The organism is Gardnerella sp. DNF00571G (assembly GCF_049262695.1).
Lineage (GTDB): Bacteria > Actinomycetota > Actinomycetes > Actinomycetales > Bifidobacteriaceae > Bifidobacterium > Bifidobacterium piotii.
The window spans coordinates 634,387-692,057 of record NZ_CP058396.1 but is presented as its reverse complement, the minus strand read 5'-3'; the positions used below and the strand labels follow the sequence as shown (position 1 = coordinate 692,057).

Genomic DNA, 57,671 nt, shown 5'->3' with positions numbered 1-57,671 from the left:
TAAGCCAGTAGATGCTTCTGTTTTTAACAAAAATGATGTTAAAAACAAGAATGTGTATGCAGAAGATGATTGTAGTTTAGAAGTTGTTAATTCGCATTATTCAGAGAATAGTATTGAAATAGGTGATTGCGAAGAAGACTCATGCCATTCGTCTTATAGATTGCAAAAGTATAACTCTTTTAATAATAAAGCTGTTAAAAAAGTAGACTCTAAAAAAGCATGCGACTTTGATAGTTGCAAAGAGTGTGCTTTAAGAATGTTAGATTATGCTGCAAGATCTTCAAACGACTTAAAAAATAGGCTTATAGATAAGGGCTACAGAGAGAATATTGTTGAATCTGTAATAATTCGTTTAGAAGATTTGCACTTGATTAACGATGAACAATATGCTCAATCTGTTATACGCTCATGCTCAAGTAGAACATTAGGAGAACGTGCAACTCGCATGGAGTTGCAAAAAAAGGGAGTTGCTTCTGCAATAATAACCTCATCTTTGCAAGATGCTAGAGAAAACGGTGTTTTTGAACAAAGCGCATGGAGTTTAGGCAAAAAGGTAGCACAGCGAACAAAAAATCTAGAACCAGATGTTAGAAGGAGAAGATTCTTCTCTGCAGGAGCTAGAAAAGGTCACGATTTAAACACGTTAAACGAAGTATATTATGCTCTGTTTAAGTCTTAAACTATTAGGACTTAGCAGATTTCGTTAGCGCACTTAAGAACGTAATCTGGCATATCTTCAACATTAATAACATCGTTGAATCTAGCTGTTTTATTCTTAAGTTCGCTAAGCATTTTAGGAGCGTTTGTAGAAGTTTTTCTTTCTAGCAAATCCATGCAAGCAAAATCATCTAATCCTTCAACATTTAAGCCTAAAGATTCGCAAACAACTCTAGGGAACTTATACGGGCTTGCAGTGCTTAAAAGAACGCGAGGAACACTAGAATCATGAGGAATATGGCTCATAACAAAGTATCCGCAAGCAGTATGTGGGTCAATAACATAATTATGCTTATTCCAGCATTCTTTTATGGAATCGCGAATTTGATCCTCGTTTGCCCATCCGCATCCAAAAAGTTCTCGAATTTTAGAAAGCACGTCTTCTGGTACTTCAAAAGCGCCCCATTGTTGCAAATCATTCATAAGCATTTGCAAAAGTCGCGTATCTTTATTGCACATGTAGTAAAGCATGCGTTCCAAATTAGAAGAAACAAGAATATCCATAGAAGGCGCAACCGTTTGATGGAAAGGTCGAATCTTGTTATATGTTCCGCTAACCAAAAAGTCAAACAAAACATTGTTGCTATTGCTTGCAACAATCAAGTGCTTTACAGGAAGACCAAGCATTTTTGCATAATATCCAGCAAGAATATTGCCAAAATTGCCACTTGGAACGCAAAATTCCACTTCGTCTCCAAGCTTTATAGATCCGCGTTCAACAAGCTTAGAATAAGCGTAAAAGTAGTAAACAACTTGAGGAATAAGCCTGCCTATATTAATCGAATTAGCAGAAGAAAGCAAAGCATTATTGTTGTTCTTAATCGATTCATTAATTGAGTCGTTAGTAAAGATTTGCTTAACGCTGCTTTGAGTGTCGTCAAAATTACCTCTAACAGCGCAAACTTTTACGTTACTTCCGCTTTGAGTTGTCATTTGCAATTCTTGAACTTTACTTACTTTGCCTTCTGGGTAAAAAGTGACCATAGAAGTGCCTTCAACATTTGCAAAGCCAGCTAGCGCAGCTTTGCCTGTATCTCCCGAAGTAGCTGTAAGAATCATAACGTTTTGGCTAGAGTCAGAAGCATTTTTTGAGCAACGAATAAATTGTGGCAAAATTTGCAAAGCAACATCTTTAAAAGCGCAAGTAGGACCGTGGAAAAGCTCTAAAACAAAATCATTGTTAGTGCCAAGCTGCTTTAATGGAGTAATTTCGCAATCTTCCCATTGATCTCCATAAGCATTTTCAACGCACTCATCAAGCTCGCTAGAAGTAAAATCTGGAAGGAGGATTTGAAGAACATCTTTAGCGATTTGCTTATAAGATTTTCCAACAATATTAGAAATATTGTAGCGAGTTTCACCAAGGCAATCCGTAACAAACAGGCCACCATCTTCTGCTATGCCTCTACGAATAGCTTGCTTCGAAGTGTAGGTTTTAGAGTTAGACCTAGTGCTGTGAAACATAACTGCATTCGTAGTGTTTTCTGCCATGATTCCTCCATTTGTGTCAATTGTTATACATAATACCCGAAGCGTTGGAGCCTAAGCACTGCTATTGCTAATATGTTCAATATGATTAATCTCAATACAAAGTTTGACGAAACGCATAATAGTGAGCAAGTCAATAGTTCTAAAGAGCATGGGGACTCTACAGATTCTATTGTTTTTTCTAGAGCAGATGATGCGCGAATCGCACAAAGAGAATTTGCTAAAGCTAATGCCACTTTTAAGAACAATCTTTTAAATGCTATTGCTGATTCTCTTGAAAATAACGCAGAATTTATTGAAAAAGCAAACAAGCAAGACTTAGAAAAAGCGCAAAAAAATGGTATGGATGCTGGAAAACTAGACAGACTTGTGTTTAACAAAGAAAGAATAGTTAAATCAGCTCAAAGCGTTAGAAAAATAGCACAATTGCAAGATCCTGTTGGTCAAATTGTTCGAGGATACACGCTGGAAAATGGTATTAGACTTTCTCAAGTAAGAGTACCAATTGGCGTAATGGGAATGATTTACGAAGCTAGACCAAATGTAACTGTTGACGTTGCGTCTTTGTGCGTAAAATCTTCAAATGCTGTAATTTTAAGAGGCGGAAGTGCAGCAGAATGCACAAATCGCGCAACTATTAGTGTGTTAAAGCAAGTCTTAAAAGATTTTGGTGTAAGTGAAAATCTTATAGAATCCGTTGATGATTTAGGCAGAAGCGGCGCAACGTCAATGATGCACGCTCATGGTCATATTGATGTTCTTGTTCCTAGAGGAAGCGCAAATCTAATCGCGGCAGTTGTTAAGGAATCAACAGTCCCAGTCATAGAAACTGGTGCTGGAAACGTTCATATTTATGTAGATAAAACAGCAAACTTTAGTCAAGCAATTCCGATTATTATAAACGCAAAAACGCAACGAGTCGGAGTTTGTAACGCTGCAGAAAAATTACTTGTAGATAAAAGCATTGCTAAAGATTTTCTTCCAAAAGTCGCAAGTGAATTAGCGAATCGTAATGTTTTGATTCATGCTGATGAAGAATCATACAATATTTTATCATCCGCAAATATAAGTGGCATTAAACTAGAGCATGCAAATAATGAAGATTGGTCTACGGAATACTTGTCTTTGCAAATCGGAGTAAAAGTTGTAGATGGTGTTAAGGATGCCATTAATCATATTTCAAAATATTCAACGGGTCACACGGAAACGATTATTGCGCAAGACTACTTAACGATTAATGAGTTTGTTTCGTCAATAGACAGCGCGGTTGTTATGGTAAATGCTTCAACAAGGTTTACAGACGGCGGCGAATTTGGTTTTGGAGCGGAGCTTGGAATTTCCACTCAAAAGTTGCATGCAAGAGGGCCAATGGGCTTAGTAGAGATGACAACTACAAAGTGGATCGGCTACGGGCAAGGACAAATAAGGGCTTAAGAGTAAGGTTAAGAATATGCCTGATACATCACAATCACAATCGTCTAAAATTGCTAAAAATCAATCAAACGAGGATCTAAGCTTATCTAACGGTGTAGGTGCTTCTAATGTGCTTGATGCTTTAGATGTTGCAGCAGAAAGATTGTCTATTGTTCGTTACGTGTTTTTAGTTCAAATAGAAGATGGGATTGCTTCTGCAAGTCAAAGGTCTTCTCTTGAGTATGCTGACGCTGTTTTAATGGGTTGGCCAGATAGAGATAATCGAGATGTTGTTACGCCAGAAAATAGCGAAACAATAGATGAAGTTAATAAGAATTTGCAAAAAATGGAAAGCAATATAGCTGAATTTAGTAAGCTTGAGCGCGCTAGTCTTATAGACAATATGAGCGAAGTTCTTGTAGAGATTACGGAGTGTGTTGCAAACATTAGAGGTGTTTTCCAGCCTGATTTTGCTCTTCCAACGTTTGAAGAAATTAAGCGCGTTGTTCAAGATGAGTGGAATGAAGAAATGGGGAACATTAATCCAGATAAAGCAAATGTTGCTTCCAGCGTAATTGATGAAGTTAAAGCAGATGATGCGGCAGATGCAGCTAACGCATAATGTATCTAATGCATAAAATGCGACTAATTTAAAATAAAATGGGATTTTGTTTAAATGAGTGATTCATCTACAGAACGCAGAATGTCGGATTTGTTCCAAGGTTCTTTTGACCAAAGTCAAGCTAGTGTGCCAGTTTCGGCAAATTCTTCTAGGCTTAAGCACTCTGCAAGAGGAAATGTTCATCAACATCCGCGCATAGGAATTATGGGTGGCACTTTTGATCCGATTCATAATGGCCACTTGGTAGCAGCTTCCGAAGTTGCGTGGGTTTATGATTTAGACGAAGTTATTTTTGTTCCTACTGGAAAGCCTGTTTTTAAGCTAGACAAAAAAGTCACAAATGCAGAAGACAGATATTTGATGACTGTAATCGCAACAGCTTCAAATCCAAAATTTACAGTTTCTAGAGTGGATATTGATAGGCCTGGCGTTACTTACACAATCGATACGCTTCGAGACATTCGCGCACAACACCCAGACGCGGAGCTTTTCTTTATTACTGGAGCAGACGCTATTGCAGAGATTATGCAATGGAAAAATGCTAGAGAATTATGGAGTTTGGCTAGATTTGTTGCAGTTACACGTCCAGGGTATGCAAGTCCAGAAAAGTTTACACAAATTGAGGCTCGTTCCGCGTCTTACGATTCTTGCGACGATATGATTAATTGTCACAATCATCGTTTTCCAGTTGACATATTGGAGATTCCAGCGTTGGCAATTTCTTCAACAGATGTTCGCAAGCGTGCAGAGCATGGGGAGCCAGTTTGGTATTTGGTTCCAGACGGCGTTGTTCAATACATTGTTAAACACGGTTTATACATACGCGATTTGTAATGATTTGTAATGTTTTTTGTAAGGATTTGCAACTGTTTGCAAGCATTTGTTATGTATGAAACGGCTTAATTGTTATAGTCTGCGCAAATAGATAGTATTGAACTCAGTCCGATTTTTGTGGACTGTTAGCGAACTAGCGTTTGGAGATATGGTGAGCATCGTCCTTGAAGGAAAGCCAGATAAAAACCTTGTTCTCGTAACTGGTCGCGCGCATCCTAAGCTTGCTAAAGATGTTGCGAATCAGCTTGGTATAGAAGTATTGGAAACAACGGCATACGATTTTGCTAATGGCGAGATGTATGTTCGTTACACTCAGTCTGTGCGAGGAACAGACGTGTTTGTGTTGCAAAGTCATAGTGACCCTGTTAATAAGTCCATTATGGAACAGTTAATTATGATTGATGCATTAAAGCGCGCGTCTGCTCGTTCTATTACCGCTGTGTGCCCGTTGCTTGGATATTCTAGACAAGATAAAAAGCATCGCGGTCGTGAGCCTATTTCTTGCCGCTTGATGTTTGATTTACTTAAAACAGCAGGCGCAGATCGCATTATGAGCGTTGATTTGCATGCTGCGCAATCGCAAGGATTCTTTGATGGTCCTGTAGATCATTTGATTGCTATGCCAGTTTTGGTGGACTATGTAAGGGATCGCTTTAGCGAAGATTTAGGCAATGTTACCGTTGTTTCGCCAGATGCAGGGCGAATTCGTGTTGCAGAACAGTGGGCGCAAAGATTGGGCGGAGGCCCATTGGCTTTTGTTCATAAGACTAGAGATATTACGCGTCCAAATCAAGCTGTTGCAAATCGTGTAGTTGGTGATGTTGCTGGTCGCGATTGCGTTATGGTAGACGATTTAATCGATACTGCTGGAACGATCGCAGGTGCTTGCAATGTTCTTAAAGATGCTGGCGCTAAGTCTGTAACTGTTGTTGCAACGCACGGAGTTCTTTCTGGACCTGCAGTTGAGCGATTAAAGAATTGCGGAGCTAGAGAAGTTGTGTTAACAGATACTGTTCCAATTCCACAAGAAAAGCGTTGGGATGGGTTGACGGTTCTTTCTATTGCTCCACTTTTGGCAAGCGCTATTAAAGCTGTGTTTGAAGATGGGTCTGTTGCAAAGCTGTTTGACACATACCCAGAGCACCACGGAAAAGGGTTTTTGTTTGCATAAATTTGCATAAATCCTATTTCGCCACGCCAAGCTTGACGATTTTGATTGTTGTGGCATAATAGTGACTTGGCGGTTTTTTCCGCCGTTCCCTCATGGTGTAATGGCAGCACACGGGTCTTTGGAACCCTTTGTCTTGGTTCGAATCCAGGTGAGGGAGCTAGAATTAGCGCCGCTTAGTTTTAAGCGGCGTTTTTGTTAACGCGGTGATGAGTTTAGAAGTGATTTGTGTTTGAATACTCGTGTTTGAATACTCGTGTTTGAGCGCTGTGTTTGAATGATTATATTTGAATCAAAGAAAGGCTTAATATGTTGGAATCTTTAAGAAGTGGATTCAAACGTGTTATTTTGCCAATCGCAAAGCTTCTTGTTAAATTTGGATGTAGCGCTAACAGTGTTACGATTTTTGGCACCATTGCACTTGTTGCAACTTCTGTTTTTATTTCTATAAGCGGCCAGCTTTTTATTGGCACTATTTTGCTTACGATTTTTGTTCTTGCAGACGCTTTAGATGGCTCTGTTGCTGCTTTAACAAACAAGAATGGTGGCACTAAATTTGGCGCATTTTTAGATTCAACTCTAGATAGAATTGCAGATTGGTCGCTTTTTGCTTGTGTTTGCATTTGTTTATATCGCGCAAATAATCTAAACATTTGCTTATATTTGCCATTTTACGTGAATAATTTTTTGAGATATTGCGGATTAGTGTGCTCGCTAGTATCTATGATGTTTGCTTTTGTAACGTCATATGCGAGAGCAAGAGGCGAGTCTGTTGGAGTAGACGCTAAAAAAGGATTGATTACTCGCGCCGATAGAGTTGCAATAATTCTAGTTTCAATGGGATTAAGCGGATTAACGGGTTGGTTATTGTGGCTTTGCTTGGCAATGATTATTCTTTGCATTGGTGGAGCTATAACTGTTTTTCAGCGCATTTTTGAAGTTAAAAATTTGCTTAAATAAATTCAATTTGGTGATTTGTCGCTAAAGCGCATTAAAATCATCACGTTTACGTAACCGTACACTTTTTAGGAGTATCATGTCAGGTCATTCCAAGTGGGCGACCACAAAGCACAAGAAGGCCGCTATCGACGCAAAGCGCGGCAAGCTTTTCGCCAAGCTTATTAAGAATATTGAAATCGCAGCTCGTCTTGGTGGTGGAGACCCAGATGGTAACCCAACTTTGTACGATGCAATCGTTAAAGCTAAGAAAGCTTCTATGCCAGCAGACAACATTAAGCGTGCTGTTAAGCGTGGCTCTGGAGAAGAAGCAGGCGGCGCAAACTACGAAGAGATTGTTTACGAAGGCTATGCTCCTGCAGGCGTTGGCTTGATTATTGAGTGCCTTACAGATAATCGTAATCGCGCTGCAGCAGATGTTCGTTCCACTCTTACAAAGGGCAATGGCTCTTTGGCTACAAGTGGTTCTGTGAGCTTTAACTTTGAGCGCAAGGGCTTGATTGAAGTTCCTAGCGAAGGTGTTGACTATAGCAAGCTTTTTGATATTGCTGCAGAAGCAGGTGCTGAAGACGTTGCAGACGATGGAGACGTGTATTCCGTATACACGGATTCTAGCGATTTGGTAACTGTTCGTAAGGCTTTGCAAGATGCTGGTTTTGACTACGATTCTGCAGAAATCGTTATGCATCCAAATAACGAGGTTGAGTTGAGCTTTGAAGATGCTCAAAAGGTGTCTCGCTTGATTGACAATCTCGATGATTTGGACGATGTTCAAAATATTTATAGCAACTGGACTGCTTCGGATGAAGTTATGGCTCAGCTTGAGGAAGCAGAATAGTTTCCAATGATGATTTTGGGCGTTGACCCCGGGCTTACTCGCTGCGGGGTCGGCGTGATTGAAGCCGGCGTTTCTCGTCGGCTTTCTTTTATTCACGTCGATGTTTTAAGAAGCAATCCAAAAACTTCTCAAGATTTAAGATTGCTAGAAATTTACAATGGTCTTGTGGAGAAAATCGAGAGGTTTTCGCCAGATGTTGTTTCGATTGAGCGCGTGTTTGCTCAAGAAAATCGAAATACGGTGCTTGGAACTGCTCAAGTTGCAGGAATCGCTATGCTTGTTGCAGCTCAAAGGGGTATTCCTGTTGCTTTACACACTCCAACGGAAGTTAAACTTGCTGTTGCAGGCAGTGGCAGTGCTGGCAAAGAGCAAGTAGAGCGCATGGTTGCGCGTCTTTTGAATCTTAATGTTTTACCAACTCCTGCAGATGCTGCCGATGCTTTAGCTCAAGCTATTTGCCATGCTCTTAGGCCTGCAGGCGCATTGCAAGGAGGAGAGCGAGAGCAGCATTTAACAGATGCTCAAAGAAAGTGGGCTGAGTCTTTGCGTGCGGCGCGCGGATCAAGTTCTGTCGGGCGAGGTATGTAGGATGTTTATAGAACAGATGTTCTATAGGCTGTAGGGATTTATTTTGAAAGGTGAGCGCTGATGATCGGTATGCTTAATGGCGTAGTGGAATCTATCGATTCGCGTTGTGCGCTTGTCTGTGTTTGTGGCGTTGGCTACGAGGTATATATGCCTTCGTCAGATTTATCATCTTTGCGCGAAGGTCAAGAAGTTAGAGTTTATACGTCTTTGCAAGTTAGTCAAGATGCTATTACGCTCTATGGTTTTACAAGTATGGCTGCAAAGCGTATTTTTCTTCAAATTCAACAAAAAGTTAGTGGAGTGGGTCCTAAAGTAGCTCTTTCTTTGCTTTCAACATTAAGCGTAGATCGTTTGATTAAGGCTATTGCGGATTCAGATGTTTCTGCGCTTTCTTCCGCTCCTGGGTTGGGAAAAAAGGGTGCACAAAAAATTATCCTCGAGCTTAAAGGCTCTATTGACGTGTCTTTATTAGCACAAGATAGCATGGATAAAAATGTAAACAAGAATATAAGCGATTTTATTGATTCTTCTATGCAAAAAGTTGTTGTTGGATTGATGTCTTTAGGCTGGAAGCAGTTTGATGCTCAAAAAGCAGTGGAAAGCGTTTGTAAACAAGAGCATATTTCTTTGCCAATTAGAGATGAAGATATGCCAACAGTTTTGCGCATGGCTTTGTCTTCGCTGGATAGAGGCAGGTGACGATTATGAGTTTTGGCGAGAAAATCAACAGTGAGAAAATCAACAACGTGCAATCTGTTAATACTGGCGTATCAGAAGATTCATTAAGAATAGTATCTTCTAGTGCTATAGAAAACGAGCAAATTAGTGATGAGGAGTTGCGTCCTCATGCTCTGGATGGTTTTATTGGTCAGCCTTTATTAAAAGCGCAATTGCAACTTTTTTTGGATGCTGCAAGATTGCGTAATGTTCCTCCCGATCATATGCTTCTTGCAGGTCCTCCTGGTCTTGGAAAAACAACTTTAGCAATGATTGTTGCTAACGAATTAGGCGTTTCTATTCGAGTTACTTCTGGCCCTGCTATTCAACATGCTGGGGATTTAGCATCGATTTTAAGCTCTTTAGATACAGGTGAAGTGTTGTTTATTGATGAGATTCATAGACTTCCTCGCGCTGCAGAAGAGTTGCTTTATATCGCTATGGAAGATTTTCGAGTAGACGTTATGGTTGGAAAAGGGCCTGGAGCGTCTTCTATACCGCTTACTTTGCCTCATTTTACGGTTGTTGGCGCAACTACTAGAGAAGGCATGCTTCCTTCTCCTCTTAGAGCGCGTTTTGGTTTTACTGCTCACTTGGATTTTTATCCTCACGAAGAGCTAGAGAAGCTTATTGAGCGTTCTTCCGCACTTTTAGGCGTAAATCTTGCAGGCCAAGCGGCAAAAGAGCTTGCTTTGCGTTCTAGGGGAACTCCTAGGATTGCAAACAGACTTTTGAGGCGTGTTAGAGATTGGGCAGTAGTCCATAATCTTAAAGAAGTAAATCGCGAGTCTGTAATCGATGCTTTATCTTTGTATCAAATAGATACTCAAGGCCTTGATCGTTTAGATATTGCTGTTCTAAAAGCTATTGTGGTTCAATTTAATGGTGGTCCTGTAGGGCTTAATAACTTGGCTGCAATGGTTGGAGAAGAGTCGGAAACTGTAGAAACAGTTTGTGAACCATATTTGGTTCGAGAAGGCTTTCTTGTTAGAACACCTAAAGGCAGAGTTGCAACTGAAAAAGCTTGGCAACATTTAGGTCTTAAAGCACCCGATAATGTCAGATAGATAACATAAAATAGTTGATTTGGACGGTGTTTTGCCGTCTTAGGGTTGGATAACTTAAGGAGTTTATTGTGCCCCAATTCTTTCAACAGTATGGCATGCTTATTGTTCTTGTAATTTCCATGGTTGGTATCATGTGGTTCCAATCTCGTAACATGAAAAAGCGCCAAACTGAATTGCGTTCTTTCCATGATTCGTTAAAGCCTGGCGTTGAGGTTATAACCATTGGCGGAATTATTGGTAAAGTTGTTAGCGTTGATGCAGATCACGAAGAGATTGTTTTAGATTCAGAAGGTAGTCTGCTTCGCGTATCTTTCCGTGCTGTTAACAGGGTTTACGTTCGCGTAGATTTTAATAGCTACGATAAAGAAGATAGTGCCGAAGGCGCTAATAATGCAGATAGCGCAGAAGATAACGAATCGCAGGAATCGCAAGAATCCAATGAATCTAACGAGGTTCAAGAATCTAGCGAATCTAATGAAAATAAAGAAAACTAGAATAGAACGCTAGGATTATGACAACAACTGATATTACGGTAAAGCCTCTAAAGAATGTTAGTAGTGAAGATGCTAATTATTTAGCATCTCTTGTTCGCACAATTCCAGGATTCCCTAATCCAAAGATTGTTTTTCGCGATTTTCTACCAGTATTTGCAGATGCTCGTGGTATGAACATTCTTATTGAGTCACTTGTTGATTCTTTGCCAGTTTCTAAAGATTCTTTTGATTTAGTTGCAGGTCTTGAAGCTCGTGGATTCTTATTTGGCCCAGTATTAGCTGCACGCTTAAATAAGGGTTTTGTTGCCGTAAGAAAAGCAGGGAAGTTGCCGCCAGAAGTTATTAGCGAATCGTATTCTCTTGAATATGGAGAAGCTAAAATCGAGATTGAAAAAGACTCGATTAAACCTGGCCAGCGTGTTCTTATTGTTGATGATTTGATTGCAACAGGAGGAACCGCAAAAGCTGCTGCAAGGCTTGTTGAAAGATCCGAAGGTGTTGTTGCTGGGTTCTGCTTTGTAATGGAACTAACGGGCATTAACGGAATGAGCGACTTGCAATCCTATAAGTGCTCTAGCTTAATGAAAATGCCAGCTTAAACACAGCAAATAATAGTTTTAGGAAAAGCGTTAAATACATAGATAATCCAAAATAATCCAAGTCTAAACTTTAAGAACGTAGGGGAGGAACAATTTTGAAAAAACTAAAATCTTCTCTTATTAGCGTTTTGAAGGGTTTAGCTATTCCAGCAATAGCTATTTTTGTTTTTGCTCTTATTGTTGGGTTGTTTATGTCTTTAACGCTTTTAGTAATTTCGATTGAAGAAGGAACTGGTAATCTTTCTGATTCATCAATGTCTTTAACATGGGCCGTACTTCTTTTTGCACAAGGTGTTGGTCTTGGTTTTGACGATTTTGTTCTTACGATTATTCCTCTTGGATTAACAATTCTTTTAGTTTCGTCTCTTGCAATTGCAATGAGAAAGCTAAAAGGCGGTCAATTAGCCAATTCAATAGGATTATTTGTTTGGGTTTTTGCAAATTATGTAATATCCCAAAATACTAATATTGAGTTGTTGGATTCTTTGCCAATAATATTGCTAAAAAGTGTTTGTGTGTATATTTTGGCTATGATGATTGCTGTTTTTCCATATTCTTCTACGTTTGCACAAATAAAACAAAAGTTGACAAAGCATTTTTCTGAGCGAATAATTAAATGTGCAAAAATCTGTTTTTATTGCTCTGTAAGTGTTTTAGTTATTTACGCAATTGTTGCACTTTTAACAATCATCTTTTGGTGTGTAGTTGGTTCAAGCAACGTTGAGATTGCATTTTCTAAGCTAGGAATGCAAATCGGTTCTAGGATTTTAACATCTATTGCCTGTTTAGTGTGGTTGCCGAATATTGCACTATGGGCATTATCTTGGATTTCTGGAGCAGGATTCAACATTGGAGATATTGCAAGCTTTAGTATTTTTTCTGTTAGCAAAAAATCGTTACCACCTATTCCACTTTTTGCAATATTCCCAGACGCTATAAAAGATTCATTCTATAGAACAGCTTCGGTTAGTATATTGTTTGTTTTGTGCGCTATTTTGGCATCGTTTATAATTTTGTACTCAAAGTTGTGCAACCTTAGAATCATATTTGATAACAATAAAGTAGACTGGAAGAAAACAGCTTTTGCATTTGTTCAATCTGCAATAGTTCTAGTAGCGTCTTGCATGGCAATAATACTTGTTATGAGTGTATTGCTTCTATTTGCGAATGGTAGTTTGGGAAGATTTAGATTAGCACATGTTGGAGTTAATGTAAGTAGAAGTCTTCGATCTTTAGGCCATTTAACATTATACGGTTTTGGCTTTGCTTGGCTTGTTATTCTTTTTGTTTGCGCAATAATAGTTGGTATTCGACTTTTAAGCAATAAAATTTTATCCGAAAATCAACCTTTGCTTGAGAGCAAAACTGAAACTAGTAATCTTGAGTCAACTAGAACAGTCAGCTCAAAAGCTAATAAAAAATAAATCCTCATCCAACACAAGGAGGAAGACCGGTGCAACAGATACATGAGCAAGAACAAAATGCAGATGTGCTGATAACCACAGGTAAAAGGTCAATAAAGCGAGTACTGGTTTCAGTATTTTGCAAAGAAGGACTAGAAACGCTGGCAGATGCTTTTAGAAAGTGTGGAACTCAAGTTGTTTCAACTGGTTCAACTGCTTCAAAGCTTCAAGAATTGGGTGTAAGCGTTACGCAAGTGTCGGATGTAACAGGATTCCCAGAAAGTTTAGATGGTAGAGTTAAAACTCTCGATCCGCATATTCACGCTGGAATCCTAGCAGATATGAGCAATTCGGATCACGTAAAGCAGCTTAAAGATTTGAATATTGAGCCATTTGATGCTGTAGTTGTAAACTTGTATCCTTTTGTGAACACAGTTATGAGCGGCGCTAAAAATGATGCCATTATTGAAAAAATCGATATTGGTGGACCTTCAATGATTCGAGCAGCTGCTAAAAATCATAAGTCTGTAGCTGTTATTACAGATCCTGCAGATTATAAATTGCTTGCTAATCGAATTGCTTCTGGCGAAGGCTTTAGTTTGCAAGAGCGCGAATACTTAGCGCATAAAGCATTCGAGCATACAGCCGCTTACGATGCTGCAATATGCCAATGGACTAATAGTGCTTGGCCAATGCCACAAAGCATGATAGAAAACACAGATAACAATGATGATTCGCTTGATAAAACAAGCAAAGATTTGTTACTTCCATGTGACTATACGCGAACATGGACTCTTGAACGTAAGCTTAGGTATGGAGAGAATCCACATCAATATGCGGGGCTTTATCTTGATCCGTTGCATAATGGCGGTTTAGCTCAAGCTGAGCTTCTTGGTGGAAAGCCAATGAGTTACAACAATTATGTTGATGCGGATGCAGCATGGCGTGCAGTTTGGGATTTTGCTCCGCAAATTGCCGTTGCTGTTTGCAAACACAATAATCCTTGCGGCTTAGCAATAGGTGCAACAGCTGCAGAGGCTCATGCGAAGGCTCACGCTTGCGATCCTGTAAGCGCATACGGTGGAGTGATTGCTTGCAATTCAACTGTTACTCTAGAAATGGCACAAAGTGTGCGTCCAATTTTTACAGAAGTAATTATTGCTCCAGACTACGAGCCTGAGGCTTTGGAGTTATTGCGCACTAAGAAGAAGAATTTGCGAATACTAAAGGTTGCAAATCCTCCTGTTTTAGGTTTGCAAGTGCATCCTATTGACGGCGGAGCGTTGGTGCAAAGTGCAGATAAGATTGATGATTTTGGAGATAATCCACAAAATTGGACTCTTGTTTCTGGAAACCCAGCGAACGAAGAAACCTTAAAAGACTTAGAGTTTGCATGGCGTTCTCTTAGGTGTGTAAAGTCTAATGCCATTTTGCTTGCGCATGATTTAGCAACTGTTGGAATCGGAATGGGTCAAGTTAATCGTGTGGATTCTTGCCATCTTGCAGTTGAAAGAGCAAATACTTTGGCTGATGGCGTTGAGCGTGCTAAAGGCTCTGTTGCAGCATCCGACGCATTCTTCCCGTTTGCTGATGGTCCTCAAATTTTGATTGAAGCAGGTGTAAGCGCAATAGTTCAACCTGGAGGGTCTATTAGAGATGAGGAAGTGTTTGACGCTGCGCGCGCGGCTGGCGTAACAATGTACACTACTGGAACGAGGCACTTCTTCCACTAAAAATCAATCGCTATTTGCAAATTAGTGTTTCTGTAAATAGCTGATTAGTCAGTTAGATTAGCTCGATTAATCATATTAACGTAAAAAGCCTTGGATTGTATTTAATATACTTTCCAAGGCTTTTTATGTATTATACAAGTATGACAATTAGCCAGAAGAATCAAGATAGCGAATTAAAATTTGATCATAAAGATGAATTAATGCACGATGCGAATAGTAATGCGAATAGCAACTCAAGCAATCATATCTACGTTTCGGAAGTAAAAGAAGGTAAGCCATACGCGCAATGGATTGTAGCAATAATCGTATGCGTGTGCGCTGTATTAGCTTTTATAGGAAAAATAATGGCTGCTACAGTTATTATTTCTGCAACAGCCATCATTCTTGGAATAATACGCTTAATTTTCTCTCAACGAAGCCCTTGGAAAGTTAGATCCGTTGCTTTTGACTCTTTTCTAAGCATTGCACTAGGACTTGGTTTGCTAATAACGTATTTTTCTATTTTTGTTTTTATGTAACCTATTTTGTTTTAACTATTTGTCTTCGTTATAAAATGGGTTAACTTCTTTATTCTCGCTATTTTCTGATTCTTCGTTAGATGCTGAAGTGTTTTTGGAAGAATCATCCAAGCTTAAATCGCCAGAATTATTAGATTCTTTAGCACTGATTGAGTCTTTTGAAGAAGAACGAACAAGCTTGCTAATAAGCATAATGAATCCAACAAGAGCTGCTGCAAAAACAGGAGCAATCCAAAATACCCAAAGTTGGCTTAATGGCGAAGCAGCTAATTTCTTAGACTGTGCAAGAATGGCAATACCCGTAGAGCGAGCAGGATTAAGACCCGATCCAGTAATTTGGTAGGTAATAAAAGCTCCAACAGAGTATGCAATACCCATGTGTGCTGCATACGTGCATTTAGTACTACCATCTTCGCGCGTATACGTCATTGCTGTTGCAACAATAATAAGAACTGCAATAATCTCAACTATTAATGCGGAGATAACGCCAAAAGAAGCATTAACGCTTTTTAGCTGATTTGCAGAGATGGAAGCGCTTTCAAAACCGTTTACAACAGGAGCAAACCATGTTTTTTCTGGAACCATTTTAGTTTGAGGAAGAATAAAAACAGTTATTGAAGCAGCAACGAGTGCGCCAAGAACTTGCGCAATAATGTATAAAATTCCAGAGATATAAGAGGTTCTTCCAGTAAGCATAGAAGCGATTGTTACTGCTGGATTAACGTGGCCTCCAGAAACCTTAGCTGCTATACTGATTGCTGCTGCGTAAGCTAAGCCTGTTCCTGCAGCAATCAAAAGAACGTTCACGCCGTACATTGCTGTTACAACAGAAGAGAACGTGTAAATAGTAAATATTGCAAAAACGCTTGCAATAAATTCAGCAAAAATCCTAAAAATAAGAGGTGCAGGAGCAGATGCTTTTTGCTCATCATTTGAACATTTATTTTGCAAAGTGTTGTTCATAACAATTCCTTACGTTAATGTGTACGCGTTGTGTTGTTTTTATGTTGTTTTGTTATTCGCAACACAACCAAACGTTTGCTATAGTATCACGGCTATGCCATACGCTAGTATAGAAAAACGTGGCAATTTGCTGTGAGTATTAAAAAATGATTAAAAATTATTAAAAAATACGCAAAAATGGCCATAAATAAAACATCAATAAGATTAAATTAATACAATAGGTCACGTTGGGAGAACGATGCCAAACGCATATTCCCGCGCCAATCAGGCGCATTCAAATGACAAAAATGCCGTTCGACTGCAAAAGCTACTTGCTGAAGCGGGATTTGGTTCAAGACGCAAATGTGAGGAGATTATTCTCGATGGGCGTGTTGAAGTGGATGATGAGCTTGTAACAACACTCGGAACTCGAGTAGATCCAAGTAAGCAAAAAATTCGCGTAGACGGATCCAGAGTAAAGTTCAATCACAAGCTTGTAACGCTTGCGCTTAATAAGCCAAAGCGAGTTTTGAGCGCAATGGATGATCCAAAAGGTCGCTTTACTTTAAGAGATATTGTTGGAGACAAATACGAGCGAATTTTCCACATGGGTCGCTTGGACTACGATTCGGAAGGTCTTATTTTAATGACCAACGATGGCGAGCTAAGCCAGCATGTTATGCATCCAAAGTACGAAGTTGAAAAAACGTATATTGCAACTGTTGAAGGCAAAATCAACGGAATGGTTTGCCGCAGGCTAGTTTCGCAAGGCGTAAATCTGGAAGACGGCTGGATTAAGCTAGACAGATGCGCAATAATCGATCAGAATCACGATGCAACAATCGTAAAAGTTGTTTTGCACTCTGGCAAAAATCGCATTGTGCGTAGGATTTTTGGAGCTGTTGGTTTCCCGGTAAAGCGTCTTGTTCGTACGCAAATCGGCCCTATTAAGTTGGGCGACTTAAAAGCTGGGTCTTATCGCGTGCTTTCGCAAGTAGAAGTGCGCTCGCTTTCTAAGGAGGTTGGCCTGTGATTTGTGTAGCAATTGATGGACCAGCAGGAGTTGGCAAGTCTTCTACTTCTCGCGCTTTAGCACAATACTACGGTTTTGCGTATTTAGATACGGGTGCAATGTATAGAGCTGCCGCATGGTGGTGCCTAAAGCAAGGCATTGATTTAAGCAAGCAGCTTGAGTTGGACGAAGAAGGAAATCCAACAAATTCTGCAGATGCAGAACGCTTTAATCAAATTGTTGAAGCTGTTGGAGCATTGTTTACGGAAGATCATGCTGAATTTAGCGTTGATCCAAAAAATCCTGTAGTCGTAATTGATAGTGAAGATATTAGCGAAGAATTGCGTTCCATCGAAGTTTCTTCGCACGTGTCTACTGTTTCTTCGATTCCTGCAGTTCGACGCATGCTTATTGCTGCTCAGCGTGCGTATATTGCGGCAGAGTCAGCTGAGGATTCTTTCTCTGGCGGAGAAGGAATTGTTGCAGAAGGCCGCGATATTACTACTGTTGTGGCTCCTAATGCGCAAGTTCGAGTGCTTCTTACTGCTCGTGAGGATGTTCGCCAAGCTCGCAGAAACAAGCAAGATATTGCGCAAGAAAATTCGCAAAATAATGAATCTAAGAATAATGAATTTTTAGAAGAAGACGATATTCGCGCTCGAGACGCTAAAGATTCTAAAGTTACGCATTTTCTTAAAGCTGCAGACGGTGTTACAACTTTAGATAATTCTGATTTGACTTTTGAGCAGACTCTTGACGCGCTTGTAGAGATGGTTGACGATGCAATTGAGCAAGATGAGTATGACCGTTATGCTGCAAATCTTGAAGGCTACGATCTTGACGATGAAGACCGTGCGCTTCTTAGCGGAGATTTAGCAGGCGAAGATGAGTCGAAAGATACAAAAGCTGTTGGAGTAATTGCCGTTATTGGCCGACCAAACGTTGGAAAATCAACGCTTGTAAACCGTATCTTGGGTCACAGAGTTGCTGTTGTAGAAGATACTCCAGGCGTTACTAGAGATCGCGTAAGCTACGACGCTGAGTGGGCTGGAACCAACTTCAAGCTTGTTGATACTGGCGGCTGGGAAGCAGATGTTGAAGGCATTGATTCTTCGATTGCTGAACAGGCGCAAGTAGCAGTGCGTTTAAGCGATGCTGTGATTTTTCTAGTAGATGGTCAAGTTGGTTTAACAGCTACCGACGAGCGTATTGTTTCAATGCTTCGCGCTGCTGGTAAGCCTATTACTTTGGCAGTTAACAAGGTTGACGACGCTAGAAGCGAGTATTTGACTGCAGAGTTTTGGAAGCTTGGAATGGGCGAGCCTTACGGAATTTCTGCAATGCACGGCAGAGGCGTTGGAGATTTGCTTGACGCGGCTCTTACGTCTTTGAAGAAAGCGAATAAGACTTCTGGATTCTTAACTCCGCAAGGTCTTCGCAGAGTTGCTTTGGTAGGTCGTCCAAACGTTGGCAAGTCTTCGCTTTTGAACCATTTGGCTCACGAAGAACGCTCTGTTGTAAACGACTTGGCTGGAACTACTCGAGACCCTGTTGATGAGGTTGTGCGAGTTGACGGCGAGGATTGGCTGTTTATTGACACTGCTGGTATTAAGCGCAGGCAGCACAAGCTTACTGGCGCCGAATACTATTCTTCACTACGTACGCAAGCTGCGATTGAACGCTCGGAACTTGCTTTGATTCTTTTTGATTCTTCTCAGCCGATTGCAGAGCAAGATCTAAAAGTTATGAGCCAGGCTGTGGATGCAGGTCGCGCAATCGTACTTGTGTTTAACAAGTGGGATTTGATGGACGAATTCTCTAGGCAGCGCATGGAACGCTTGTGGAAAACTGAGTTTGAGCGCGTTACTTGGGCTGAACGCGTTAATCTTTCTGCAAAAACGGGATGGCATACTAACCGTCTTGCGCGCGCTATGCGAACAGCCTTAGAAAACTGGGATAAGCGCATTCCTACAGGCAAGCTTAACGCTTTCTTAGGCCGTATTCAGTCTGCTCATCCACATCCTTTGCGAGGTGGAAAGCAAGCGCGAATCTTATTTGCAACGCAAGCTTCTACGCGCCCTCCACGTTTTGTAATATTTGCAACTGGCTTCTTAGAGCACGGCTACCGTCGCTTTATTGAGCGTTCTCTTCGAGAAGAGTTTGGATTTGAGGGAACTCCTATTCAAATCTCTGTAAAAGTACGAGATAAGAAGAAGCGTAAGTAAAGTCGCAGGTTAATCACAAATAAATTGCAAATAAATCTGCGATTAAAGTTGCGATTAAAGCGTAAGTAAAGTAGGAGCGGAATATGGCTGGATTAGGCGAGTTAGCTCTTGATTTGCATCATGCTAGCGAAGACGAAATTTTTCAAGCATTTGTTGATTGGGTTAAGACTAACAAGCATGTAGATTTGTGGCCGCATCAAGAAGAGTCGGTTATGGATTTGCTTGCAGGAGACCACGTAGTCTTAAACACTCCAACAGGTTCTGGAAAATCGCTAGTAGCGCTCGGCATGCATTTTGCAGCACTTGCCACTGGCAGACGCTCCTACTACACTGCGCCAATCAAAGCACTTGTATCCGAAAAATTCTTCGATTTAGTTGCGATTTTTGGGCGAGACAACGTAGGTATGATTACTGGCGATTCGCATATTAACGCGGACGCTCCAATAATCTGCTGCACTGCAGAAATCTTAGCAAATCAAGCTCTGCGCGAAGGTGCAAACGCAAAAGTTGATTGCGTTGCAATGGACGAATTCCACTACTATGGAGACCCAGAGCGCGGATGGGCTTGGCAAGTGCCGCTACTTACTCTTGCAAACACGCAATTTTTGCTTATGAGCGCAACTCTTGGAGACGTAACGGATATTGCGGAACGCTTAGAAAAATCAACAAATCGTAGTGTTGATATTATTGCTAATGCGCCAAGACCAATCCCACTCGAATACGAGTACACAGATAAGCCGCTTGCAACAACTGTAGAACTATTATTTAACAAGGGTTTAACGCCGATTTACGTAGTTCATTTTTCGCAAGACGCAGCTCTAGAAACAGCTCAAGCGCTTGCAAGCACGGGGGTTTCTAGCAAAGATCAGCGAGATAAAATTGCTCAAGCTATTAAAGGCACTAAATTTACTACAGGATTTGGCAAAATTTTGCAAAGGCTGCTGCGCACAGGAGTTGGCGTACATCATGCTGGTATGCTTCCGCGCTACCGCAGGCTCGTCGAACAGCTTGCACAACAGGGGTTGCTGCCAGTTATTTGCGGAACAGACACTCTTGGCGTTGGTATTAACGTGCCGATTCACTCTGTTGTGCTTACAGCTCTTACAAAATTTGACGGGAACCGTAGTCGAAAGCTTCGCGCTCGCGAGTTTCACCAAATTGCAGGTCGCGCAGGCAGAATGGGGTTTGATACCGAAGGCTTAGTGGTTAGCGAGGCTCCAGAGTTCGAGATTGAGAATGCGCGCGCTGTTGCAAAAGCTGGAAACGATCCTAAAAAGCTTAAAAAAGTTAAGCGTAAGAAGGCTCCAGAAGGATTTGTTGTTTGGAGTGAGCAAACGTTTACTAAGCTTATTGAAAGCGCTCCCGAAACTTTGAATCCGCACATGGTTGTAACTCACTCAATGATTTTGAACGAAGTTACGCAAGGCGGAGACGCTAGAGCACGCGTTGAAAAACTTATTGAAGATAGTGCGCAAAAGCCGCAAGATAAAGAAAAATTGCTTGAGCGTTGCAACGATATTTTCCAAACTTTGCTTGACACTCAAGTTATTGAATGTAGAGAGCTTTCGGACGGTTCTTGCGATTATGATCTTGATATTGCTATGCCAGAAGGTTTTGCGCTAGATCAGCCACTTTCGCCGTTCTTGCTTGCTGCTTTGGAACTTCTAGACCCAGAATCTGAAAGTTACGCGCTTGACGTAATTTCTATGGTTGAAGCAACTTTAGATGATCCTAAGCCTGTTCTTCGCGCTCAAGAGCGTAAAGCTCGCGACGCTGCAATGGCTGGCATGAAAGATGATGGCATTGATTACGAGGAGCGCATGGAACGCTTAGCTGAAGTTAGCTACCCTAAGCCTCTTGAAGATTTGCTTGAGCATGCTTTTGCGCAATATCGCAAAGATGTTCCGTGGGCAAACGACTACTGGATTAAGCCTAAATCTGTGCTTCGAGACATGGTTGAAACAGCATCCGATTTTACTGGCTATATTTCGCGCTATGGTATTGCTAGAAGTGAAGGAACGCTTCTTCGTTACCTTTCGGACGCTTATCGTTCGCTTGCTCGCACTGTGCCAGAAGACATGCTTAACGAAGAATTGCGCGATATTATTTCGTGGCTTCGTCTTGTTGTGCGCTCTATTGATTCTAGTTTGGTTGACGAGTGGGAGAGTGCTGGAGGGTCGGACGCTGAAGCTAGTGCAGTAACTACGGCTGCGCCTTCAACTGCTGAGTCTGTTGTTGCGGATCGAAGAGGACTTATTGTGTTGATTAGAAACGCAATGTTCCGCCGCGTGCAACTTATGGATTTGGAAGATGCGGATACTTTGGGAGAGCTTGACAAAGCTTGGGGCTACGGTGTTCACGAGTGGAATGATGTGCTCGACGACTATTACGACGAACATGAGTATGTTGGGATAGATGCCAAAGCTCGTGGCGGAGACTTGTTTATTTTGGATGATTCTCTAGAAAAAAGTGAGCATTCGTGGAAAGTTCGGCAGATTATTGACGATTCGGACGGAGACCATAATTGGGCTATTACTGGAATTGTTGATTTGGATTCCACACAAGATACAGGCGAAGTTGTGTTCTTTGACTACAGCGTGTCGCATGTTTAGTGTTGTTCTACTTAAGTTTTATTTGCGTTTTGCTTATATTTTACTTATGTTTTATGCAAAATCTAAAATATAGTCGAACGTTTGTTCTATGGATTGAGTATACTTAGATTATGGTTCAGGATTTATTTACAGCAAGTAGTGCGCCTAGTGATGTAACACGTCCTTTGGCTGTGCGTATGCGACCGAGCGTTATCGAAGACGTTCTTGGGCAGACTCATGCGCTAAAAGATGGTTCGCCTTTGCACAGACTTGCAAATCCTCAATCTAAAGGTTCTCTTACATCTCCAAGTTCTGTTGTGTTGTTTGGGCCTCCAGGTGTTGGTAAAACTACGCTTGCTTATATTGTGGCTCAACAGTCTGGTCGCGTGTTTGAAGAGCTTTCTGCTGTAACTTCTGGAGTCAAAGATGTTAGAGCGGTGCTAGATCGCGCGCATGAGCGTTTAGTTAGTAAAGGTCAAGAAACAGTTCTGTTTATTGACGAAGTTCACCGTTTTTCTAAATCACAGCAAGATGCTTTGCTTCCAAGCGTAGAAAATCGCGATGTAACTTTTATTGGAGCTACTACCGAAAATCCAAGTTTTTCAATCATTAAGCCACTACTTAGTAGATCAGTAGTTGTTAAACTTGAGTCGCTTAGTGTAGAAGATTTGCGCACGCTTATTGAACGCGCAATTTCTAGCGAAAATGGTCTTAATAATCAGCTTAAGATTGATGACGATGCAATAGATTCAATTATTCGTTTAAGTGGGGGAGACGCTCGCAAAACTCTTACTATTCTAGAAGCGGCAGCAGGGGCGGTAACAGGAGATGTTGCTTTGCAACATGGCAAAAAGAAGCCTGTTATTACTGCCGATATTGTTTCTAACGTAATGGATACTACTACAGTTCGCTACGACAAAGATGGCGATGACCATTACGATGTGATTTCTGCTTTTATTAAGTCAATGCGTGGAAGTGATGTTGACGCTTCTTTGCATTATTTAGCGCGAATGCTTAGAGCTGGGGAAGACCCGCGTTTTATTGCAAGGCGAATTATGATTGCTGCTGCCGAAGAAGTTGGCATGGCAGCTCCACAAATTTTGCAAGTAACTGTTGCTGCAGCTCAAGCTGTTGCTCTAATTGGCATGCCAGAAGCACGCATTATTCTTTCGGAAGCTGTGATTGCTGTAGCAACTGCTCCAAAATCAAACGCAAGCTATAATGCGATTAATAAGGCTTTGCAAGATGTTGATGCTGGAAATATTGGTCAAGTGCCTCTTCATTTGCGTAACGCTCCAACTGCTTTAATGAAAAGCTGGGGAAATCACGAAGGCTATAAGTACGCTCACGACTACCCAGGAGCTGTTGCATCTCAGCAATATATGCCAGATGAGCTAGTTGGCCGCGAATATTATCACCCAAATAATCGCGGCTACGAGCACGAGATTTCACAACGTTTATCTCAAATTCGCAATATTCTCCACAATCCCGATGACAATAAATAAAGTCAATAATTAAAAGGCTCCTTAGAATTTTAAGAAGCCTTTTAATGCAGTATTACTATTTTTTTAAGATAGTTTTAGTCACGAACAAGCATAATGTGGTCAATATCTTCGCGATTTGAAACGCGGAACAATACAAAGCGATTGCCAATTACTTGCACAACTTCTGCACCAAGATGTTCTGCAAGTTCTTGTGCAGCTTCTTTAGCACTTAAGCCAGAGCCATCTTGCACAGCACACTTCATAAGCTCGTGCGATTGCATTGTCTCGTCTGCTTGCTTAACAGCAGCATCGCTAATATCATTTTTTCCAACATAAAGCAATGGGCTTAAAGTGTTAGCGAGCGCACGCAATTGCTTAATCTGCTTTTTAGTTAATGCCATTATTTTCCTTCCAAATCGCGTTCAACATGCGTAAAACGCTAAAACGTCAATTTTCAAAACATTAAAACACTAAAACGTCAAAACGCTATATTGTCAAACGCAATTATCAACAACCAACTATCGACCATCTATTTATAACGCTTAAATTTTCAATGCTTATCGGATTATACATTAACCGTAAGAATCCGCGTTCAATAGGTTCAATACGATTAATACGTTCAATATACAAATATTCCAATTATTAGTTATATAAATATTCCAGCAAAAATTATTCCGCACACAATAGCTAATGTAACGCTTAAAAGCGCAAAGTCTTTTATGTGAATTTTCTCCGTATGTAAGTGCGTGCGCTTTGCTCCAGGAACGTAGCATCTAGAATCTAGCGCAAGCCCTAGTGTGTTTGCGTGTCGAATCACGCTTGCAAATCCTGGAACAATAAGAGAAGTTATTGCTCGCAATCGCTTTTTTATAGATCCGTCTTTTATGTTTCCGCCTCTTGCGATTTGAGCTAAGGCTACAGATTCTGCTTCTTTTGAAAGAGTTGGCAAAAATCGCAAAGCAAGGCTCATAATAAGAGCAATTTCTTGACTTGGCAATCCTACGCTTTTAAGAGGTGAAATAATAGACGCGCATGCTTCAGTCAATCGCGTTTGGCTTATTGTTAGTACAATTATTGACCCGATTAGTATAACAAGCGAAAATCTTGAAGCGAAAAGTATTGCAAACTTTATTCCATCATCTGTTATTAGTAGCGGCCCGATTCTAAAAAGTTCTCTTCCAGAATGCACAACTAGAAGATTAAACATTCCAGAAAATACGAATATTGCAATAAACATATGCAATGACAATAATAATTTTATAGGAGATATTCTAGCGAGAAATATTAGAGCAAGCGTTGACAGTGCAAGAATTCCTAGTTGATAGAAGTTTGTAATGCTAAACGCGCTAAACATAAGAATTAAGCATGATATTAGTATTATTCGCGTATTGAATAAGCTTAGCAATGACTTGTTTTTGTTCTTGTTCTTGTTTTCGCTACCATTCTCGTTAGCATTTTCAAGCTTTTCGTCTTGTTCTTGCACTCGCTTCTTTTTGTTCGAATCAAGCGTAACTATGCGCGCACCAAGCGATTTTGCTTCATTTAAATCGTGCGTAATAACAATAATTGTTACGCCTTTATTGTGCAAATCGCTTAAAATTTTTAGCACGATTTTTGCATACTCAAAATCTAATCCTGCTGTAGGCTCGTCTAAAACCAAAATTTTTGGATTGCAAGCTAAAATTCCTGCGATTGCTACTAGTCGCTGCTGTCCGCCAGAAAGTTCGAATGGGGATTTCTGCGCTAAGTGTTCAATATGCAATGATTTTAGTGTGTTCAATACTCTGGAATGTAATTCACGTCCTTCTAATCCAAAGTTTTTTGGCCCGTATGCTACATCTTCAAAAACAGTTTGCGCAAAAAGTTGCTGTTCTGGCAATTGCATAACGTAACCAATGTTTTTGCGAATTTCACGCATTTGCGATTTGCTTGTTTTTTCGCTAATTTTTATTCCGTTTACGCAAATAGAGCCAGAATCATATTTAATAAGTGCGCATATTGCTTTTGCGAGCGTTGATTTTCCGCATCCATTTTTTCCCATTATTGCAACGATTTCGCCTGATTTTACGCTTAGAGAATAATCGCATAATATAGGAGTTTGATTTTTGCTATAGCTAAGTCTTAGATTCGATATTTCAATTGCCGTATTTGAACTTTCTGCATTTTCCGTCATGCTTTTTGATTCAATAACAGCTGGCGATTTTTCCGTGAAAAATTCATCTAATTCCAATAAACTTACATCACGCAATTTTCCGTTTTCTAGCATTAATATTCGATCCGCATTTTTGCATTCGCTAATCTTATGCGTTACTTGCACGATTGTTGTGCCGCTCGCTTGCAACTTGTCAAAAAGTTTGTCAACATCTTCTTTTGCGCAAGAATCAAGCATGCTTGTAGGCTCATCTAATACAAGAAGTTTTGATTTTGTAGCAATCGACGACGCAATAGCAACGCGCTGCTGCTGACCTCCACTCATATTGCTCGGATCGCTAAAACGGTGATTTTCCATGTTTACAGCGCGTAAAGCGTTGCTTATATTTTGCTTCATAAATTCTTTAGAGGCGCACAAGTTTTCAAGCCCAAAAGCAACATCGTCTTCTACAACTGTTGTAACGATTTGGTCTTCTGGGCTTTGAAACAATGCTCCAATAGATTCTCGTGCTTTTTGGTACGCTTTTGAATCAACATTGTTTGCTTCAAAAACTTTTATTCCGCATAGCGTAACAATTCCAGAATCTGGGGAAGAAAGTCCTGCAATAATTTTAGATAGCGTAGATTTTCCGCTACCATTTTTGCCTATTATTGCAATTCTTTGACCATACGCTATTTCAAGATCTATTCCGTCTAGAATCCAAGTTTTTCCGCCATCATAGCTAAAGCGAACTTTTTGCAAAGAAACAGCATTATCTTTTTTAGCACAATAATCCGTATTGCTTTTTTCGTCTTTGCAACTTGTTTTATCTTGAATAACTTTATTGCTTTGCATAATCAGCTTGCTTTTTACTTAATTGACTAATGCTATTTCGGCTAATGCTATTTGTTTACTATTTGTTGTAGTTAAGAAGTTTTGAAACAGGCTTATAAACAAGCATAGTTACTACGCAATGAATCGCAAGCTTAATCACATTAAACGGTAGCAGAGCTGGAACTATAAGAGCAGCAACTTGCTCAACGCTAATATGAGCATAAAGCGGCGTAATTATAAGATTTCCGACTATTGCAAGAGCAATCGCAACTACAGAGCCAAGCACAAGCGAAATAATAGCGCCTTCTTTGGTTCTAATTTTTTTGTAGACGATTGCAGCGCTAACAGAAGCACCCATTGAAACCAATATTGCCATTATTGCGCCAAACGGGTTAGTAAAGAAGTGTGGAGCAAATCCTAGTACGCTTACGATTGCAGCGGCGAATGGTCCGTATGCAAATCCTGCAATTAAACACACAATTCCCGAAGGATCATATTTAAGGTAGTTTACGTCTGGAATAAGTGGAAATTCTATAAAGCTTACAGCAATAGACAGCGCAACGAATAGCGCGTATTTAGCAATTTTTTCGCTTGACCAATAGTTTGTGCCAGAGTAAGTTGCGTGATTATTTGCTGTGTGATTGCTAGTTTTATGATTATTTTCGCGTGAAATGCTCATTAGAGCCTCCGTTTCTTTCATCCGGACTTTAACCGTTGGCTTCGGATTTTAACCGAATCAGCAGCGCAATGCCGCTCGCGGGCTTCAAGACAATTCACTAATTCAAGAATTACCTCGTTACCGCCAGTAAGGATTTTCACCTTCCCTGAAACTACACTTTATTTTTATCTTATGCTAAGAACATTTATCGCTAAGTGCTAAGAACATTTAGCAGTTTGATTAACTTTTGACTTGTAACGCTTTTTGATGGCAATGCTAAGTGTAAGATTAAGAGCATGAGTGAAATTACGAATACTTCTGTTAATACTATAGACAAGCTTGCGATTATTGTTGTTACTTATAAGCGCCAGGAGCTTCTTGCAAATTTGTTCAAATCATTTGAGTGTTTAAATCAATGCCCGTGGCGAATTGTTGTTGTAGACAACGAAAGTAGCGAAAAAACGCACAAAATGGTGAATGATTTAAGCGATATTCTTTCGCGCAGATGGGGCGCTTCTAGTGCGGACGATTCTGGCGATTCAAGCCGCGTTGTTTACGCGCCACAAAGTAGCAATCTTGGGGGAGCTGGCGGTTTTAGTGCTGGCGTTAAAAAAGCGTATGAGCTTGGCGCACAATGGTTTTGGGTTATGGACGATGATGTTGAAACTGTTCCAGAATCTATTGAGCGTCTTTGCAAGTGGACTAAAAGCCACGATGTTATTCAAGGAAGCCGTTTAGACTACGACGGTGGCGATTTTTATTGGCAATATAACTTTATTGTTTCTCTTGGAATCCCTAATCCAATCGCTCCAGCAGCATTTGGCTCGTCTGGCTACCGCGTTATGAACACAATGTGCTTTGAAGGTGGATTGTTTAAGCGCAATATTGTAGAGAAAATCGGACTTCCAGATTCGCGCTACTTTATTTATTGGGATGACACTACTTATGGCTATCTTGCTAGCAAAGTTACGAATCCGATTGTTGTAAATGACATTATTCTTCGCAGAACTCGTAATATTCCTAATTGGGATATTGCTGGTGTTCGCCAACTAAATTCCACTTCCGACATGAATCGTTACTATATTATGCGAAATCGTGGCTTTATGGCGCGCTACTTTATGATCCACGGCGATTTTAGACCATTTATGTTTGCTCTTGGAACAGCATTAACTGCTGCAAAAGAGCTTATTAGGCTTGTTGCTGTAGATCGTGAGCATATTTTAAGTGGCGTTAAAAAGCTTTTTACTGGTTGGATTGCAAGCAGAAAAATTTTGCATGATACTAATTGGAAGCCAATGCCTCCGTTGAAATAGTGTACAAAAATTAAGTCTTAAAGCATCTTAAAGCATCTTAAAACTTCTTAAAACATAAACTAGAAGCCACCTAGCGTTTGCTAAGTGGCTTCTAGATTTTTATTTTATCTCTTTTTTCAGTGGGAGAGGTCAATTACCATTCGACCGCGAATCTTACCGCTGAGCATCTCATCGAAGATGTCGTTAATGTCTTCCATCTTGCGCATATGGCATTGTGGAACAACCTTGCCTTCAGCACCAAACTGGAACGCTTCTTCCAAATCCTTACGAGTTCCAACAAGGGATCCAACCAAGCGGATTCCGTCGAGAACAAGGCGAGGGATGCTGAGTTCCATATCTTCTGGTGGAAGACCAACAGCTGCAACAGTGCCGCCTGCTCGTACAGAGTCAACTGCGCTGTTAAAAGCATCCTTGCTTACAGCGGTTACAACAGCGCCATGAGCGCCGCCTACCTTCTTCATAGCAAATTCAGGAACATTTTCCTTAAGTGGGTTCACGCACAAATCTGCGCCATATTCCTTAGCAAATTCAAGCTGAGCATCGTTAACATCTACTGCGATTACGTGTGCGCCAAATACGTTCTTTGCATATTGCAACGCAAGATTACCAAGACCGCCAAGACCGAATAAAATAAGCCATTCGCCTGGATGTACGCCAGATTCCTTAATAGCCTTGTAGGTTGTAACGCCAGCGCAAGTGATGGAGCTTGCAGGAGCTGGATCCAAGCCTTCTGGGACCTTTACTGCGTAGTCTGCTGCGACGATGCACTCTTGAGACATGCCACCATCGGCAGTGTATCCTGCGTTCAAAACGCTACGGCAAAGTGTTTCTCTGCCCGTGGTGCAATATTCGCAATGTCCGCAACCCTTAAAGAACCATGCTACAGATGCACGGTCGCCTGGCTTTAATGTTGTAACACCAGGGCCAACTTCCTTAACAATACCAATGCCTTCGTGGCCTAGAACAACGCCAGTTTTATCGCCAAAATCTTGGTTCTTAACGTGAAGATCGGTGTGGCATACGCCGCAGCACTCCATATCGAGTAAGGCTTCACCAAATTCCAATGGACGAAGTTCCTTCTCTACAACCTGAGCCTTCTTATCTTTGGTTGCAACAATAGCCTTCATAGAAACCTCCTTGTTCTATGCTTCATCTTTGAAAAACATTGCTTTTTCAGTTTTCTTTTACCTGTTTGGTAAAAGCTATCTTTTATTCTACATTATTTTTACGATTTTTCATGATAAAAATCACATTTTAATAAAAATTTTTATAAAAATTTATGGCTTAATGATAATAATTATCGTATTCAATATTTTTCTTATCGTTTTCTTATCTTTTTCTTATACTCAACACTCCGTAAAATTGCTTGAATACAGCAGAAAATCACTATATATTTTTTTATTTTTGATTATAACTTGCATTCAACAATAAATCAGGCTACTATGGCATCTTGCTTGCGGATATAGCTTAGTTGGTAAAGCGCAACCTTGCCAAGGTTGAGACCGCGGGTTCGAGTCCCGCTGTCCGCTCCATTTGATTTCTCAGCAGACATGTCCTCATATCTACTGAGATTTTTTATTTTCTATTACATGTCTCAGCACGTATGCCAGCTTTCGGTGTTATAGGCAGCCAAAAGGGTATAGGCCAAAACTGCGTAAAGCTAAGCTGATGAATATTCTGAAAATAGAATTAGTCAGCCTAGCTTTGGACTATAAAGCAATTCTTTTTATTCAATGTGTATAACTTTTGTTAGATAATCCTTGATTTTTCGGCGAAAATTCAAGCGTTATGAATGTTTTATCCACATATTAAATTAACTCTTTTATTTTTTGCAATAAGCTGTATGCTTTACTTAAACATTAGAAAATAATGTGAAAACAAAATTAACAAATAAGGAATTAAAAAATAAATGACTTGACAAAATTTTAGGAAAGAAGGAGAGAATGAGAAATTTTTCTAACACTCTGTTATACGCAAACGATGATGATAATGAGACATTTTGGGAGGTTATTAATAGTAACTTCCCAGATCAAGTAGATCCGTCGCGGTTCCAGACTAAAGATAGAAGACCTTTTCCAGTTTATGAAGGTTTAATACCAGTTGGGTCTTCTCGCTCAATGGCAAGTTATCACGTATCATCGTGTTTCAATAATACGCATGGTAAAAAGATGTACCTATATCTTGCAATGCAAATATGCAAAGTAGCGTGCATAGTAGGTGATATTTCTCACGGCAGGCCAATATCGCCAGAGATGAAAAGAGCATTAACAAAAGAGTGTATATACAAACTCGAGAATATGTGGTACTTGATTAATGAATGCTACAAAGATAAGCATAATGAGGCAGAAGTTTCTAAGCTAAGAAGCAATCCAACAATACCTAAGATGATAAATGGAATACTGGTTTCTCCATCACAATTAGAGGCAGTTGTTTTGCTTCATATTGGAGATACAGAATATTGGACATCTTTAACACTTAGATTCATAATGGGAAAATGGGTTTGCACGTTAGCAGATATAGGTTAGGTTTTACCTAATCGTAGTTTGCATAATATGAATTTTAAGTAGTTATTGATTTAATTAAGTATGTACATGCATAAACATGTTGGATTATGTAGCTTATTTGCGTAACGCCCCTAGAATATAATTTGCATTTGCTGTTTTACTCAAGGGGTTTTCTAAATCATTATTTGTTAAATTGTTATTTTGTAAAAAATGCCAATTTTCTGTGCATATTTTTGTATCTTCATAGTTTTGTGTTGGCATGCTTATACCGTACAATTAAGAATATGCTGCGAGAATTTTCTGTAGAAGACATTCACCCAACTAACGATGGTGACACAATTTATTCATTGCTTGCCAATAGGGCAATGCGAGACCCGCAAGGCGTGATTGCACAATGGCAAGATGACAATACTCGTCAATGGCACGATGTTAGCGCATCACAGATGCTATCCAAAGTTCGTTCTACTGCAAGAGGCTTAATCGCTCTTGGTGTTAAGCAAGGAGACAAAATCGTTATTTACTCTCCAACTTGTTACGAATGGGGTGTTGTTGACTTTGCGTGCGCTTGTATTGGTGCTGTAAGCATACCTATTTACGAAACTGACTCCGCTCTTCAAGCTGCAGATATTATTTCGGAAGTAAAGCCTGTTATCGCTTTTGCAGGAGACGATGAGCATGCGCAATGCTTGGAAAGAGTTCGTCAAGACAATAAGCGAATTTCGTTAAAAACGGTTTTTAACTTTAAGGCCAATGGTATTGATGCTGTTATTGATTTTGGAAAATCAATAAGCGACGATGAGCTAAATAATGCTATTAATCAAATAAAAGCAGATGATTTAGCAACTATTGTTTACACTTCTGGCTCTACTGGCAAGCCAAAGGGAGCAATGCTTACTAATAGAAACTTTACGCACATTGTTTACGCAGCATACGATGTTCTAAACGACATGTTGTATAAGCCAAGTAGAATACTTCTATTCCTTCCTCTTGCACATTGCTTTGCAAGGTATATTCAATATGTTGCAGTTGGAGCGAACGGCGTTATTGGTTATGTTCCAAACGCTAAGCATTTGTTGGCAGATTTGCGTAGTTTTAAGCCTACGTATTTGCTTGGCGTTCCTCGAGTGTTTGAAAAAGTTTATAACGCAGCATCTCAAAAAGCTGGCGCTGGAATCCGCGGTAGAATCTTTGCTAAGGCTGTTCAGCATTTTGCTGAGTGGTCTAAAGACGAAGTCGAAGGAAAATCGCATTCTATTTATGCAAAATTGCAGCACGATTTTTATATGAAGACTGTTGGTTCTTCTATAAGATCTGCACTTGGTCCTAATTTAGCGTGGCTAGCTTGTGGTGGTGCTCCAATAAATGCAGAGCTTGCTCACTTCTTTAATGGATTGGACGGAATAACTTTTATTCAAGGTTATGGAATGACGGAAACAGCTGCTCCATGCGTTGTTAACTTTGAGCATGCTAATCAAGTTGGTTCTGTTGGAAAGCCTGGTCCTGGAATCACAATTCGCATTGCAAATGATGGAGAAGTTCTTGTAAAAGGTCCTAATGTTTTTGTTGGATATTACGGAAAGCCAGAGCTTACTGCAGGAGTTATTGACCAAGATGGATGGCTTCATTCTGGCGATTTAGGCGAGATTGATGATGAGGGCTTCTTAACAATTACTGGCAGAAAAAAAGACATTATTATCACTGCTGGCGGAAAGAACATAAGTCCTGATCCTCTTGAAACCATTATTGCAAAGTGTCCTATTGTTTCGCATGCAGTGGTTGTTGGAGATGGAAAGCCATTTGTTTCTGCTCTTATTGAGCTTGAGCCAGATATGGTTCGTTCTTGGCTTAATAATCAAGGAATGGATGAGACTATTCCAATGAAAGATATTGCACAAAATGATGCAATCCGATCTGTTGTTCAGCAATTTATTGATCAAGCTAATAGCACAGTTTCTAGAGCGGAGTCTATTCGTAAATTTGTTATTTTAGACGAAGAATTCTCTCAAGATGCTGGTACGTTAACGCCAAGCATGAAGGTTGTGCGTCCAAAGGTTTTGAAGAAATATAGCGATATTATTGAAACGCAGCTGTATGCTCCAAAACCTAATAGTAGGCCACTTCCTGCAACGGTTAAGATTTTAGATAAAACAACCGAAACTGTTAAGCAGGCTCAAGAAACTGTTAAGCAAGCTCAAGAGGTTGTTACTCCTAAAGTTAAGCAAGCTATTGATCAAGCTGCAACGCATTTGAAGCGTTTTGGAGAAGATTTGCCTGTGCAATCCGATTCTAAGGAATCTTATTCAAATAATGAAGATGGAGTAAACCAAACCGTTAGTGAATAAGATTATAAAATAAGATACTAATAGGCTAATTAACAATTGCAAATATAGATTTACAGCTGGTATTACGATAAAGCTTGTATAATTATAGATTGCGATTTTAATTAGCCTTTTGTTTTAAGGAGTGCCGTGACTATTAGACAAATCCGCGTTGTTCCAGACCCTGTTCTTAGAACACCTTGTGATGAAATTCGCGAGATTACACCATCTGTTAGAAGTCTTGTAGAAGATTTATTAGAAACTGTAAACGACCCAGGTCGTGCAGGTCTTAGCGCAAACCAAATTGGTGTTAATCTTAGAGCATTTTCTTATAACATTGATGGAACAATAGGCTATATTCTAAATCCTGTTATAGAAGAGCTTAATGGTGAACAATACGGAGATGAGGGCTGCTTATCGGTTCCAGGATTGTGGTACAAGACCCGCAGAGCTGATTATGCTAGAGCAAGAGGAATGGATCTAGACGGTAAAACTGTTGTTTTAGAAGGCAAAGGCTTAATGGCCCGCATGATTCAGCATGAATGTGACCATCTTGATGGTCATGTGTATATTGACCGTTTAGAAAAAGATGTTAGAAAGCAAGCTTTACGCCAATTGCGCAATAGCTCTTCTAAGTAGCTAATTTAGATATTGTAGATAATTTTAAGTAGCTAATTTAATAAATTATAGCGATTTTTTATAGAGATTGATTACAAAGTTAGTATAAAGCTTCTGTTATAATTTGGATTTGCGTGTTCGCTTTGAGCATGAGTGTTGTCGCGTTATACGATTGCTCGTTTTTTATTGTCTATCAGAATGCGCATATACGCGCCATGTACGCGTCCGTTTGTGTCGGTCGGCTTGGATTTAGTTATATGCTAGCCAAGTTGCATGCGAACAGACATGGCCAGGCGAGAACCGACAAGAAAGGTATATAGATATGGCACAGATTACCATGAGCGAAATGCTGAAGGCTGGTTTGCACTTCGGTCACCAAACTCGTCGCTGGAATCCAAAGATGAAGCAGTTCATTCTTACTCAGCGCAATGGTATTCATATCATCAATTTGTTCAAGTCGCTCGACATGATCGACAAGGCTTATGACTTTATTAAGCAGACTGTTGCTCACAATGGCACTGTTTTGTTTGTGGGTACTAAAAAGCAGGCTCAAGAAGCTGTGCAAAATCAGGCTACTCGCGTAAACATGCCTTACGTAAGTGAGCGCTGGCTCGGCGGTATGTTGACTAACTTCCAAACTGTTTCTACTCGCGTAAAGCGTTTGAAGGAACTCGAGGAAATGGACTTTACCGACGTTCGTGGATCTGGTTTAACCAAGAAGGAACTTTTGCTTCTTGAGCGCGAAAAGGATAAGCTTTCCAAGCAGCTCGGCGGTATTCGCAATATGAACCGTACTCCTTCTGCAATGTTTGTTGTAGACGTTAACAAGGAAGCTTTGGCTGTTGAAGAAGCACACAAGCTCGGTATTCCAGTTGTGGCAATCGTTGACACCAACACCGATCCAGAATCCGTTGAGTATCCAATTCCAGCAAACGACGATGCAATTCGTGGTGTAGAGCTTCTTACAAGCTTGATGGCCGATGCTGTTGCAGAAGGTTTGCTTGATCACGCTGGCAAGGGTGCAAAGGCTGAAGATGCCAATGCTCAGCCAATGGCAGCATGGGAAAAGGAACTGCTCACTAAGGAATCTGAACAGTCCGACAATGAAGCCAAGGCTGAATAAGCCTGTTGGCAGTTAATGAGGAGAACAAAATGGCAGCAATTACTGCAGCGTTGATTAAGCAGGTGCGCGAAGAAACTGGCGCAGGCATGATGGACGTTAAGAAGGCTCTTACTGAAGCCGAAGGCGATGTAGCTCGCGCTAAGGAAATCATCCGCGCTAAGGGCATTCAGGCCGCTGGCAAGCGTGAAGGTCGCAAGGCTCAAGAAGGAACTGTTGCTTCTAAGGTTGTTAAGACTGCAGAAGGCGAAACTGGTTATGCAGTTGAGTTGAATTCCGAAACTGACTTTGTTGCTAAGACACCAAAGTTTGTTGAATTCTCCGAAACTGTGTTGAACAATGCTATTGAAGCCAATGCTTCTAATGCAGAAGAGCTTCTTGCCGCTAAGGCTGGAGATGCTACTGTTAAGGAAGAAGTTGAAGAAGCAGCAGCATTGTTTGGCGAGCACGTTAAGGTTGGCCAGATTGCCAAGGTTAACGGTCCTCACGTTGAGGTTTACGCTCACAAGAAGTCCGTTGAATTGCCTCCAAGCATTGTTTCTATGATTGCTACCGACGAAGCAGGCGCTAAGGTTGCTCACGAAGCTGCTTTGCAAATTTCCGCTATGGGTGCTCAGTGGCTCCGCCGCGAAGACGTTCCAGCAGATGTGTTGGAGTCTGAGCGTCGCGTTGCTACCGAAAAGTCTTTGGCAGAAGGCAAGCCAGAAAAGATCGTTCCAAAGATTGTTGAAGGCCGTTTGAACGCCTTCTTCAAGGAAACTGTTCTTCTTGAGCAAGCTTATGTTAAGGATCCTTCCAAGACTATTGGCGACTTGTTCAAGGAAGTTGGCGGCTCTGCTTTAGCTTTCGCTCGTGTTGAGGTTGGCAAAGGCTCTGCTGAATAGTTTTTGCTAAGTTTCAAATAATTTTCTTTTACTGAAAACTATTTGAAATGTAAAAATGGACTTGCGTGTTTAACGCGTGAGTCCATTTTTGTTTGCAACATATTGTTTGAGCAGATAAACTATTAATCACAATGCATACAGGGAGGCTGCGTTAAATGGACAACACTTTTGAATTGTCCGCTGCAAAGATGCGCGAACACGGTATGAGCGAAGTTGCTATTAGCCAATTTGAACGTCTTTATAAAGTGTGGAATGAAGATAAAACTGGCGGGTTTATTCGCGAAAACGCAGTAGAACCTATTAAGACTGTGCCAAATTTTCATGAGATTTATGAAACAATTGATCACAATAAAGCTGTTAACGCGTTTTCAAAAACAGCATTTATTAAGCTAAATGGTGGTCTTGGAACGTCAATGGGATTGTCTTGTGCAAAGTCGCTATTGCCAGTTAGAAGGCATAAAGCTCGTCAAATGAGATTTATTGATATTATAATTGGCCAAGTTCTTACAGCGCGCCAACGTTTAGGCGTTGATTTGCCTTTGATTTTTATGAACTCTTTTCGAACGTCTAAAGATACGTTACAAGTATTAAAGCGTACAAAAAAGTTTTCTCAAGAAAATATTCCTGTTGAAATTATTCAGCATCAAGAGCCAAAGCTTCTAGAAGAAACGGGGGAGCCTGTTTCTTGTTCTAAAGATAGCAATTTAGAATGGTGCCCTCCAGGCCATGGCGACATTTTCTCTACTATTTGGGAATCTGGATTGCTGGATATTCTAAAGAAAAATGGCATTAAATACTTGTTTATTTCTAACTCCGACAATTTAGGTGCAAGACCCTCTAGAACTCTTGCTCAGCATTTTGAAAATACTGGTGCTTCAATCATGATTGAGGTTGCTAAGCGTACTCAAGCAGACCGCAAAGGTGGTCATATTGTTAGAAGTATTGAAACTGGCAGAATGATGCTTCGAGAAATGACTCAGGTTGCCGCAGAAGATAGGCGAAGTGCGCAAAGCATTAATAAACATCCTTATTTTAATACTAATAATATTTGGATTCGCGTTGATGCTTTGCAAAAGATTCTTAAAAAATATAAAGGTGTGCTTCCTCTTCCAGTTATTTGCAATCACAAGACTGTTGACCCAACTGATGATTCAAGCGAAAAGGTGATTCAGCTTGAAACTGCTATGGGTTCTGCTGTTTCGCTTTTTGACGATGCGATTTGTGTTGAGGTTGATAGAATGCGATTTTTGCCTGTAAAGACTACTAACGATTTGTTTATAATGCGTTCTGACCGCTTCCATCTTACGGATTCTTACGAGATGGAAGATGGCAATTACATATTTCCAGATGTGGATTTAGATCCACGATTCTACAAAACTATTGATGATTTTAACGAAAGATTCCCGTATTCTGTTCCAGCTTTGGCTGCTGCAAAATCCGTTACAATCCGAGGCGATTGGACTTTTGGAAGCCAAGTTTCTATGTTTGCGGATGCTATTTTAGAAGATACGGGGGAGCCAAGTTACGTTCCAAATGGCGAATTTGTGGGGCCTCAGGGTATTGAGCCAGACGAGTGGGTGTAGTCACAAAATAAATTCATTCGGGCGTGTCGTGTGGAAAATGGCCTTATTTCAACGTTTTTATAGTGTTGATTATTGTATTTTCAAGAAATTTGATGACTTTTTTTGAAAATGTCCACACGTATGGCAAAACACCATTAAAATAGTTAAGGTGTGTGTTGAGAATTTAGCGTTTTTCGCATGTTTTTAACACAAAGTGAAATTACAAAGAAACGATACGTGAGGACAAATGGCAGAAGGAAGTAACGGAAGACGTCGTTTTTCCGATAAGTGGGGCAAACATGAGCTTGATGTACTGGCTGTGTTGTCTTCCGCATTTCCACAATGGCTGACTTCGCGTCAGATTGCGCAACGCGTTAAGGCTTATGCCGATTCTTATGGAGAGCTTGCCGATCAAGCCGCAAAGGCTGCGTTTGCAAAGCAATTCCAAAGAGATCGCGCCAAGCTTGCAGCTATGGGTATTGCGATTGAATCTCGCCAGCCTGAATATTCTTCAAAGTCTGAAGGCCAAGATTTTGCATCCTACAGGTTGCAACTTGGTGACGAACCACGCGTGCGTATTCGTTTTGAACAAGAAGAGCTTCCTGTTCTTGCGGCTGCTAATTATTTAGCTCGTTCTATGTCGATTTCTTCTTCTGAATTACGCAAAGTAGATCAGCAACATTCTTCTGCGTCTCGTACTGCTCCGCGCGTTCCTCAAACGCCTATTCCTGGTTTGGGCTTAGATTCGATTGCTCCAGGGCTTGGAACTCAAACAATTCCAGACGCATTGGTTAAGGTTATTGATTCTAGAAGATTTGCAGCAACTGTTGACGTTGATGGTGAACATTTGAACGTTGCATACACTGATTCCGACGATTTAGCAATGTTTGTTCTTGAGCATCCAGGTTCTTGCGTTGTAAGCCCTCAAGAAGCGGTTGATGCTTTCCATAGAAGACTTAATGCTGCTACGCAATTCGTTGAATGCGACGAGAATTACGCTGATCAAAGCGTTGATTCTGCACGTTCTAATGCGGAAGATAATCAAGACCTTTCGGAAAACGAGCCAGACAAGTCTCGTCAAAAAAAGACGTCTTTCCAAACGGGAAGTGAAGTAGATCGCAGACTTCGACTAATGCTCTTCCTGTCTGCTCATCTTGGAGAAGAATTCCCACTAAATGAGCTTGCTGTAAGATTTATTGGCAAACCTAAGAATGACGATGAGCTTCGTAGATTTGTTGCGATTTTGCATAAAGACATTAATACGCTTACTACCGTTTCCGACGATGGAGAGATGGCAGGTAGCCAATTCTTCGATATTGATTGGTCTCTTTTAGAAACGGAAGGTATTGTTTCCGCAACTAACTCGCTGGGTCTTGAGCGTTTAGCAGGAGTTTCTCAACAATATATGAGCATGCTTACTGCTTCTATCAATTACCTTGCGCATTCTCCTCTTTTGCCTGTTGAACAAAGAGATCAAGCCAAAGCGCTTTACATGCGTTTACGTAGGCATGTTAGCCCTGGTGAGACTCCTTGGCTTAGCCTTACTGGTTACGAGGTGGAGCCTAGAAATTGTTCCGTTGTTCGCAGTGCGATTAGCGCTAATGCATTAATCGACATGGAGTACACGGACGGCGCTGGTAGAACTCGCAGAAAGATTGTTGCTCCTTCTAAGATTTTTGTTGACGAAGGCGTGTACTACGTTGCTGTTTGGACAGATGTTGAGAATCAAACTCCACAAGATAAGCGTAGTTTTGTTGCAAAAGACACTTCGATTAATAAAGCGAACGGTTTGCCTAGAATTTGGCAGGTTTTGCGCGTTGCAAGAATTGAGCGCGCAGAAGTTGTTAAGCCTATTTGCCCTGTAGAAATTCCAGATGTTCCAGTTAGTGAACTTAGAAAATGGAGTTTTGACAATGGTACTCAAACATGCTTTATTACAGATGAGCCAGATTTGAACTTCTTAAAGAGTCTTTCTGGAGCTACCATCGAGCCTTGTGGAGCTGGTGTTAAGGTTCACTTAACGGTTTCTTCCGACTCCTGGTTTGTTGCATTTTGCATTGCTCACGCTCGTCATATTAAAGCTGTTTCTCCAGAGACCTTGCGCACTATGATTATTGCTCGAGCACAGCGAGAATTAAGCGTTAATAATAGCGATTTCCAAAACGTGGAGAATTAAAATGCCATGGTGGATTTGGCTTTTATTAATTCTTTTTATGCTATGCATGATTGGTGCAGGGCTTGCGTACGCGCTTAAATGCGCGTATAAGATTTTAACGAATTGCACGAGTTTTTACACTAAGGCTTATTCTTGTTTTGAAAAGTTGCAAAACGGTGATGATTCGTTGAAAAAGAATTCATATCCATTTTTTACGCGTCCGATTAGCGATGCTGCGCAATGTGTAGAAGAGGCTCGTATTCGAGTTTTAAGACGCAGAGAAAAAGTAGGTGATTCTCATAGGACTGTTTGGCAGCATTGGAATAATGTGTCTTTGCGTAAAGAAGATATTGACAATACAATTTTTAAGGAATCTAAAGAAACTAAAGGAAACTAACGAATAGTTTATGACTACGCTCCCATTATCTCCGTCGCAACGATTTAATGCGTTTCGCAAGACTTTGCAGCATTCTAAATCAATGGCTGCAAAATTTGAAAGCTCTTTAAGTTTTGACTTGGATGATTTTCAACTTGAAGCAATTGATGCTCTAGAAAATGGAGATAATGTTCTTGTTGCTGCTCCTACAGGCGCTGGTAAAACGGTTGTAGCAGATTTTGCTGTTTTTTTGGGCGTTAATCGTGGTGTTAAAACCTTCTATACAACTCCAATCAAGGCTCTTAGCAACCAAAAATATCATGATTTTTGTGAAGTTTATGGATCTAATAAAGTTGGTCTTTTAACAGGAGACACGTCTGTTAACAGTGAAGCAGATATTGTTGTTATGACAACAGAAGTCTTACGCAATATGCTTTATGAGCGTTCAATAACACTTAATTCTCTTGGATTTGTTGTTTTAGACGAGGTGCATTATTTAGCAGATAAATTCCGAGGAGCAGTTTGGGAAGAAGTTATTATTCATCTTCCGCAAAGCGTTAAAATTATTGGACTTTCGGCAACTGTTTCTAATGTTGAAGATTTTAGCGCTTGGATTTCTTCTGTTCGCGGAAACACTCATTTAATCGTAGATGAGCATAGGCCTGTTCCTCTTGAACGTCATGTTATTATTCAAAAAGATGGCCAAACAGAGCCAGAGCTTCTTAATCTTTACGATACAGACAAAAATGGTAATGCAACGAATCGTGTAAATCTTGCTTTAACTAGAAAGTTAAGCCAGTGGGAAAACGCTGCTTTGCGCAAAAAATCTTCTTATTTAAGTAAAGATAAGCGTTCTTATAAAGGTAAGTTTTCTAGAAGAAAATCGCGAGATCGTTCTAGTGATTTACAAAAAAATTCCAAGTCGTCTTTAACTGTTCGTCATACTCCTAAAAGATGGGCTGTTATTGACGAGCTTGATTATCTTAATATGCTTCCTGGGATTTACTTTATTTTCTCACGTTCTGGTTGTGATCAAGCTGTTCAGCAATGCTTAAACGCTGGTCTAGCTCTTACAAGCGATGAAGAGATGTACGAGATTCGTAGAATTGTTGATTCAATGATCTCGCAAAATAAGCTTTCTAAAAGTGACTTAAAAGCTCTTAGATTTGAACGCTTTAGATATGCTCTTGAACAAGGATTCGCGGCTCATCACGCAGGCATGATTGCGATTTTTAGGCATATTGTTGAAACTCTTTTTGAGCGTGGTCTTATTAAGATTATTTTTGCTACAGAAACGCTTGCTTTAGGCTTAAATATGCCAGCTAGAAGCGTTGTTGTAGAAAAGCTAGTTAAGTATGATGGCACAGGTCATGTTCCTCTTACTCCTGGAGAGTTTACTCAACTTACTGGCCGAGCTGGCAGGCGTGGAATTGACGATATTGGTCATGCTGTTTTAATAGACAATCCTGATTTTGATCCAGCTAAAGCGGCTTCTCTTTCTAGCAAGCGTGTTTATCCTCTTCACTCTAGCTTTGTTCCAACTTTTAACATGGCTGTTAATCTTCTTAATAATAGCGATGCAAAAACAGCTCGAGTAACACTTAGCAGCTCGTTTGCGCAATGGGAAGCAAATGCTTCTGCAACGCGCCTTTTGAGTCGTATTGAAGAGCTTCAAGAGGCGATTAGTGGCTATGAGCAAGCTTTCCATTGTTCTAATGGCGATTTTGCTGAGTTTATGACTCTTAGAATGCGCCTTAAAGACGCTCAACATGATCAGCGTAGAAAACTTAAGCATACGCTGTTTTCCAGCGATTTAGAGCGTTCAAATGCATTCAAAGAGTTAGATAACAAAATTGCTAGCTTGCGCATTCAAGAAAGAAATCATCCTTGCGCAAATTGCCCAGATATTCAGAGCCACTTGCATTGGGGATATTATTGGGCTAGAGAAACAAAAGAGCTAAATCAAGTTAAAGAACGTTATAATTCTAGAACTGGTTCTGTTGCAAGATGTTTTGACAACATTTGTAATGTTTTATGTAGTTTGGATTACTTAAAACAAACAGGTAATACGTTTGTTTTGACTAATAAGGGTCAGCTTCTTAGACGACTTTATAACGAGCTCGATGTTGTTTTTGCGCAAGCTATTTGCGAAGGTATTTTTAACGATTTAACTCCTATTGAACTGTTGAGTTGTGTATCTTCTTTGGTTTATGAGTCTAGAGGGCCAGTGGGATCAGAGCCAAGAAGATATCCTGGTGGATTAGACGGCGCTGTATTCAATACTGTTTCTAGATTAAAAGAATTGTTTATGCGCATAAGCAATATGTGCTTAAACAATCATCTTGATGCGTTGAAATCGCTGGATTTTGGCGCAGTAGACCTTATATACGATTGGGCGCAAGGCGCTGACTTGCTTGATATTTTGCAAAATACGGATATTACGGGTGGAGATTTTGTGCGCTTTGCTAAAAGACTTATAGACTTGCTTAATCAGCTTGCTGTTCTTAGCGATTATTTAAGAATTTTGCCTAATGTAGACGATTCTTTAGCACACAAAGCATATGAAGCAGTTCAAATAATTAATCGTGGGGTAGTAGCCTATTGTGATGTTTAGTATGCGTGCAAGGGAATGCATGAACCTTAATGAGACTTGTGTAGTCCGTGCAATTCGCTAGCTTTATAATGGAAACTAAAAGGAGAATATAATATGGCAGAACGCAGTTTACGTGGTATGAGCATTGGTGCAAAGTCGCTAGAATCCGACGATAATGTTGATTTTGCAGCTCGTAATGATGTTACATATGTTTGTCCTAAAGGGCATAGGACTATTCTCCCTCTTGCTCAAGGTGCAGAAGTTCCAGAAGAATGGGAATGCCGTTGCGGTGCTTTAGCGCATAAAGAAGGCGACGCAGATAGGCCAGATGATGATTTTAATAAGCCAACTCGAACTCATTGGGATATGCTTTTAGAGCGTAGAAGCGAAGAAGAGCTAAAAGCTTTGCTTGATAAGCGCTTGAAAATGCATCACGAAGGTTGGATTCCTGATTACGAGTAGTCTTTGATGTGTAGTTTTACTTTAATTTTGTGATTAATCACTAATATTAATTATTTAATTTAGGATTTTAGGGAAAACTCCATGAAAGTTGTTTTGCTTGATTTAGATGGCACTTTGACTCAATCTCATACTGGAATTATTGCGTGTGCTAAAAGAGCTATGAGCGATTTAGGCATGCAAATTCCAGACGATGAAGAGATGATGCGCTTTGTAGGACCGTCTATTCTTGAATCTTTTCAACGAAATGGCGTGCCAGAAGATTTGCAATTAGAAGGCGTAAAGTTGTATCGAAAGTATTATTCCGAAGTTGCAACTTTTACAGATCCGAAAAATCCTAGTGGTAGTAAAATCACTGGAAGTCTTTTGAATAAGGTTTACGAAGGTATTCCAGAACAATTAAAGAAACTACGTGAATCTGGATATTATCTTGCTACAGCATCTTGCAAGCCAGAATATCAAGTTAAGCCTATTTGTGATTATTTTGGTTTAACAGATTTGATTGATGGAATTTACGGCGCAAGTGCCGATATGTCTAGAATTAAAAAAGACCAAGTTATTCGCTATGTTTTGAAAAATATTGGTTTTGACTATTCGCTAGACAAAGCATTAATGGTTGGCGACCGATGGACGGACGCAGATGGTGCTTTAGCATGCTACATTGATTGTCTTGGTTGCGCTTGGGGCTACGCAGAGCCTGGTGAGCTTAAAAAGCACGGTGCTTATAGGATTATTGACAATGTTTGTGATTTGAGCATTGCTATTGATGAATATTTTGATAATACTTTGCGCAAATAATATTTCTATATAAAAATAATTCTATATAAGTATCCGATAATGTACGTTATGTCAGATTTGTTATAAATCACGAATACAACACACTACATAAGAATTAGAATCAGCACACCACTTTCATTTTTATTATTCATTATTTTTTTTTATTCTTAATATTTCGATATTTTCAATATGATATAAATTTTATGTTTTAAGATTCTTTAGTTTTAAGATTCTTTAGATAAATCAGCTCGTACTTGCTTAACAATGCATCCAACTGCGATTGCAAAAACAGCTGAGCCGCCTTCGAGCATGCTAAACATGTTTTCTTGATTATTGTTACATTCCATAACAGATTGACCATCGCAAATTATTGTCATGCGCTCAAGATGATTAACACTATAACAATTCAAAAAAACTATAGCTGTTGTAACGTTTGTAAGATTTACACCAGCGTCTAAAAGTCGCTTAGCAACCGCCATGATAGAAATATCTTTGAAAGAATATAAACGCCTAGATCCAGACCCGTGTGAAGGATTAATCGAAGGCATAATAATGCTTTTTCTAGCCCAATAATCAAGTTGCCTATAGGTTATTCCAGCAATCTTCATTGCAACGCTTCCGCGATATCCAACGGACTCTTCTCCATCGCTAGAAAAAGAAAACAACTCCCCCTGCACTGGCTGATTATTAGATTCATCAAAATCGGCCAGTGCATTCTTTTTAGAAGAGTTTTTCAATACCATTATTGTTTATTGTGTTTATCGCTATCGTTTACTAACAGCACTTTGCGTAAAGAACATTAAGCGATATTTGCCAATCATAATCTCATCGCCATTATTAAGAACTGCTTCATCAACTCGATTACGATTAACATATGTTCCGTTTAAGCTGCCCGCATCTGCAATGCTAAAAACGTTCCCATTCCTTCTAAAAACAGCATGCGCTCTAGAAACAGTAGAATCGTCAAGCATAATATCTGCTCTAGAATCACGCCCAACCGATACAACATCTTCGTCTAACAAATAACGAGACCCAGAAACTGCTCCACGCGTAGAAATAAGCAAAGCGGTGCCTGGCAGCAGTTTTGCTATTGTGTCTAAATCATCCTGTTTTAGTGGGCGGTCTGCGTTCGAGTTTATTGGAATAGTTATTGCTGGCATGCCAATAATGGTTGTTTCGCCAGCTGTAGGAATAGGTTCAGTCATAATTGCTATTTTACCTTCTTATTCGACCGGTTTTGCGTATTGGTACTGTTTTGGTTCGCGTGTTGAACGAATCTCAACCTCTTCAGGCGTTGAAACGTATACGGAAGCGCCAAATTTAACTTTTAATCTAGATCCAACTCCCCCTGCAATATTTACGGCGTTTTGCAAATTTTGCGCATCGCCAATCGCCTTAACTATGTAAGGAGGATTTATCTCGATTCCATCGCACAGCAATCCATGCTTAGTGTCGGAAATATAAGTAGAAGTAACAATGCGAATATCGTTAATAGACATAACTTCCACGCCAGCGTTGCGAAGCTCCTCTATAAGTTGAAACATGGTTGCAGCATCTACACGCTCTTTTTCTCCAGCTGTAATATGAATAATTACACCTTTTCCAATTGCTGGAAGTCTACCAGAAATCAAGCCGCTTGTTTGCGAATTTTGCTTAGCAATTCTAGCAGCTTCTTCTTGCTTATTAACAGATGCTTTTAGAGAATTAAGCTGACTTGTTAATTCAAACTTTCGCTGCTCAAGATTTTGTATTTGAGAATTAGTTTCCGTAATCAATCGCGTAAGCTCGTCTTCGCTCATAGTTTGATACACAAGAGCACTTCGATTAACTTGAATCATATATGCAAAGCTAAGAAGAGCGCAAAGAAGCATAACAAGCAAGCCTGTTATAATGCGCGTTCTAGTAACATGACCTTGCAAAGATGGCTTATTTTTGCGCTTAACGATTGGGAAGGAACCCGTTTGCGTGCGGTCGCTTTCTCGATCTTTAGCATGCTGGCGATGAAGCCGTTTAACAATATTGTCTACATTTTTATCAATATTATTATCGCTTAATTCATTGTTTTTTACGCTGTTTTTTGAAGTATTCGCAAGTGGATGTTTCATATTATCCCCTGAATCTATCCCCTAAATATAAAACGACGAATTGCAGAAACGTTAGAGAAGATTCGTATTCCTAAAACAACAATAACAGCTGTTTGCAATTGTGCACCAACTCCAAGCTGGTTGCCAAGCAAAACTAAAAGCGTTGCAGCAATAACATTTGAGAAGAACGAAATAACAAACACTTTGTCGGAAAAGCTGCGCTCAAAATAAGCTCTAGCAGCGCCAAGAAGAGCATCTAGTGCAGCAAGCACCATGATTGGCAAATACGGTTGAATAACCACTGGAATATCTGGATGCACAACAATGCCAATAAGTGCTCCTAAAATCAATCCAAGAATAGCTGTCATAACCTATTTCCTATCTTTCCTATCTTCTACTAGTCAACTCTTTTGCAAAATTAACTTCTCCCGTTCCAGCTGCCGACAACTTTAAGTTATTAGTAGTTGAAACTTGTGGATTAATACCAGCATTTGTAAGAGAAGTAAACCATTCAGAATGCTTTTGAGAATTTAACTTTTCAATAAGGCTAGAGCTGTCTCCTATTGCCTCAATCGTATACGGGCTTTGAGTTTGATTAACACCAACAAGAATTGTGGATCCTGCAGTACGAATTGATGTTTGAGAGCCAATCCTGTATCCGTTAACTGATATTGCTTCCGCTCCAGCATCCCAAAGAATGGAAACAAAGATTTGAATATCCCTATCGCTAACAACCTTGATTCTAGCGCCTTTAGACATTTCTCTAGGAAGAGAACCATTAGAAACATCGTTACTTGCAGAAATAGGATTTGCAATAGTCAAAACAACACCAGGCCCATATACAGCGTGAGTGCCATTAGTCATGTTGTCGGATTTATCAACTTGATTTTCGTACGGAGTGTTAATTCTTTTAGACTCTTTGTCTACACTAGCGCGAAGCTTTGCAACTTCTTTAACAAGATTATCGAATCTGCTTGCGTGAGTCGTAAGCTCGTTCGCTAAAGATACGCGTATAGCTTTACGCGAATCAGCGTGTAGTTTACGTACAAATTGGCTACCAACAGTACCAACAGCAATGCAAATTAAAAAAACAATTATTCTTGTAATCCAAATACTAATCTTGCTAACATTTTGCTTATTTAGTCTAGAATCCATAAAAAGCGGATCCACTGGTCTGTTGCTTAAATCATCTATTAGTCTAAGAGAATAATCTTCAAGCCTACGACGCCTATCTCGATGCGACGAAAAAGTATACGATGAATTTGTAACGTGATGAGCGCCTAAATTAAACACGGATTTAGAAAATACTGCTCTGCGCTTAGAAAACAAAACAACAGTTGGAGCAGGAAAAGACTCTGGAGCTTTGCCACTAGAGGCATAATCTCCACTTTGATTTAGATTAGAAGTCTTTTCCACCATGATTCATCCGTTGTTATTGATTAGTTTTCAAAAATCGTAAGAATTATTTAGCCTTTTTTATTAGTAGCTTATAAGCTTGTATGCAATATAATATTCCCGCAAACCAATAAAGCGTTATTCCCCAAATCGCACATGCAATTGCAGCAGCATATAGAATAAGCATTGGCTCTGTTGCAATCGCGAAAACAATCATAAATAGAACAATAGTTACCATTAGCAATGCTGTTCCAGTTTTGCCCATAAAATTAACAGGCAAAGGGCCATAGTCGTATTGTGCAAGAATCACAATTAAAATTGCCATTATTGCGTCTCGCAAAACAACTAAAGCTAATGCCCACCAAGGTATAATCTTTGCAAATGCTAAAGCTAATGTGCTGCAAACTATAAGAAGCCTATCTGCAATTGGGTCTAGAATCTGACCTAATTTGCTAACTTGATTAAAAGTTCTTGCAATATAACCGTCAATACAATCAGAAAGTGCAGCTATTGCAAGAACAATTAAAGCAGGCCACATTTTGTGTTGCGCAATTAAAACAGCAAGATAAGGTATTGAGCATATTCTTAAAAAGCTAATAACATTAGGCACAGTAAGAACTCGATTAAGCGCTTCAGGACTGTATTCCTGACTATAAACGAATTTGGCCATACCTAATTTCCTTAAAACTTGCTAAAAATAAAATTTCAATACTAATACTATTGCGAATAATAAAATATTGGGGCACTCTTATGCCCCAATATTTCTACGCACGCCAAGCTTCTTGAGCAATATTACGAATAGAATCAATTGCTTGAGCTGGGCTACTTGCTCCGTAAACTGCAGATCCAGCAACAAGAACATCTGCTCCAGCTTGCGCAACAGTTGCAGCAGTAGATGGGCTAACACCGCCGTCAACCTGAATATGCGTACTTAATCCGCGGCGCGTAATCTCATCGCGTAAGCGGCGAACCTTATTCATTTGATTACTTAAGAACTTTTGACCGCCAAAACCAGGCTCTACAGTCATAATAAGAACCATATCAAACTCGTCTAAAATATCAAAAATAGGCTCAACTGGCTCAGCTGGGCGAACCGCAAAGCAAGCTTTGCAACCCATATCTCTAAGCTGGCGCGCAAGACGCACAGGAGCGTGAGTTGCACCCATGTGGAAGCTAACAGAATCAGCCCCGAGCTTAGCGTATTCTGGTGCCCAACGGTCTGGATCCTCAATCATCAAATGAACATCTACAGGAAGATTAGTAACTTCGCAAATGCGCTTTACAATCGGCTCCCCCAAAGTCAAATTTGGTACAAAATGATGATCCATAACATCAACATGAACAAGATCAGCGTTGGAAATTGCTATAAGATCTCTTTCAAGATTGCAAAAATCTGCAGAAAGAATGCTAGGTGCTATTTGTATATTCATGTGTTCCATTCTAAGAAAAGCAAGCGACTAGAAAAGCAAAATCTAGCTAAATCTAACTATTTAACTTAGATTCCTCTTTCGCTTCGTTTTTGGAAACCATTTTTGCTTTGGATTGAAGTTCACGCTCACGCTCGTATGCTGTAATGTCAATCAAGCGGTTCACAAGATTTGCTCGCGATTTTTTACTATTTTGCAAAATAACAAAAACAATAATCGAAGCAATAAAAATTGCAATCGACACCCAAACGTTAATTCTTACTCCAAGGAAAGTGTGTGAAAAATCAATGCGTAAAGCTTCAATCCACATTCTTCCAGCTGTATACCACATTACGTAAAGAACAAACTCGGAACCAGACTTAAGCTTGCTTTTAAGCGCTTTGCTAAAGCATATAAGCAAAGCAGCGCCTGCAAAATTCCAAAGCATCTCGTACAAGAACGTTGGATGGAAAAGTGTGCCTTCTGGGCATGTAAGACCGTCGTAGCATCTTTCAGCGTGACCAATTGCATTTGATGCCGAATAATTAAGTTTTAATCCCCATGGAAGTGTTGTAGGAGCGCCATAAAGTTCTTGATTAAACCAATTGCCTAAACGCCCTATTCCTTGAGCTACAAGCAATGCAGGAGCTGCACAATCAGCAAGTAGGCTTATAGGATATTTTCTGTACGCGCAAAATGCACTAGCAGCCAAAGATCCGAGTATCACTCCGCCCCAGATTCCAAGTCCACCATTCCAAATCCTAAAAATTTCTAGAAAATCGCCATTTGCGCCAAAAAACTTCTCTGGAGTTGTAATAACGTGATATAGACGCGCGCCAACAATTCCCATAGGAAGGCTTACAAGAGCTATATCTAAAATTTGATTAAAATCTCCACCTTCTCGCTTCCATCTGCGATTTGCAATCCAAATTGCGACTAGTGCTCCAGCAAGAATCGAAAGCGCATAAAATCTTAATGTAATAGGTCCGAATGTAATTTGAGAAATACTTGGACTAGGAATAGCACAAATCGTCATATTCTTTACTTTCCTTTATTTTCTTTTACTTTCAACAAAACATAAGGACTTTTGTTAAAACGTTTAATTGGTAAAAATTAATATTAGAATCCAACTGCTTTGATTAAGGCCATTAAAACTGGCGCGCACAGCAAGATTGAGTCCACTCTATCTAGAACACCGCCATGACCTTTAAGCAAATGACCCATGTCTTTAATGCCAATATCTCGTTTAAGCATAGATGCGCACAAATCACCAAAAGTTCCAACAATTCCAGACAAAATGCCCATAACAGCAGGCATCCACCAGAATTTAATCCAAGATGTTCCATAGAATCCAGCAACAATCGCGTAAGCTCCGATTAGTGCAAGAAGCATAGATCCTATAAGTCCTTCAACAGACTTTTTTGGAGATATTCGTGGAGAAAGCTTATGTTTACCTAACCATGCTCCAGCAAAAAGTCCGCCCGTATCGCTTAAAGCAGGTAAAAATATGAGTAGCATTGCGTGCGCTACAGCTTGTTTAGAATCAGCTATAGATAAAATAATGCAAGAAGCAAGAAGAGGAATATACAACACTACAAACAACGAAACAGCTGTATTAGTAAAAGTACTAGCTTTTGGGCTTTTAGAAGTTGCATGCTGTAGTTTCTTTTCTACAGCACGCATAGTTCTTTTAGATACAGTGCTATTTAGAGTTGCAAAAATAACAGTTAAAATAAGCGAGGCTGTTATTCCACTTGCCATTGCAACTGCATGCCACTTTGCGTAGAAGGTTGAAAAAATCGTAATAACCGAGCAAATAGACAGTATAGCAAAAGGAATCCTAAACCCCGCTGTAGCAAAGTCAACGTGCAATTCCCACAATGCAAGAAGCATAAAAACAGTTAAAAGAACAACAAAAGCATCTATACTTACAAGAAGACATGCCACAATTACAGCAATCAGCAGCACTGCAGTTGCAATAGCTTGTGGCATGTTCCTGCCAGTTCGCTTGTTTATATCTGTTAAAGCTTCATAAGCATCGTTTGTAGCATTTGAATCCAAAGAATCAAACCTCCATGATTTCCTTCTGCTTGCCTTCTAGCAAAGCATCTAAGGAATCGGTAACTTGCTTAGTTACTTTATCTAGTTCTTTTTGCAAGCGATCGCCTTCATCTTCGCCAATTTCGCCATCTTTAACAGACTTATCAATGCTTTCTTTAGTCTTGCGACGAATATTTCTAACAGCAACCTTGCCTTCTTCTGCCTTGGTCTTAGCAAGCTTTACGTATTCCTTACGTCTATCTTCAGTAAGCTCTGGCATTGTAACGCGAATAACATTGCCATCTCTGTTAGGGCTAACACCCAAATCTGAATCGCGAATAGCTTTTTCAACAGCATTTGCTTGCGATGCGTCAAAAGGAGTAACAGAAAGAGTTCTTGGCTCTGGAACGCCAATAGAAGCTACAGCCTTAATAGGAGTTGGAGCACCATAATAGTCAACCATAATGCCATTAAGAAGAGCAGGATTAGCTCGACCAGTCCTAATGCCCATAAAGTTTTCTTTTGTAGCTTCAACAGACTTGTTCATTTGTTCAAGAGCCTGATCAATAATAGCTGGCATGTGTTCTCCTTTATTGGTATTAGTTGTGCCAATTAAAATTCTATTTATAAATTTTGTGATTGTTAAATTTTACGTTGTTAAGTTATTGCCTAATTTGCATGTTTTATTTATTGATGATTCATTTATTGGTGATTATTCACTAATATTTCATCTATTAAGCAAACGTAGGCTCGTCGTTAGAAACCAAAGTTCCAATTTGATCTCCGACTAATGCACGAGTAACGTTTCCTTCTCCTTCTAAGCCAAACACGCGAATCTTTTGGTTGTTGTCTCTAGCCATAGAAAGCGCAGAAGCGTCCATAACAGCAAGACCATCAACAAGCGCGCGATGGTAATTAAGAGTGAGGAATTTTTTAGCATTAGGATCTTTACGAGGATCTGCACTATAAACTCCGTCAACGCCATTCTTACCCATTAGAACTTCATCGCAATGAATCTCTAAAGAACGCTGAATAGAAACGGTATCGGTTGAAAAATAAGGCATGCCAGCGCCTGCACCAAAAATCACAACTCGGCCTTTTTCTAAGTGTCGAATTGCTTTAAGTGGAATATAAGGCTCAGCAACTTGACCCATTGTTATAGCAGTTTGAACGCGAGTTGCCTGCCCTGCTTGTTCAAGAAAATCTTGCAAAGCTAAGCAATTCATAACAGTTCCAAGCATACCCATGTAATCGCCGCGACTACGATCGATGCCAGCTTGTTGAAGCTCTGCACCGCGGAAGAAGTTTCCGCCGCCAACAACAATTGCAACTTGCACGCCTTCATGCACTGCTTTTACAATCTCGCCAGCAATTCTACGAATAACATGAGTATCTATACCAACGGCGCCACCGCCAAATGCTTCTCCCGAGAGTTTCAATAAAACTCTACGAGACTTGCTTTCCCCCGCTTGTGCGATAGTCATAAAACTTTCCTCCAGTCATAACGGCGAACGCAAGCATATCTTTGTTATGATATCTTTCAATAACGACACATCACAACACGATTTTTAACATGATTGTGTAGATTTTTATCGATTTTTATTTTGAACATGTTTAGCAGTGTTTTTTTGTAAATGCTAAAAAGCGTTTTGTTCAAACGAATAAAATCAAACGAATAAAAATAGCGCAACAGGCGGAATCAAAACCCATTGCGCTATTATTCATGATTAATCTAAAAGTTAAGATTAATCATGCTTTTTATTATTTTTATCTTGGTTAGTATTTTGACTATCTTCTAGATTCTCGTCACCTGTTTCTAGATGATGCTCATCGTAGCCTTGCAAGTAACGCGTACGACGCCAATGGTGAATAGAAGCGTTTGTGCCGCGGTGATGCACGTGGTACTTTCTAGGAGTTCCACCATGTGGCAGCTCTTTAACTTCCTTAGCAACAGCAATCTGATTCACGTTAGAAGGATCCATAATTGCGATTGGTGCAACAGGTTCAGGCTCTGTTGGAGCTGCAGTTCTGCTACTAAGCTTTGATGGAAGCCATTCAGCAAACCAAGAAAGCGCCCAGCAAATCAAGAAGTATACAACTGCAGCAACAGTCAAAGTTTGCAAAATGTTAAAGTACATTGATCCAAGTCGTCTAGATTCCTGAAGCAAATCAGTGTACATAATTATGGAACCCAATGCAGTATCTTTTAACACAACAACAAGCTGAGTTACAGCTGCTGGAAGCATTGCGATTATTGCTTGCGGCATTTCAATTTGTGTTAAAGATTGATATTGAGAAAGTCCAAGAGCTAAAGATGCTTCGCGCTGACCATTAGGAAGATTTCCAACGCCAGATCGAACTAACTCTGCAACAACAGAACCGTTGTACAAAATCAAAGACAAAACAACAGCCCAATAAGACGCTCCACTTATTCCAGCAAATGCAAATCCTCGCCAAAGGAAGATCATAAGCAAAAGCACTGGTACAGCTCGGCAAAACTCAACGACAACTGCAGAAATGCTACGAAGAATCAAGCTAGGCAATAGTCTTAAAAGACCAAATAAGAGTCCAAAAACTATTGAGCCTACAACAGCAAGAAGTGAAGCTTTAAGAGTCATCCACAATCCTGGAAGATAAAAATCGCTCCAAGCTTCCGATTCTACAGCTGGATTCCACAATGCCCACGAAAGCTGGTTCTCGCCTTCTGGAGGATTGCTAAGTCTTAAAAGCAAAGCAATAACAAAAAGCGCAAACACAACGCATGCAATAATATTTGCAATACGAATCTTCTTTAGAGCCTTAGGTCCAGGCGCATCAAATAACAGAGATTTTTCTTGTTCTTTTGCCATTTTTATCACCTTCTAACCGCAAGCTTATTAGACAAATAAGTTGTGAGAATACCGATTGGAATAATCAAAACAATGTATCCGCACGCAAAAATCAAAAAGATTGGAACAATCAAATCTGCGTGCCTTTCAATCATCTCGCTCATAAGAGTAGATGTTTCTGTAGCAACAGATGCAGCAGCGGCAACAGTGGAATTTTTAAGCAACGCAATAAACGTGTTTCCAAGTGGTGCTACAGATCCGCAGAAAGTTTGAGGCAAAATCACACTAAAAGCCGATTGGAAGAAGTTAAGTCCAAGCGCCCTACATGCTTCTGCCTGACCCAAAGGTACAGTGTTTAAGCCAGATCTTAAAGATTCGCAAACAAATGCTGCAGTGTAAAAACTCAAGCCAGCAATTGCAAGCCAGAAGAAGTTTACGCTAAAAACAGTGGAAAAACCGAGCTTTAGCTGTGCGTACACGCCAAGAACCATAAAAACCATGATTATAGTTAGAGGCATATTCTTAAAGAACTCAACGTATGCGCCTGCAATAAGACGAAGCGAATGGATTGGGCAAATCCTCATCATAACTAGAATCACGCCAAGAATCGTGGAAAAAAGCACGCTCCACAATGTGATTTCAATATTCACTAAGAATGCTCCTGGAATATTGTATGAGGTAAATAATTGCACAAAGTCTTGCATTTTACTCCTCCCCCTCTTCTGGTACTGGCGGATTATACTTTGCGTTTGGCTTAAAACCAGTTCCGCGCATGTTATCGTCTAAAGCTCTTTTCCATGAACCATTTTTAATCATGTCTTTAAGAGCAGCATTAATGCGCTTAGCTAGCTTAGTGTTTCCTTTTTTAATGCCAATTCCGTAGTGTTCTTCGGTAAATGGCTTACCAACAAGCTTTAGTCTGCCTCTAGACGCTGTAGCAAGACCAGCGAGAATAATATCGTCTGTTGTAACAGCGTCTACTATTCCAGAGAATAATGCTGTTGCGCACTCTGCATAGCCAGGCTGTTGCATAAGTTGAACTTTTGAAGAGTATTTCTCTTTAATAACTATTGCAGACGTAGAACCAGTTACAGAGCATAAGCGCTTTCCATCTAAATCGTCTGGACCGCTTACTTTATGCTCGTCTTTACGAACCAATAAATCTTGACCAGCAATAAAATATGGTCCTGCAAAAGAAACAGTGTTTTTTCTGGCATCTGTTATGGAATATGTTGCAACAATCATATCTACATCGCCATTTTGAAGCATTGCTTCGCGCTGTTTTGAAGGCGATTCCTTCCAAACAATCCTATCTTCGGAGTAACCCAACTTTTTGGCAACATACTTTGCAACGTCTACATCAAAACCAACGTAGGTTCCAGACTTTTTGAAACCAAGACCAGGCTGATCAAACTTAATACCAATGCGTATTACGTTACTGCGATTATCGCTACTGCAAGCGCTAAGCGGGAAAACACAGCACAATACGCAAATCATAGATAAAATTGCGCGATATGTATGCCTGAATCCTAGTCTGCAACGCTTACACTTAAGAGCAATATTGTGTAAATATTTCATAGCTACCTCTTAAAGACTTAAAAATCGATATTAATGATTTCAATTAAGAATCAAATTAATGAGTCAAAATCTTTGAAAGGAAGTCTTTTGCTCTATCTGTCTTTGGATTCTCAAAGAACTCTTCTGGCGTATTTTGCTCAAGAATACGACCATCTGCCATAAACACGATTTTGTCTGCAGCTTTACGCGCAAAGCCCATCTCGTGAGTAACGCAAATCATGGTCATTCCTTCTTTTGCAAGCTCAACCATAACATCAAGAACTTCGTTAACCATTTCTGGATCAAGCGCAGATGTAGGCTCATCAAAAAGCATAACCTTTGGGTGCATTGCAAGTGCGCGAGCAATTGCCACTCGCTGCTGCTGACCGCCAGAAAGCTGAGAAGGCATCTTGTTTGCTTGATTATCTACGCCAACTCTAGCAAGAAGATCCATTGCTAAACTTTCTGCTTCTTGCTGTTCCATGTGACGAACCTTAATAGGAGCAAGCGTAACGTTTTCTAGAATCGTCTTGTTTGCAAAAAGATTAAAAGATTGGAACACCATTCCAACTTCCGCACGCAATGCAGCAAGTTCTTTTCCTTCTTGAGGAAGAGGCTTACCATCAATGCGAATATCTCCAGAGTCAATTGTTTCAAGACGATTAATCGTCCTGCACATTGTTGATTTGCCAGAACCAGAAGGTCCAATAATAACAAGCACTTCGCCTTTATTAACCGTTAAGTTAATATCTTTCAAAACGTGAAGCTTGCCATAATGTTTTTCAACATGGCTAAGTTCCACCAATGGCTGTGCTACTTTTTTTGTGTTGTTTAATTTAGTATCCATAAAAAGGATTTTAATGTTCTTGTGTTACATGCGTTTATCGTAATAGTTACTTTTAACCACCTATAAAGTTACGAAAAACATTAAAAATGATACAAAAATGTTAATTTTACTTAAAAAAATGCCGTTAAGCCTTGATTTTGGTTTAGTTAACCAAACGACTTAACGGCATATATGAATATTAATTCTTGTTTAACGCTTGCAACTACTCGTCTTCTTCTGGATCGTAGTCAACGCCAGTTTCTGCACGCTGTTCAGCAGAGATTGGAGCAGGAGCGCCAGTTAGAGGATCACGACCGCCACCAGCCTTAGGGAAGGCGATTACGTCGCGAATCGAACTTGCGCCTGCCAAAATCGCAGCAGTACGATCCCAGCCCAAAGCAATACCAGCGTGAGGTGGAGCACCATACTTAAACGCTTCAAGCAAGAATCCAAACTTTTCTTCTGCCTCTGCTTTGTCGATTCCAAGAACGTCAAGCACACGGTCTTGAATATCATCGCGATGAATACGAACAGAGCCGCCGCCCATCTCGTTTCCATTGCAAACAATGTCGTAAGAATCGCTCATTGCATGCTCTGGGTCTTTATCGAACTTGTCAATCCAATCAGCAGATGGCATTGTAAATGGATGATGCATAGAAGTCCACTTTGAGTGTCCAACTGCAACATCATCATCGTCTGGATCATCCGTTCGCTTAAACAGTGGGAAGTCAACAACCCAAGTAAACGCAAACTCATCTGGGTGAAGCAATCCTGCGCGGCTAGCAAGCTCTACACGAACTGCACCAAGCAAAAGCTGAGAAGATTCGCGGCCTCCTGCTGCAAAGAACACAGCATCGCCATCTTGCGCACCAACAGCTTCCTTAAGTCCTGCACGCTCTTCTTCACTAAGATTCTTAGCAACAGGGCCTTTAAGCTCGCCATCTTCTCCAAAGACTACATAAGCCAAACCCTTAGCACCGCGCTGCTTAGCCCAATCCTGCCATGCGTCAAACTGACGACGAGGAGTTTCGGCCCCGCCCTTAAAGAGCACAGCGCCAACATAAGGAGCTTGGAACACGCGGAATGGAGTGTTCTTAAAGAAGTCAGTCAACTCAATAAGTGGGTTTCCAAAACGCAAATCTGGCTTATCAGAACCGTACTTATCCATTGCTTCTTGCCAAGTAATTCGAGGCAAAGGAAGAGTGATTTCGTGGCCTGCTTCCTTCCAAATAGCAGCGATAACACGCTCTGCCATAGCCATAACATCTTCTTGGCTTGCAAAGCTCATTTCCATATCGAGCTGAGTGAACTCAGGCTGACGATCTGCACGGAAGTCTTCATCGCGATAGCAACGAGCAAGCTGATAGTAGCGCTCAACACCAGAAACCATAAGCAACTGCTTTAAGAGCTGAGGAGACTGTGGAAGAGCGTACCAAGAGCCTGGAACCAAGCGTGCTGGAACAACAAAGTCGCGAGCGCCTTCTGGAGTGGACTTAATAAACGTTGGTGTTTCTACCTCAGTAAAGTCCATATCTTCCAAAGCATGACGAGCTGCCTTAGCCATATTAGAGCGGAGCTTTAGATTACGCTGCATAGATGGACGGCGTAAATCAAGATAACGGTACTTCAAACGTACGTCTTCGCTAGGAAGCTTGTTTTCGGACTCGTTTTCCAAAGCTGTAGAAACTTGGAATGGTAATGCGTCGGACTTAGCGAGAATTGTTACTTTATTTGCAACGATTTCGATTTTTCCTGTTGCTAAATGGTCATTTTCATTGCCATCTGGACGCAAGCGAACTTCGCCAGTAACTTGCACAACAAAC

53 protein-coding genes, 2 tRNA genes and 1 riboswitch (2 of these 56 only partly in view) are annotated in these 57,671 nt (G+C 40.3%); of the genes, 33 read left to right on the top strand and 22 right to left on the bottom strand.

Annotation, left to right across the window (positions count from 1 at the left end):
• Positions 1-679 carry the 3' portion of a regulatory protein RecX gene (locus tag HXT30_RS02935; protein WP_421779062.1) on the top strand. 32 nt of this gene lie to the left of the window's left edge, so the window shows 679 of its 711 coding nt (coding positions 33-711); the start codon falls outside the window, past its left edge; it ends in the stop codon at positions 677-679.
• An 11-nt stretch (positions 680-690) separates the two neighbouring features.
• Here HXT30_RS02935 and thrC read toward each other — a convergent pair whose 3' ends face one another.
• Positions 691-2,208 (bottom strand): threonine synthase, encoded by a 1,518-nt coding sequence (gene thrC / locus HXT30_RS02930; protein ID WP_421779064.1) that lies wholly within the window; start codon positions 2,206-2,208, stop codon positions 691-693.
• Between the two features lie 72 nt (positions 2,209-2,280).
• On the opposite strand from thrC, the gene HXT30_RS02925 reads away from it, so the two are divergent.
• The 15 genes from HXT30_RS02925 to HXT30_RS02855 all read left to right on the top strand — a co-directional run bounded on the left by HXT30_RS02925 (position 2,281) and on the right by HXT30_RS02855 (position 15,156).
• Positions 2,281-3,639, top strand: coding sequence for a glutamate-5-semialdehyde dehydrogenase (locus tag HXT30_RS02925; protein ID WP_421779066.1), 1,359 nt, complete (start codon positions 2,281-2,283; stop codon positions 3,637-3,639).
• Between the two features lie 16 nt (positions 3,640-3,655).
• A complete protein-coding gene (locus HXT30_RS02920) occupies positions 3,656-4,240 on the top strand; it encodes a phosphoribosylglycinamide synthetase (protein WP_421779068.1) in 585 nt (194 codons plus the stop codon).
• Between the two features lie 54 nt (positions 4,241-4,294).
• Positions 4,295-5,074, top strand: coding sequence for a nicotinate-nucleotide adenylyltransferase (gene nadD / locus HXT30_RS02915; RefSeq protein WP_018639219.1), 780 nt, complete (start codon positions 4,295-4,297; stop codon positions 5,072-5,074).
• A 148-nt stretch (positions 5,075-5,222) separates the two neighbouring features.
• Entirely contained in the window at positions 5,223-6,245 is a 1,023-nt protein-coding gene (locus tag HXT30_RS02910; protein ID WP_016635287.1) for a ribose-phosphate diphosphokinase, read from the top strand.
• Positions 6,246-6,331: 86 nt separating this feature from the next.
• Positions 6,332-6,402, top strand: a tRNA-Gln gene (locus HXT30_RS02905).
• Positions 6,403-6,551: 149 nt separating this feature from the next.
• The gene (locus tag HXT30_RS02900; protein WP_004133174.1) at positions 6,552-7,202 is read left to right on the top strand and encodes a CDP-alcohol phosphatidyltransferase family protein; all 651 of its coding nucleotides are present in this window, start codon (positions 6,552-6,554) and stop codon (positions 7,200-7,202) included.
• A gap of 76 nt (positions 7,203-7,278) precedes the next feature.
• On the top strand, positions 7,279-8,037 hold the full coding sequence (locus HXT30_RS02895; protein WP_004113651.1) for a YebC/PmpR family DNA-binding transcriptional regulator: 759 nt from the start codon (positions 7,279-7,281) through the stop codon (positions 8,035-8,037).
• Positions 8,038-8,043: 6 nt separating this feature from the next.
• Complete coding sequence (gene ruvC, locus HXT30_RS02890) at positions 8,044-8,625, top strand: crossover junction endodeoxyribonuclease RuvC (protein ID WP_004133171.1); 582 nt, start codon at positions 8,044-8,046, stop codon at positions 8,623-8,625.
• 60 nt (positions 8,626-8,685) lie between these two features.
• The gene (ruvA, locus tag HXT30_RS02885; RefSeq protein ID WP_016635289.1) at positions 8,686-9,324 is read left to right on the top strand and encodes a Holliday junction branch migration protein RuvA; all 639 of its coding nucleotides are present in this window, start codon (positions 8,686-8,688) and stop codon (positions 9,322-9,324) included.
• Positions 9,325-9,329: 5 nt separating this feature from the next.
• Positions 9,330-10,409, top strand: a complete 1,080-nt coding sequence (ruvB, locus tag HXT30_RS02880; protein ID WP_016635290.1) for a Holliday junction branch migration DNA helicase RuvB — start codon at positions 9,330-9,332, stop codon at positions 10,407-10,409.
• Positions 10,410-10,477: 68 nt separating this feature from the next.
• Complete coding sequence (gene yajC / locus HXT30_RS02875; RefSeq protein WP_422111792.1) at positions 10,478-10,903, top strand: preprotein translocase subunit YajC; 426 nt, start codon at positions 10,478-10,480, stop codon at positions 10,901-10,903.
• Positions 10,904-10,920: 17 nt separating this feature from the next.
• Positions 10,921-11,502 carry an adenine phosphoribosyltransferase gene (locus HXT30_RS02870; RefSeq protein ID WP_004130797.1) on the top strand — a complete coding sequence of 194 codons (582 nt, stop codon included), beginning with the start codon at positions 10,921-10,923 and terminating at the stop codon, positions 11,500-11,502.
• A 95-nt stretch (positions 11,503-11,597) separates the two neighbouring features.
• Positions 11,598-12,926, top strand: a complete 1,329-nt coding sequence (locus HXT30_RS02865; protein ID WP_422111791.1) for a DUF6350 family protein — start codon at positions 11,598-11,600, stop codon at positions 12,924-12,926.
• 71 nt (positions 12,927-12,997) lie between these two features.
• Positions 12,998-14,638: a bifunctional phosphoribosylaminoimidazolecarboxamide formyltransferase/IMP cyclohydrolase gene (gene purH / locus HXT30_RS02860; RefSeq protein WP_422111827.1), complete on the top strand. Its 1,641-nt coding sequence runs from the start codon at positions 12,998-13,000 to the stop codon at positions 14,636-14,638.
• 200 nt (positions 14,639-14,838) lie between these two features.
• Positions 14,839-15,156, top strand: coding sequence for a DUF3017 domain-containing protein (locus HXT30_RS02855; protein WP_415701424.1), 318 nt, complete (start codon positions 14,839-14,841; stop codon positions 15,154-15,156).
• A 15-nt stretch (positions 15,157-15,171) separates the two neighbouring features.
• Here the strand turns inward: HXT30_RS02855 and HXT30_RS02850 are convergent, their stop codons facing one another.
• Positions 15,172-16,119, bottom strand: coding sequence for an MIP/aquaporin family protein (locus HXT30_RS02850; protein ID WP_422111790.1), 948 nt, complete (start codon positions 16,117-16,119; stop codon positions 15,172-15,174).
• Between the two features lie 238 nt (positions 16,120-16,357).
• Here HXT30_RS02850 and HXT30_RS02845 point away from each other — a divergent pair, with 238 nt between their 5' ends.
• The 4 genes from HXT30_RS02845 to HXT30_RS02830 all read left to right on the top strand — a co-directional run bounded on the left by HXT30_RS02845 (position 16,358) and on the right by HXT30_RS02830 (position 23,431).
• The gene (locus HXT30_RS02845) at positions 16,358-17,131 is read left to right on the top strand and encodes a pseudouridine synthase (protein WP_004133164.1); all 774 of its coding nucleotides are present in this window, start codon (positions 16,358-16,360) and stop codon (positions 17,129-17,131) included.
• The gene (gene der, locus HXT30_RS02840) at positions 17,128-19,335 is read left to right on the top strand and encodes a bifunctional cytidylate kinase/GTPase Der (RefSeq protein ID WP_422111789.1); all 2,208 of its coding nucleotides are present in this window, start codon (positions 17,128-17,130) and stop codon (positions 19,333-19,335) included. Before HXT30_RS02845 ends, der begins: the two co-directional genes overlap by 4 nt.
• Before the next feature lie 83 nt (positions 19,336-19,418).
• On the top strand, positions 19,419-21,947 hold the full coding sequence (locus HXT30_RS02835) for a DEAD/DEAH box helicase (protein ID WP_422111788.1): 2,529 nt from the start codon (positions 19,419-19,421) through the stop codon (positions 21,945-21,947).
• Positions 21,948-22,057: 110 nt separating this feature from the next.
• Complete coding sequence (locus HXT30_RS02830; RefSeq protein ID WP_119529536.1) at positions 22,058-23,431, top strand: replication-associated recombination protein A; 1,374 nt, start codon at positions 22,058-22,060, stop codon at positions 23,429-23,431.
• Between the two features lie 74 nt (positions 23,432-23,505).
• On the opposite strand, the gene HXT30_RS02825 is transcribed toward HXT30_RS02830, so the two are convergent.
• The 3 genes from HXT30_RS02825 to HXT30_RS02815 form a co-directional block, all read right to left on the bottom strand.
• Positions 23,506-23,811, bottom strand: a complete 306-nt coding sequence (locus tag HXT30_RS02825) for a YhbY family RNA-binding protein (RefSeq protein WP_004130815.1) — start codon at positions 23,809-23,811, stop codon at positions 23,506-23,508.
• A gap of 245 nt (positions 23,812-24,056) precedes the next feature.
• Complete coding sequence (locus HXT30_RS02820; RefSeq protein ID WP_422111787.1) at positions 24,057-26,396, bottom strand: energy-coupling factor transporter ATPase; 2,340 nt, start codon at positions 26,394-26,396, stop codon at positions 24,057-24,059.
• A gap of 58 nt (positions 26,397-26,454) precedes the next feature.
• Positions 26,455-27,054 (bottom strand): ECF transporter S component, encoded by a 600-nt coding sequence (locus HXT30_RS02815; protein WP_422111786.1) that lies wholly within the window; start codon positions 27,052-27,054, stop codon positions 26,455-26,457.
• A 5-nt stretch (positions 27,055-27,059) separates the two neighbouring features.
• Positions 27,060-27,211, bottom strand: a riboswitch (FMN riboswitch).
• A 118-nt stretch (positions 27,212-27,329) separates the two neighbouring features.
• On the opposite strand from HXT30_RS02815, the gene HXT30_RS02810 reads away from it, so the two are divergent.
• Positions 27,330-28,346, top strand: coding sequence for a glycosyltransferase (locus tag HXT30_RS02810; RefSeq protein ID WP_016840173.1), 1,017 nt, complete (start codon positions 27,330-27,332; stop codon positions 28,344-28,346).
• A gap of 116 nt (positions 28,347-28,462) precedes the next feature.
• On the opposite strand, the gene adhP is transcribed toward HXT30_RS02810, so the two are convergent.
• Positions 28,463-29,473, bottom strand: a complete 1,011-nt coding sequence (adhP, locus tag HXT30_RS02805; protein WP_016840171.1) for an alcohol dehydrogenase AdhP — start codon at positions 29,471-29,473, stop codon at positions 28,463-28,465.
• A gap of 329 nt (positions 29,474-29,802) precedes the next feature.
• Between adhP and HXT30_RS02800 the strand changes: the two genes are divergently transcribed.
• From HXT30_RS02800 to HXT30_RS02745, 12 genes are all read left to right on the top strand, one after another.
• Positions 29,803-29,878: transfer RNA gene (locus HXT30_RS02800), tRNA-Gly, on the top strand.
• A 411-nt stretch (positions 29,879-30,289) separates the two neighbouring features.
• On the top strand, positions 30,290-30,871 hold the full coding sequence (locus HXT30_RS02795; protein ID WP_004130824.1) for a hypothetical protein: 582 nt from the start codon (positions 30,290-30,292) through the stop codon (positions 30,869-30,871).
• Between the two features lie 263 nt (positions 30,872-31,134).
• Positions 31,135-33,192: an AMP-dependent synthetase/ligase gene (locus tag HXT30_RS02790; RefSeq protein WP_422111785.1), complete on the top strand. Its 2,058-nt coding sequence runs from the start codon at positions 31,135-31,137 to the stop codon at positions 33,190-33,192.
• A 126-nt stretch (positions 33,193-33,318) separates the two neighbouring features.
• Positions 33,319-33,807 carry a peptide deformylase gene (locus HXT30_RS02785; protein WP_422111784.1) on the top strand — a complete coding sequence of 163 codons (489 nt, stop codon included), beginning with the start codon at positions 33,319-33,321 and terminating at the stop codon, positions 33,805-33,807.
• A 301-nt stretch (positions 33,808-34,108) separates the two neighbouring features.
• The gene (gene rpsB / locus HXT30_RS02780) at positions 34,109-34,909 is read left to right on the top strand and encodes a 30S ribosomal protein S2 (protein WP_016792016.1); all 801 of its coding nucleotides are present in this window, start codon (positions 34,109-34,111) and stop codon (positions 34,907-34,909) included.
• Between the two features lie 29 nt (positions 34,910-34,938).
• Positions 34,939-35,790, top strand: a complete 852-nt coding sequence (tsf, locus tag HXT30_RS02775) for a translation elongation factor Ts (RefSeq protein ID WP_004130831.1) — start codon at positions 34,939-34,941, stop codon at positions 35,788-35,790.
• Positions 35,791-35,945: 155 nt separating this feature from the next.
• Positions 35,946-37,373, top strand: coding sequence for a UTP--glucose-1-phosphate uridylyltransferase (locus HXT30_RS02770; RefSeq protein WP_415701394.1), 1,428 nt, complete (start codon positions 35,946-35,948; stop codon positions 37,371-37,373).
• A gap of 226 nt (positions 37,374-37,599) precedes the next feature.
• Complete coding sequence (locus tag HXT30_RS02765; RefSeq protein ID WP_422111783.1) at positions 37,600-39,528, top strand: helix-turn-helix transcriptional regulator; 1,929 nt, start codon at positions 37,600-37,602, stop codon at positions 39,526-39,528.
• A 1-nt stretch (position 39,529) separates the two neighbouring features.
• The gene (locus HXT30_RS02760; RefSeq protein ID WP_422111782.1) at positions 39,530-39,904 is read left to right on the top strand and encodes a hypothetical protein; all 375 of its coding nucleotides are present in this window, start codon (positions 39,530-39,532) and stop codon (positions 39,902-39,904) included.
• Between the two features lie 10 nt (positions 39,905-39,914).
• Positions 39,915-42,497 carry a DEAD/DEAH box helicase gene (locus HXT30_RS02755; RefSeq protein ID WP_422111781.1) on the top strand — a complete coding sequence of 861 codons (2,583 nt, stop codon included), beginning with the start codon at positions 39,915-39,917 and terminating at the stop codon, positions 42,495-42,497.
• A gap of 93 nt (positions 42,498-42,590) precedes the next feature.
• Complete coding sequence (locus HXT30_RS02750; RefSeq protein ID WP_004130843.1) at positions 42,591-42,938, top strand: RNA polymerase-binding protein RbpA; 348 nt, start codon at positions 42,591-42,593, stop codon at positions 42,936-42,938.
• A gap of 81 nt (positions 42,939-43,019) precedes the next feature.
• Complete coding sequence (locus tag HXT30_RS02745; RefSeq protein WP_020973587.1) at positions 43,020-43,733, top strand: HAD hydrolase-like protein; 714 nt, start codon at positions 43,020-43,022, stop codon at positions 43,731-43,733.
• Positions 43,734-43,936: 203 nt separating this feature from the next.
• Here the strand turns inward: HXT30_RS02745 and HXT30_RS02740 are convergent, their stop codons facing one another.
• The 16 genes from HXT30_RS02740 to aspS form a co-directional block, all read right to left on the bottom strand.
• The gene (locus tag HXT30_RS02740) at positions 43,937-44,455 is read right to left on the bottom strand and encodes a MerR family transcriptional regulator (protein WP_016840163.1); all 519 of its coding nucleotides are present in this window, start codon (positions 44,453-44,455) and stop codon (positions 43,937-43,939) included.
• Positions 44,456-44,476: 21 nt separating this feature from the next.
• Positions 44,477-44,917 (bottom strand): FHA domain-containing protein, encoded by a 441-nt coding sequence (locus tag HXT30_RS02735; RefSeq protein WP_016635312.1) that lies wholly within the window; start codon positions 44,915-44,917, stop codon positions 44,477-44,479.
• Between the two features lie 18 nt (positions 44,918-44,935).
• A complete protein-coding gene (locus tag HXT30_RS02730; protein ID WP_016792031.1) occupies positions 44,936-45,817 on the bottom strand; it encodes a DUF881 domain-containing protein in 882 nt (293 codons plus the stop codon).
• Between the two features lie 14 nt (positions 45,818-45,831).
• Positions 45,832-46,164 carry a small basic family protein gene (locus HXT30_RS02725; protein WP_004130859.1) on the bottom strand — a complete coding sequence of 111 codons (333 nt, stop codon included), beginning with the start codon at positions 46,162-46,164 and terminating at the stop codon, positions 45,832-45,834.
• A gap of 19 nt (positions 46,165-46,183) precedes the next feature.
• A complete protein-coding gene (locus HXT30_RS02720) occupies positions 46,184-47,215 on the bottom strand; it encodes a DUF881 domain-containing protein (RefSeq protein WP_016635314.1) in 1,032 nt (343 codons plus the stop codon).
• Positions 47,216-47,258: 43 nt separating this feature from the next.
• Positions 47,259-47,861, bottom strand: a complete 603-nt coding sequence (locus HXT30_RS02715; RefSeq protein ID WP_422111780.1) for a CDP-alcohol phosphatidyltransferase family protein — start codon at positions 47,859-47,861, stop codon at positions 47,259-47,261.
• Between the two features lie 94 nt (positions 47,862-47,955).
• Positions 47,956-48,621 carry a ribulose-phosphate 3-epimerase gene (gene rpe, locus HXT30_RS02710; protein WP_004130865.1) on the bottom strand — a complete coding sequence of 222 codons (666 nt, stop codon included), beginning with the start codon at positions 48,619-48,621 and terminating at the stop codon, positions 47,956-47,958.
• Between the two features lie 52 nt (positions 48,622-48,673).
• A complete protein-coding gene (gene lgt / locus HXT30_RS02705) occupies positions 48,674-49,633 on the bottom strand; it encodes a prolipoprotein diacylglyceryl transferase (protein ID WP_016635317.1) in 960 nt (319 codons plus the stop codon).
• Positions 49,634-49,716: 83 nt separating this feature from the next.
• The gene (locus tag HXT30_RS02700) at positions 49,717-50,658 is read right to left on the bottom strand and encodes a phosphatidate cytidylyltransferase (RefSeq protein ID WP_004130869.1); all 942 of its coding nucleotides are present in this window, start codon (positions 50,656-50,658) and stop codon (positions 49,717-49,719) included.
• 4 nt (positions 50,659-50,662) lie between these two features.
• The gene (gene frr, locus HXT30_RS02695; RefSeq protein ID WP_016635318.1) at positions 50,663-51,217 is read right to left on the bottom strand and encodes a ribosome recycling factor; all 555 of its coding nucleotides are present in this window, start codon (positions 51,215-51,217) and stop codon (positions 50,663-50,665) included.
• Between the two features lie 154 nt (positions 51,218-51,371).
• The gene (pyrH, locus tag HXT30_RS02690; protein ID WP_016635319.1) at positions 51,372-52,121 is read right to left on the bottom strand and encodes a UMP kinase; all 750 of its coding nucleotides are present in this window, start codon (positions 52,119-52,121) and stop codon (positions 51,372-51,374) included.
• 261 nt (positions 52,122-52,382) lie between these two features.
• Positions 52,383-53,486, bottom strand: a complete 1,104-nt coding sequence (locus HXT30_RS02685) for an amino acid ABC transporter permease (RefSeq protein WP_032816806.1) — start codon at positions 53,484-53,486, stop codon at positions 52,383-52,385.
• Positions 53,487-53,491: 5 nt separating this feature from the next.
• Positions 53,492-54,169 (bottom strand): ABC transporter permease subunit, encoded by a 678-nt coding sequence (locus HXT30_RS02680; protein WP_115757541.1) that lies wholly within the window; start codon positions 54,167-54,169, stop codon positions 53,492-53,494.
• Position 54,170: 1 nt separating this feature from the next.
• A complete protein-coding gene (locus HXT30_RS02675; RefSeq protein WP_248899163.1) occupies positions 54,171-55,043 on the bottom strand; it encodes a glutamate ABC transporter substrate-binding protein in 873 nt (290 codons plus the stop codon).
• Positions 55,044-55,098: 55 nt separating this feature from the next.
• Complete coding sequence (locus HXT30_RS02670; protein ID WP_004137994.1) at positions 55,099-55,869, bottom strand: amino acid ABC transporter ATP-binding protein; 771 nt, start codon at positions 55,867-55,869, stop codon at positions 55,099-55,101.
• 202 nt (positions 55,870-56,071) lie between these two features.
• A protein-coding gene (gene aspS, locus HXT30_RS02665; protein ID WP_116438424.1) for an aspartate--tRNA ligase crosses the window boundary here: on the bottom strand, positions 56,072-57,671 show its 3' portion. The gene runs 197 nt beyond the window's last position; 1,600 of the gene's 1,797 nt are visible here — the last part of the coding sequence; the start codon falls outside the window, past its right edge; the stop codon is at positions 56,072-56,074.

What these genes read in the sequence shown, in the direction of transcription:
- thrC (WP_421779064.1), bottom strand. Translation starts at nt 2,208, where the DNA reads ATGGCAGAAAACACTACGAATGCAGTTATGTTTCACAGCACTAGGTCT.
- HXT30_RS02925 (WP_421779066.1), top strand. Translation starts at nt 2,281, where the DNA reads ATGTTCAATATGATTAATCTCAATACAAAGTTTGACGAAACGCATAAT.
- HXT30_RS02920 (WP_421779068.1), top strand. Translation starts at nt 3,656, where the DNA reads ATGCCTGATACATCACAATCACAATCGTCTAAAATTGCTAAAAATCAA.
- nadD (WP_018639219.1), top strand. Translation starts at nt 4,295, where the DNA reads ATGAGTGATTCATCTACAGAACGCAGAATGTCGGATTTGTTCCAAGGT.
- HXT30_RS02910 (WP_016635287.1), top strand. Translation starts at nt 5,223, where the DNA reads ATGGTGAGCATCGTCCTTGAAGGAAAGCCAGATAAAAACCTTGTTCTC.
- HXT30_RS02900 (WP_004133174.1), top strand. Translation starts at nt 6,552, where the DNA reads ATGTTGGAATCTTTAAGAAGTGGATTCAAACGTGTTATTTTGCCAATC.
- HXT30_RS02895 (WP_004113651.1), top strand. Translation starts at nt 7,279, where the DNA reads ATGTCAGGTCATTCCAAGTGGGCGACCACAAAGCACAAGAAGGCCGCT.
- ruvC (WP_004133171.1), top strand. Translation starts at nt 8,044, where the DNA reads ATGATGATTTTGGGCGTTGACCCCGGGCTTACTCGCTGCGGGGTCGGC.
- ruvA (WP_016635289.1), top strand. Translation starts at nt 8,686, where the DNA reads ATGATCGGTATGCTTAATGGCGTAGTGGAATCTATCGATTCGCGTTGT.
- ruvB (WP_016635290.1), top strand. Translation starts at nt 9,330, where the DNA reads ATGAGTTTTGGCGAGAAAATCAACAGTGAGAAAATCAACAACGTGCAA.
- HXT30_RS02870 (WP_004130797.1), top strand. Translation starts at nt 10,921, where the DNA reads ATGACAACAACTGATATTACGGTAAAGCCTCTAAAGAATGTTAGTAGT.
- HXT30_RS02855 (WP_415701424.1), top strand. Translation starts at nt 14,839, where the DNA reads ATGCACGATGCGAATAGTAATGCGAATAGCAACTCAAGCAATCATATC.
- HXT30_RS02850 (WP_422111790.1), bottom strand. Translation starts at nt 16,119, where the DNA reads ATGAACAACACTTTGCAAAATAAATGTTCAAATGATGAGCAAAAAGCA.
- HXT30_RS02845 (WP_004133164.1), top strand. Translation starts at nt 16,358, where the DNA reads ATGCCAAACGCATATTCCCGCGCCAATCAGGCGCATTCAAATGACAAA.
- HXT30_RS02835 (WP_422111788.1), top strand. Translation starts at nt 19,419, where the DNA reads ATGGCTGGATTAGGCGAGTTAGCTCTTGATTTGCATCATGCTAGCGAA.
- HXT30_RS02830 (WP_119529536.1), top strand. Translation starts at nt 22,058, where the DNA reads ATGGTTCAGGATTTATTTACAGCAAGTAGTGCGCCTAGTGATGTAACA.
- HXT30_RS02825 (WP_004130815.1), bottom strand. Translation starts at nt 23,811, where the DNA reads ATGGCATTAACTAAAAAGCAGATTAAGCAATTGCGTGCGCTCGCTAAC.
- HXT30_RS02820 (WP_422111787.1), bottom strand. Translation starts at nt 26,396, where the DNA reads ATGCAAAGCAATAAAGTTATTCAAGATAAAACAAGTTGCAAAGACGAA.
- HXT30_RS02815 (WP_422111786.1), bottom strand. Translation starts at nt 27,054, where the DNA reads ATGAGCATTTCACGCGAAAATAATCATAAAACTAGCAATCACACAGCA.
- HXT30_RS02810 (WP_016840173.1), top strand. Translation starts at nt 27,330, where the DNA reads ATGAGTGAAATTACGAATACTTCTGTTAATACTATAGACAAGCTTGCG.
- adhP (WP_016840171.1), bottom strand. Translation starts at nt 29,473, where the DNA reads ATGAAGGCTATTGTTGCAACCAAAGATAAGAAGGCTCAGGTTGTAGAG.
- HXT30_RS02795 (WP_004130824.1), top strand. Translation starts at nt 30,290, where the DNA reads ATGAGAAATTTTTCTAACACTCTGTTATACGCAAACGATGATGATAAT.
- HXT30_RS02790 (WP_422111785.1), top strand. Translation starts at nt 31,135, where the DNA reads ATGCTGCGAGAATTTTCTGTAGAAGACATTCACCCAACTAACGATGGT.
- rpsB (WP_016792016.1), top strand. Translation starts at nt 34,109, where the DNA reads ATGGCACAGATTACCATGAGCGAAATGCTGAAGGCTGGTTTGCACTTC.
- tsf (WP_004130831.1), top strand. Translation starts at nt 34,939, where the DNA reads ATGGCAGCAATTACTGCAGCGTTGATTAAGCAGGTGCGCGAAGAAACT.
- HXT30_RS02770 (WP_415701394.1), top strand. Translation starts at nt 35,946, where the DNA reads ATGGACAACACTTTTGAATTGTCCGCTGCAAAGATGCGCGAACACGGT.
- HXT30_RS02765 (WP_422111783.1), top strand. Translation starts at nt 37,600, where the DNA reads ATGGCAGAAGGAAGTAACGGAAGACGTCGTTTTTCCGATAAGTGGGGC.
- HXT30_RS02760 (WP_422111782.1), top strand. Translation starts at nt 39,530, where the DNA reads ATGCCATGGTGGATTTGGCTTTTATTAATTCTTTTTATGCTATGCATG.
- HXT30_RS02755 (WP_422111781.1), top strand. Translation starts at nt 39,915, where the DNA reads ATGACTACGCTCCCATTATCTCCGTCGCAACGATTTAATGCGTTTCGC.
- HXT30_RS02750 (WP_004130843.1), top strand. Translation starts at nt 42,591, where the DNA reads ATGGCAGAACGCAGTTTACGTGGTATGAGCATTGGTGCAAAGTCGCTA.
- HXT30_RS02745 (WP_020973587.1), top strand. Translation starts at nt 43,020, where the DNA reads ATGAAAGTTGTTTTGCTTGATTTAGATGGCACTTTGACTCAATCTCAT.
- HXT30_RS02740 (WP_016840163.1), bottom strand. Translation starts at nt 44,455, where the DNA reads ATGGTATTGAAAAACTCTTCTAAAAAGAATGCACTGGCCGATTTTGAT.
- HXT30_RS02735 (WP_016635312.1), bottom strand. Translation starts at nt 44,917, where the DNA reads ATGACTGAACCTATTCCTACAGCTGGCGAAACAACCATTATTGGCATG.
- HXT30_RS02730 (WP_016792031.1), bottom strand. Translation starts at nt 45,817, where the DNA reads ATGAAACATCCACTTGCGAATACTTCAAAAAACAGCGTAAAAAACAAT.
- HXT30_RS02725 (WP_004130859.1), bottom strand. Translation starts at nt 46,164, where the DNA reads ATGACAGCTATTCTTGGATTGATTTTAGGAGCACTTATTGGCATTGTT.
- HXT30_RS02720 (WP_016635314.1), bottom strand. Translation starts at nt 47,215, where the DNA reads ATGGTGGAAAAGACTTCTAATCTAAATCAAAGTGGAGATTATGCCTCT.
- HXT30_RS02715 (WP_422111780.1), bottom strand. Translation starts at nt 47,861, where the DNA reads ATGGCCAAATTCGTTTATAGTCAGGAATACAGTCCTGAAGCGCTTAAT.
- rpe (WP_004130865.1), bottom strand. Translation starts at nt 48,621, where the DNA reads ATGAATATACAAATAGCACCTAGCATTCTTTCTGCAGATTTTTGCAAT.
- lgt (WP_016635317.1), bottom strand. Translation starts at nt 49,633, where the DNA reads ATGACGATTTGTGCTATTCCTAGTCCAAGTATTTCTCAAATTACATTC.
- frr (WP_016635318.1), bottom strand. Translation starts at nt 51,217, where the DNA reads ATGCCAGCTATTATTGATCAGGCTCTTGAACAAATGAACAAGTCTGTT.
- pyrH (WP_016635319.1), bottom strand. Translation starts at nt 52,121, where the DNA reads ATGACTATCGCACAAGCGGGGGAAAGCAAGTCTCGTAGAGTTTTATTG.
- HXT30_RS02685 (WP_032816806.1), bottom strand. Translation starts at nt 53,486, where the DNA reads ATGGCAAAAGAACAAGAAAAATCTCTGTTATTTGATGCGCCTGGACCT.
- HXT30_RS02680 (WP_115757541.1), bottom strand. Translation starts at nt 54,169, where the DNA reads ATGCAAGACTTTGTGCAATTATTTACCTCATACAATATTCCAGGAGCA.
- HXT30_RS02675 (WP_248899163.1), bottom strand. Translation starts at nt 55,043, where the DNA reads ATGAAATATTTACACAATATTGCTCTTAAGTGTAAGCGTTGCAGACTA.
- HXT30_RS02670 (WP_004137994.1), bottom strand. Translation starts at nt 55,869, where the DNA reads ATGGATACTAAATTAAACAACACAAAAAAAGTAGCACAGCCATTGGTG.